Source organism: Ideonella sp. (genome assembly GCF_035254525.1).
Taxonomy (GTDB): Bacteria; Pseudomonadota; Gammaproteobacteria; order Burkholderiales; family Burkholderiaceae_C; genus Ideonella.
Window position 1 is genome coordinate 57,672 of record NZ_DATFAN010000215.1, and the last position, 40,512, is coordinate 98,183.

38 protein-coding genes (1 of these 38 cut by a window edge) are annotated in these 40,512 nt (G+C 70.7%); 9 read left to right on the plus strand and 29 right to left on the minus strand.

Going from position 1 to position 40,512, the window contains the following annotated elements; translation table 11 throughout:
• From VJ693_RS25350 to VJ693_RS25370, 5 genes are all read right to left on the minus strand, one after another.
• Window positions 1-523: the 5' portion of a peroxiredoxin gene (locus tag VJ693_RS25350; protein ID WP_324158914.1), read on the minus strand. 50 nt of this gene lie to the left of the window's left edge; the window shows 523 of its 573 coding nt (coding positions 1-523); the start codon lies at window positions 521-523; the stop codon falls past the left edge of the window.
• 12 nt (window positions 524-535) lie between these two features.
• Complete coding sequence (locus VJ693_RS25355; protein WP_324158916.1) at window positions 536-1,018, minus strand: nuclear transport factor 2 family protein; 483 nt, start codon at window positions 1,016-1,018, stop codon at window positions 536-538.
• Between the two features lie 43 nt (window positions 1,019-1,061).
• Window positions 1,062-2,273: a hypothetical protein gene (locus VJ693_RS25360; protein WP_324158918.1), complete on the minus strand. Its 1,212-nt coding sequence runs from the start codon at window positions 2,271-2,273 to the stop codon at window positions 1,062-1,064.
• Window positions 2,270-3,157 carry a hypothetical protein gene (locus VJ693_RS25365; RefSeq protein WP_324158920.1) on the minus strand — a complete coding sequence of 296 codons (888 nt, stop codon included), beginning with the start codon at window positions 3,155-3,157 and terminating at the stop codon, window positions 2,270-2,272. Before VJ693_RS25365 ends, VJ693_RS25360 begins: the two co-directional genes overlap by 4 nt.
• Before the next feature lie 109 nt (window positions 3,158-3,266).
• On the minus strand, window positions 3,267-5,330 hold the full coding sequence (locus VJ693_RS25370) for an alpha/beta hydrolase family protein (RefSeq protein ID WP_324158922.1): 2,064 nt from the start codon (window positions 5,328-5,330) through the stop codon (window positions 3,267-3,269).
• 60 nt (window positions 5,331-5,390) lie between these two features.
• Between VJ693_RS25370 and VJ693_RS25375 the strand changes: the two genes are divergently transcribed.
• The 3 genes from VJ693_RS25375 to VJ693_RS25385 all read left to right on the plus strand — a co-directional run bounded on the left by VJ693_RS25375 (window position 5,391) and on the right by VJ693_RS25385 (window position 7,848).
• Window positions 5,391-6,311, plus strand: a complete 921-nt coding sequence (locus VJ693_RS25375; protein WP_324158924.1) for a DUF808 domain-containing protein — start codon at window positions 5,391-5,393, stop codon at window positions 6,309-6,311.
• A gap of 122 nt (window positions 6,312-6,433) precedes the next feature.
• On the plus strand, window positions 6,434-6,646 hold the full coding sequence (locus VJ693_RS25380) for a hypothetical protein (RefSeq protein WP_324158926.1): 213 nt from the start codon (window positions 6,434-6,436) through the stop codon (window positions 6,644-6,646).
• A gap of 197 nt (window positions 6,647-6,843) precedes the next feature.
• Window positions 6,844-7,848, plus strand: coding sequence for a hypothetical protein (locus tag VJ693_RS25385; protein WP_324158928.1), 1,005 nt, complete (start codon window positions 6,844-6,846; stop codon window positions 7,846-7,848).
• 9 nt (window positions 7,849-7,857) lie between these two features.
• Here VJ693_RS25385 and VJ693_RS25390 read toward each other — a convergent pair whose 3' ends face one another.
• Entirely contained in the window at window positions 7,858-8,601 is a 744-nt protein-coding gene (locus VJ693_RS25390; RefSeq protein WP_324158929.1) for a Stf0 family sulfotransferase, read from the minus strand.
• A gap of 220 nt (window positions 8,602-8,821) precedes the next feature.
• Between VJ693_RS25390 and VJ693_RS25395 the strand changes: the two genes are divergently transcribed.
• Together VJ693_RS25395 and VJ693_RS25400 are read left to right on the plus strand one after the other, a co-directional pair.
• On the plus strand, window positions 8,822-9,787 hold the full coding sequence (locus VJ693_RS25395) for a tRNA dihydrouridine synthase (RefSeq protein ID WP_324158931.1): 966 nt from the start codon (window positions 8,822-8,824) through the stop codon (window positions 9,785-9,787).
• 130 nt (window positions 9,788-9,917) lie between these two features.
• Window positions 9,918-12,266, plus strand: a complete 2,349-nt coding sequence (locus VJ693_RS25400) for a bifunctional diguanylate cyclase/phosphodiesterase (RefSeq protein ID WP_324158932.1) — start codon at window positions 9,918-9,920, stop codon at window positions 12,264-12,266.
• Here the strand turns inward: VJ693_RS25400 and VJ693_RS25405 are convergent, their stop codons facing one another.
• The 16 genes from VJ693_RS25405 to VJ693_RS25480 form a co-directional block, all read right to left on the minus strand.
• Window positions 12,267-12,683 carry a heme-binding protein gene (locus VJ693_RS25405; RefSeq protein ID WP_324158933.1) on the minus strand — a complete coding sequence of 139 codons (417 nt, stop codon included), beginning with the start codon at window positions 12,681-12,683 and terminating at the stop codon, window positions 12,267-12,269.
• A 118-nt stretch (window positions 12,684-12,801) separates the two neighbouring features.
• A complete protein-coding gene (locus VJ693_RS25410) occupies window positions 12,802-13,650 on the minus strand; it encodes an alpha/beta hydrolase (RefSeq protein ID WP_324158934.1) in 849 nt (282 codons plus the stop codon).
• An 11-nt stretch (window positions 13,651-13,661) separates the two neighbouring features.
• Window positions 13,662-14,456, minus strand: a complete 795-nt coding sequence (locus tag VJ693_RS25415) for a ParA family protein (protein ID WP_324158935.1) — start codon at window positions 14,454-14,456, stop codon at window positions 13,662-13,664.
• 101 nt (window positions 14,457-14,557) lie between these two features.
• The gene (locus VJ693_RS25420; RefSeq protein WP_324158936.1) at window positions 14,558-15,007 is read right to left on the minus strand and encodes a universal stress protein; all 450 of its coding nucleotides are present in this window, start codon (window positions 15,005-15,007) and stop codon (window positions 14,558-14,560) included.
• A gap of 135 nt (window positions 15,008-15,142) precedes the next feature.
• Window positions 15,143-15,841, minus strand: coding sequence for a TetR/AcrR family transcriptional regulator (locus VJ693_RS25425; protein WP_324158937.1), 699 nt, complete (start codon window positions 15,839-15,841; stop codon window positions 15,143-15,145).
• Window positions 15,838-17,115 carry an aspartate aminotransferase family protein gene (locus VJ693_RS25430; RefSeq protein ID WP_324158938.1) on the minus strand — a complete coding sequence of 426 codons (1,278 nt, stop codon included), beginning with the start codon at window positions 17,113-17,115 and terminating at the stop codon, window positions 15,838-15,840. Before VJ693_RS25430 ends, VJ693_RS25425 begins: the two co-directional genes overlap by 4 nt.
• A 128-nt stretch (window positions 17,116-17,243) precedes the next feature.
• Complete coding sequence (locus tag VJ693_RS25435) at window positions 17,244-19,226, minus strand: serine hydrolase (RefSeq protein WP_324158939.1); 1,983 nt, start codon at window positions 19,224-19,226, stop codon at window positions 17,244-17,246.
• Between the two features lie 165 nt (window positions 19,227-19,391).
• A complete protein-coding gene (locus tag VJ693_RS25440) occupies window positions 19,392-22,277 on the minus strand; it encodes a serine/threonine-protein kinase (protein ID WP_324158941.1) in 2,886 nt (961 codons plus the stop codon).
• Between the two features lie 87 nt (window positions 22,278-22,364).
• The gene (locus VJ693_RS25445) at window positions 22,365-22,892 is read right to left on the minus strand and encodes an ECF-type sigma factor (protein ID WP_324158943.1); all 528 of its coding nucleotides are present in this window, start codon (window positions 22,890-22,892) and stop codon (window positions 22,365-22,367) included.
• Window positions 22,893-22,916: 24 nt separating this feature from the next.
• The gene (locus VJ693_RS25450; protein WP_324158944.1) at window positions 22,917-24,056 is read right to left on the minus strand and encodes an ABC transporter permease; all 1,140 of its coding nucleotides are present in this window, start codon (window positions 24,054-24,056) and stop codon (window positions 22,917-22,919) included.
• Between the two features lie 7 nt (window positions 24,057-24,063).
• Window positions 24,064-25,002: an ABC transporter ATP-binding protein gene (locus VJ693_RS25455; protein WP_324158945.1), complete on the minus strand. Its 939-nt coding sequence runs from the start codon at window positions 25,000-25,002 to the stop codon at window positions 24,064-24,066.
• Window positions 24,999-25,988, minus strand: coding sequence for an HlyD family secretion protein (locus VJ693_RS25460; protein ID WP_324158946.1), 990 nt, complete (start codon window positions 25,986-25,988; stop codon window positions 24,999-25,001). Before VJ693_RS25460 ends, VJ693_RS25455 begins: the two co-directional genes overlap by 4 nt.
• An 11-nt stretch (window positions 25,989-25,999) precedes the next feature.
• A complete protein-coding gene (locus tag VJ693_RS25465) occupies window positions 26,000-26,629 on the minus strand; it encodes a TetR/AcrR family transcriptional regulator (protein WP_324158948.1) in 630 nt (209 codons plus the stop codon).
• Window positions 26,630-26,688: 59 nt separating this feature from the next.
• The gene (locus VJ693_RS25470) at window positions 26,689-26,952 is read right to left on the minus strand and encodes a DUF1488 family protein (RefSeq protein ID WP_324158949.1); all 264 of its coding nucleotides are present in this window, start codon (window positions 26,950-26,952) and stop codon (window positions 26,689-26,691) included.
• An 11-nt stretch (window positions 26,953-26,963) separates the two neighbouring features.
• Entirely contained in the window at window positions 26,964-27,800 is an 837-nt protein-coding gene (locus tag VJ693_RS25475) for a hypothetical protein (protein ID WP_324158950.1), read from the minus strand.
• 152 nt (window positions 27,801-27,952) lie between these two features.
• Window positions 27,953-29,002, minus strand: a complete 1,050-nt coding sequence (locus tag VJ693_RS25480; RefSeq protein WP_324158951.1) for an AI-2E family transporter — start codon at window positions 29,000-29,002, stop codon at window positions 27,953-27,955.
• A gap of 200 nt (window positions 29,003-29,202) precedes the next feature.
• Here VJ693_RS25480 and metX point away from each other — a divergent pair, with 200 nt between their 5' ends.
• Window positions 29,203-30,336: a homoserine O-succinyltransferase MetX gene (gene metX / locus VJ693_RS25485; protein WP_324158953.1), complete on the plus strand. Its 1,134-nt coding sequence runs from the start codon at window positions 29,203-29,205 to the stop codon at window positions 30,334-30,336.
• 475 nt (window positions 30,337-30,811) lie between these two features.
• Complete coding sequence (gene metW, locus VJ693_RS25490) at window positions 30,812-31,396, plus strand: methionine biosynthesis protein MetW (protein WP_324158955.1); 585 nt, start codon at window positions 30,812-30,814, stop codon at window positions 31,394-31,396.
• Window positions 31,397-31,399: 3 nt separating this feature from the next.
• Here the strand turns inward: metW and nadE are convergent, their stop codons facing one another.
• From nadE to VJ693_RS25515, 5 genes are read right to left on the minus strand one after another with little or no spacing between them, the layout of a single operon-like run.
• Window positions 31,400-32,398: an NAD(+) synthase gene (gene nadE / locus VJ693_RS25495; RefSeq protein ID WP_324158956.1), complete on the minus strand. Its 999-nt coding sequence runs from the start codon at window positions 32,396-32,398 to the stop codon at window positions 31,400-31,402.
• On the minus strand, window positions 32,373-32,621 hold the full coding sequence (locus VJ693_RS25500) for an acyl carrier protein (RefSeq protein WP_324158958.1): 249 nt from the start codon (window positions 32,619-32,621) through the stop codon (window positions 32,373-32,375). The genes nadE and VJ693_RS25500 overlap by 26 nt, the downstream gene beginning before the upstream one ends.
• 2 nt (window positions 32,622-32,623) lie before the next feature.
• Window positions 32,624-34,159, minus strand: a complete 1,536-nt coding sequence (locus VJ693_RS25505) for a class I adenylate-forming enzyme family protein (protein WP_324158960.1) — start codon at window positions 34,157-34,159, stop codon at window positions 32,624-32,626.
• A 15-nt stretch (window positions 34,160-34,174) separates the two neighbouring features.
• Complete coding sequence (gene asnB / locus VJ693_RS25510; RefSeq protein WP_324158962.1) at window positions 34,175-36,115, minus strand: asparagine synthase (glutamine-hydrolyzing); 1,941 nt, start codon at window positions 36,113-36,115, stop codon at window positions 34,175-34,177.
• 7 nt (window positions 36,116-36,122) lie between these two features.
• Window positions 36,123-36,746, minus strand: coding sequence for a serine acetyltransferase (locus tag VJ693_RS25515; RefSeq protein ID WP_324158964.1), 624 nt, complete (start codon window positions 36,744-36,746; stop codon window positions 36,123-36,125).
• 262 nt (window positions 36,747-37,008) lie between these two features.
• Between VJ693_RS25515 and VJ693_RS25520 the strand changes: the two genes are divergently transcribed.
• Complete coding sequence (locus tag VJ693_RS25520) at window positions 37,009-37,218, plus strand: hypothetical protein (RefSeq protein WP_324158966.1); 210 nt, start codon at window positions 37,009-37,011, stop codon at window positions 37,216-37,218.
• Window positions 37,219-37,260: 42 nt separating this feature from the next.
• On the opposite strand, the gene VJ693_RS25525 is transcribed toward VJ693_RS25520, so the two are convergent.
• A complete protein-coding gene (locus tag VJ693_RS25525) occupies window positions 37,261-38,103 on the minus strand; it encodes an enoyl-CoA hydratase-related protein (RefSeq protein WP_324158968.1) in 843 nt (280 codons plus the stop codon).
• A gap of 118 nt (window positions 38,104-38,221) precedes the next feature.
• Between VJ693_RS25525 and VJ693_RS25530 the strand changes: the two genes are divergently transcribed.
• The gene (locus VJ693_RS25530) at window positions 38,222-39,073 is read left to right on the plus strand and encodes an alpha/beta hydrolase (protein WP_324158969.1); all 852 of its coding nucleotides are present in this window, start codon (window positions 38,222-38,224) and stop codon (window positions 39,071-39,073) included.
• Between the two features lie 4 nt (window positions 39,074-39,077).
• On the opposite strand, the gene VJ693_RS25535 is transcribed toward VJ693_RS25530, so the two are convergent.
• On the minus strand, window positions 39,078-40,512 hold a 1,435-nt coding region (locus tag VJ693_RS25535; RefSeq protein WP_324158970.1), incomplete at its 5' end, for a CoA-acylating methylmalonate-semialdehyde dehydrogenase.

The following is a 40,512-nucleotide window of genomic DNA, read 5'->3' on the forward strand; positions in this document are numbered from 1 at the left end:
CGACGTGGCCATCCGGGTCCATGCTCTGGTAGGTCAGCAGCACCTTGCCCTGCGGACTGATCACGTAGGAGATGCGGTTGGCCATGTCGGGCTTCACGGCCAGCTGCGCGTCGTACTGCTGGATCACCTTCGCGCCGGGATCGGCCGCGACGGCGAACTGGTTGCGGCAGGCCTCGACCGAGAACTTCTTCAGCGTCTCGATGTCGTCGTTCGACATGCCGATGACGGTGGCACCGAGCGCCGCGAATTTCGGCGTCGCTTCGGCGAACTGGTGCGCCTCGACCGTGCAGCCGCTGGTGAAGGCCTTCGGGTAGAAGTACAGCACCACCGGCCCCTTCTTCAAGGCCTCGGCCAGCACGAAACGATAGGGTTGGCCGCCGAGGGCGGCATCGGCGCTGAAGTCGGGCGCGCTGTCACCGATCTTCAAGGCGGCCCGGGCCGGCACGGCCATCGTCGCCAGGCACAGGGCCGCCATGGCGAGCAGGCGGCCGCGGGTGCTTGCGGTGTTCGAGATGAGGTTCATGGAAGGGCCTCCTTACGGCTTGGGACAGTCACAGGCATCGTTGCCCATGTCGAGCACGATGCGCCATTGGCCGGGGGTTTCCTGGCGCCAGACCGAGTTGAAGCGGGCCACGAGCTTGCCGGCCGGGTCGCGCACCGGGCCGCTGCTCAGCGCCAGCTCGCCGTTGCTCATCACGACGACGTTGTCGGGCTCCCACGAGAACGGCGGCTGTGGGCCCTCGAAGAACTTCGTCCAGGCGGCGACGACCGCATCGCGGCCGCGCAGCGGGCCCTTGCCGCCCTGGAAGACCGCCTCGGCCGAGAGAAAGCTCGTGAAGCCCGCAAGATCGCGGTCAGCGATGGTCTTCGCGAACGCCCGCTCGGTGTCGACGACGGTCTGGCGCAGCCGCTCGGGGTCCGGCGCACCGGCCGTGCCTTCGGCCATCGCCATGCCCAGGCTGCCGAACGAAAGGCCCAGCGTGGCCAGGCTGCGGGCGAGCCAACGCGTGGTGTGCATGGCGACGAATCCTGGAGTGGAGCAACGCCGCTTTGTACCAGTTTCAGGGGCCGGACCCGAGCTCCTTCATCTGATCCTCCGCCTCGTTCACGTCCTTGGTGTATTCGGTGAGGTAGCGGTCGCGCTCCTCGCTCGACCATTCGGCGTCGGAGAAGGCCGTCAGCGGGTAGCTGCGCGTGCGGTGCACCAGGCCGTCGCGGCGCGGCATCAGCGCCCGGTCGGGGAAGGTGTCGGGCTTGAGCAGGAAGGCGTCGACGTCGCGCAGTGTCAGCGGGAACTCGGGCTGCGCATCACGCAGCAGCTTGCCGAAGACCTGCAGCCGGATCTGCTGCGGCCCGGCGGCCAGTTCGTCGTTGAAGCTGACCAGCGCGAACGGGCGGCCGTTGGCGTCGTCGATGCGGCCGGTCGCGACATAGCGCCCCGGTTGCAGCACCTGCGCCGGCAGGTACAGGTTCAGCGAACCGGCCTCGACGGCCTCGCGCACCCCGGCGCCCCAGGTCGCGGGGGCGGAAGGCGAGTGGATCACGTCGAAGTAGGCGTAGCCGCTGTGCTCGCCCGACTGCAGTGCGAGCTCGACGCGGATCACGCCGTCGAGCTCGGCGAAGCCGTCGCGCGCGGGCTGCAGCCGAAAGCTCAACACCGCGTCGCCGGCCTGCACGTCGCCGTTGCGGCCGTCGTCGGTGAACGCCACCGGCACGGTGGGTGCCGGCGGCTTGTCGAGTGCGGGCCGGGCGCCGCCCGGGCCTTCGTGTGCCACCGCACGCGGCACCTGCAGCGGCAGCGGCTTGCCTTCGCCATCGACCGCAGCCACGGTGAACAGCACGCTCTCGTCGCCGAGCACAAAGACCCGCTCCTGCGTGGTGCGCAGGATCAGCCCTTCGACCACCGGGCCGCCGGGTTCGCGCAACGGGCGTTCCTCGGTGATGGGCTGGTTCGGGCGCATCTGGTCGGCGTGCTCGGCCGCCGGCCGCGAGTGGTGCGGGTAGCGTGTCGCTTCGCGGTAGCTGTCCAGCGTGTGGCGCGCGCGCTGCAGCCGCTGCCGCCACAGTGCCCGCTCGGCGCTGCGGTCGGCCTGGGCGCCGCGCGGCGGCATCGCGCTGGCGGCCGGCGCGGCGCCGCCGGCGAGGGTGGGCGCGGCATCGGGCCGGGCCGCGCCGGCGTCGGCCGCGGCGTCGCCGGCCGACGCCCACCAGGCGAGCAGCGCCACGGCGGCGGCCGCGCCCGCCGCGGCAAGCCAGCGCCGGCGGGCCGTCACTTGGCGTTGGCCTCCATGTCGGCGCGCACCTTGCTCACGATGCCGGCCCAGTTGCCGTTGGTGTAGTGGTTGTAGGCCTCGCTGCCGTCACGGAAGGCCACCGAGTGGTAGCTCCACTTGGCCCGGCCGCCTTCGTTCTTCGCGGTGCCCAGCGTGAGGTCGTTGCAGAACCAGTCCGACGGGTTGCAGAACGAGCCGCCGCTGCTGCCCGAGACACCGCCGCTGGAGTGGTAGGCGATGGCCTCGTCGTCCTGCCCGGGCAGGAGGAAGGAGTACAGCGTGCCGTTGGCACCGGCGTACATGTAGAACCACTTGGCGCGCGTGTTGTTGTGGTCGTACATCGCGCGGGCGGTGCTGGTCTTCAGGTCGGACACGAGCGGCTCGTCCAGTGCCCAGTCGCCCGAGTTGGCGAGCTCGGAGCCGCCGGCCGCGCCGCCGGCCACGTCGACCCACTTGATGTTCCAGCCGGTCTGCGAGCTGCCGTCGAGGTTGCCGCACTGGCCTTGCGCGTTCGGTGCGGCGTTCTTGACCATGCGGGCGGAGCCGCCATAGAGCGCGAGCGAGTAGCCGATCTGCAGGTTGCCGGCGCTGTGCACGGCGATGTAGCACCAGTTCTGGCCGGTGCAGTAGCAGTCGAGCGCGTCGCGCACGAGGTAGTTCTGGTCCGAGACGTGGTTGTAGCCGTCCCAGTTGACCGACTTCTTGTTGACGCCGGCGTTCGCCGACGCCGGGCCCCAGTAGCTGAAGTCGGCGTGGTTGCCGAGCTGGCCGCCGCCGGTGCGGCCGTTGATCCACAACGAGTAGTTCGTCGCGTGCGCCACGGCGACCATGCCGGCCACCACGGCCGCGGCCAGCAGCACTCCTCGCACCCTGCGGTTTGCCATGCCTGTCTCCTGATCTTGTAGAAAAAGCACGATCGTTCGATAACGTGCCCGCACACTTTGCGATCAGGCGGGGCCGGGTGACCAGCGGGGAATCCCGAGGAACGGCCGATCAGGGCAGCTTCAGCACGTCGCGCAGGAACAGCACCGTCGCGTAGAACTGGTAGTCGGCGTTCTCCTTGCGGGCGAAGCCGTGGCCCTCGTTCTCGGCGCGCAGGTACCACACCGGGGTGCCGTTGGCGCGAGCCCGGGCGACGATCTGCTCGGCCTCGGTCCACGGCACGCGCGGGTCGTTGCGGCCCTGCACGACGAACAGCGGCTTGCGGATCTTCGAGGCGTTCGTCAGCGGCGAGATCCTGTCGAGGAATTCGCGCATCGCCGGCTCGCGCTCGTCGCCATACTCGACGCGGCGCAGGTCGCGCCGGTAGCTCTCGGTGTTGTTCAGGAAGGTCACGAAGTGCGAGATGCCGACCACGTCGATCGAGCCGGCGATGCGGTCGGCGTAGTTCGTCGACACGGCCAGGCTCATGTAGCCGCCGTAGCTGCCGCCGATCACGGCCACGCGGCTCGCGTCGAGATTCGGCTGGGTGGCGATCCAGTCGAGCAGGGCACCGATGTCCTTGACCGAATCTTCGCGCTGCATGCCGTTGTCGAGCGCGACGAAGGTCTTGCCGTAGCCCGCCGAGCCGCGCACGTTCGGCTGCAGGATCGCGATGCCCATCTCCTCGACGAAGTAGTTGTTGCGGTTCAGGAAGCCGAAGGTGGCCTGGGCCTCGGGGCCGCCGTGGATGTGGATCAGCACCGGCCGCTTGCCGGTGTAGCGCGCCGGCGGCAGGGTCAGCAGGCCCGAGATCGTGCGGCCGTCGAAGCTTTTCCAGCGCACGATCTGCTGCGGCGCGAATCGGGTCGGGTCGACACCGGGCGGCGCGTAGGCGCGGGTCCACTGCTGCACCTGGCCGCTGGCCGGATCCAGGCTGTAGACCTGGCTCGGGCCGGCCGAGCCGTTCAGGCCGAAGGCCAGCTCGCCGCGCTGCTTGTGGAACTGGGTCGTGCCCAGGTTGCCGGCCGGCAGTGCCGGCGCGGGCAGCTCCTTCAAGCTCAGCGCGTCGAACAGGCGCAGCCGGCCCATGCCGTCCTCGTTCAGGCGCAGCGCGGCGAGTTGGCCGTCCTCCGACAGGCTGCCGCCGGAGACATCCCAGGGGATGTGGCCGGTGACGCGGGTGCGGGCGCCGGTCGCCAGGTCGATGCGCAGCATCTCGTTGAACTCGCCGGCGCTGTCGCTGATCACGAACAACGCGCGGTTGTCACGCGAGAAGCCGGCGGCCAGGTAGGTCGCCTTGCCGCCCGTTCCCGCCGCAGGCAGCAGTTGGCGGCGCTCGCCCGAGGCCAGGTCCAGCAGCCAGACCTGCGATTCGTTGGCCGACACGTAGTTGGTCAGGGCGGCCTGGCGGTTGTCCCACGAGACGCTGCCGGCGAACCAGCCGCCGCCGGGCAGCTCGGCGAGCTTGCGCCGCTCCTGAGGGCGCAGCGGATCGAGCAGCCACAGGGTGCTGACGATGCTCGCGCGGGTCGCGCCGCCGGCGGTGCGGTCCAGCGGCACCGAGGTGTGCAGCAGGCGGCTCGGCCGGCCGGCCTGCGCATGCAGCCAGGTGTCCAGGTTGTGGCGCTGGTCGGGGTCGGTCAACAGCGTGACTTCGCGCGTGGCCGGGTCCATGCGGTAGAGCTGGTTCACCTCGTTGCCGCCGGTGTCGCGCTCGAAGACGATGTAGCGGCCCTCCAGCGGCTCGTAGCTGGCACTGAACACCGGGTCGGCGAAATCGGTCAGCTTCTCGGGCTCGGCCAGCGGCGCGCCGATGCGGTACAGCTGCGGCGTATTGCCGCCCGCGCCGCGGTGGCTGACGAGCATTTCGCGCCGGGTCGGATGCCAATCGAGGAAGGCGTGCCCGCGGAAATCGGTGTATTTGTCGACGGCCTGCACCAGCGTGCGCGGCACCGGCGGGATGCCCTCGACATGCAGCTTGGGGTTGGGGGCGAGGGTGGCGTCGCCCGGTGGCGCCGCCGCGGCAGTGCCGACGGACGAGGGCGGCGCGCCGGCACAGGCGGTCAGCGCCAGGACCGCGGCGCCGGCCAGCGCTGCTGCCGACAAGCGGATGGAGGTGAGGCGGATGTGATTCATGGCGGCGACTTTACCCAGCCACCACCTAACATCGCGCTTTCGCCACACCCGCCTCATGCCATGGCCACTGCCAGCCTGCTCGCCCTGCTCGACGACATCACCACCGTGCTCGACGACGTGGCGGTGCTGACCAAGGTCGCGGCGCAGAAGACCGCGGGCGTGCTCGGTGACGACCTGGCGCTGAACGCGCAGCAGGTGGCCGGCGTGCGGGCCGAGCGCGAGCTGCCGGTGGTCTGGGCGGTGGCCAAGGGCTCGTTGGTCAACAAGGCCATCCTGGTGCCGGCGGCCCTGGCGATCAGTGCGGTCGCGCCGTGGCTGGTGACGCCGCTGCTGATGGTCGGCGGCGCCTACCTGTGCTTCGAAGGCGCCGAAAAGCTGGCGCACCGCTTCTTGCACGCCCCGGCCGAGGACGAGGCCGAGCACGCGAGCCTGACGCAGGCGCTGGTGGCCGGCAGCGTCGACCTGGTCGCTTTCGAGAAGGACAAGATCAAGGGTGCGGTGCGCACCGACTTCGTCCTGTCGGCCGAGATCATCGCGATCACGCTGGGCAGCGTTGCCGATGCGGCGCTCGCCACCCAGGCCAGCGTGCTGGCGCTGGTGGCGGTCGTGATGACGATCGGCGTCTACGGTTTCGTGGCCGGCATCGTCAAGCTCGACGACGCGGGCCTGGCACTGAGCCGGCGGCCCGGTGCGCTCGTGCAACGTGGCGGCGCGCTGCTGCTGGCGGCCGCGCCCTGGCTGATGCGTGCGCTGGCCGTCGTCGGCACGGCGGCGATGTTCCTGGTCGGCGGCGGCATCCTGGCGCATGGCTTGCCCTGGCTGCATCACGCGGTCGGCGCCGTTGCCGCGGCGCTGCCGCTGGGTGCTGGCCCGATCACGCTGCTGGCCAACGCCTCGGTCGGCGTGGGCGCCGGCGCGCTGCTGGTGCTCGCGATGCGGGGCATCGGTGCACTGCGGCAACGCATGTCGGACAAACCCTGACAAGCGCCCCCGCCGGGCACCGACAGCCCACATGGGCCTCCATCCGCTGTCAGGCGGGTGTCGGCTGCCTAGAGTGAAGTCCGTACACCGAGCATCTTCCGGTGCCAGTTGGAGACCGAAGAATGGACATCTCCGTTACCCACCAGCGCTATGCGCTGCGCTTCCAGTCCCTCTTCAACCAGGGGCGCGCGATGGTCTTCCCGTGTGATGAACGGGGCCAGGTCGACCTGGATGCCCTGAGTGAGCGGGCACGCGAGAACTACTTCTACGCCCGCGCCGTGATCGGCTTCGAATACACCGAGCCGGCGGTGACGCCCGACTACTCGGCCGGCTGAGAGCCGGACCCCACCCCCCCAATGGCGGCCACAAACAGGGGATAGCCGGGCCGCCAGCCCAAGCGCATAAATGCGCCGCTGGCTCATTCGATCATCGGTCGGGAGCAGTGAAGTTCGTGTCCGCCGAGGCATGCAGGGAATACCCTCCTTGCCTGTTCGCGGCTGATGGCGGATGCGGTTGGCCACTGGGGGATGCCATGCTGATTTGCAACAAGCTCATCTTCATCGAGCTGCAGAAGACCGGCTCGACCCACATCAAGCAGTTGCTGCGCGAGTTGGTGGGGGGGGTCAACGACGGCAAGCACAACACGCCCGACGCACGGCTGCTCGGTTGCGGCAAGCCGTTCATCGGCTCGGTGCGCAACCCGTGGCTGTGGTACCTGTCCTTGTGGTCCTACGGCTGCCAGCGCAAGGGCGAGCTCTTCCAGCGGCTGACCAACGAAAAGCGCTGGCAGCGCATGCGTGAAAAGGGCGAGGCGCGGCGGGCGCGCGAAGCCGCCTCAGGCGCCGGCGACGACGACGCGGACCGTCGACTGCCCGCCGACTGGTGCGCCGAGCGCGCCAAGGACTACTGGTACGCCGATCCCGACAACGCCGAAGCCTTTCGCGAGTGGATCCAGGCCGTGTTGGGCCGGCGTGCGCTGCGCCACATGCTGATGGCGGGCTACGGCAAGTCGCCGATCGGCAAGGCGGCCGGCCTGATGACCTATCGCTACTTCAACCTGTTCGTCAACGGAACGGACGCGGCCAGCCCGATGATGAACAACCTGCTGTCGCTGAAGATGCTGGATCGCTCCGGCTGCATCGTCAGCCACTTCATCCGCAACGAATCGCTGGCCCCGGATTTCATCCGCGTCGTGGAGTCCTGCGGCGTCAAGCTGTCGGACGACCAGCGCGAGCACATCCTGTCGGCGCGCAAGGTCAACACGTCGACCCGGCCGCACGGGCCGGACTACTACTACGACGAGGCCAGCATCAAGCTGGTGGCACGGCGCGAGCGGTTCATCATCGACAAGTTCGGCTATCGCGACGCCCGGCCGGCGCTGGCCACGGCAGCGCCGGTGCGGCTGCCTGCCGGGGCCGCTGCGGTCGCCGGCAAGCCGGCAGCGCAGCGGGTGCGCAAGGAGCCGCGGGTGCACAAGGAGCACCGGGTGCCGCGCGCGCAGCGGGCACAGCGCGAGAGCGCCGTCGCCGCGGTGTGAGGTGACGGGTCAGGCGGTCACCGCCAGCCCGTGCTCACGGGCGTAGCGAAGCACCTCGTCGTAGTTGGTGAAGCGGTCTTCCAGCGAGCTTCCGTTCTGGCGCTCGCCGACGCCGGGCGCCGGCTCGGCCAACGCGGGGTCGACACCGAGGAACGCCAGCATCTCGTCGCGCCGCTCGTCGATGGCCTCGGTGGAGATCTCGAACACCTGGTGCCCGACGAGCCGCTGCTTGAGCGTGCCGTAGCGCGTATCCAGCTTGTTGCCGTACATCTCGAAGACGCGGGCCTTGAATTCGATGCGGGTGGTCGGCTCTTCGATGCCCGCCTTGGCACGCGCCTTCTTCTTCTTGCTTCCCCACTCGCCGGTGGTCTTGGCGATCTGCAGCGACGACCATTGCGCGAGGATATCGTCGCGGCGAAGCAGGATCACCCGCCACGACGGGTCGGAGACGATCTGGTCGATGACCCGCGCATCGTGGTGCAGCATCATCTTGAAGCCGAACACGGGCTTCGCATCTTCCCGCTGGGTCCAGGCGGTCATCACGTCTTCGAGATACGCCAGCGGCTCGTTGACGGCCTTGGCCACCGTCTCGGGGGATTTGATGCCCAGCCGGCGCATCGCGCCGCCCCGGGTGTTGAAGATCTCGCCGAGGCACGCGACCTGCGGGTGCGCTTCCAGCGCCCGCACCAGATGCGAGCTGCCCGAGCGCGGCGTGGACATGATCACGTAGCGTTGCGAGGCGGGCATATCCATGAAGGTCTCCTGCTGAAAAACTGCGCCATGGCGCCCTGGGCGGCCCGCGTCGGGCCCGGCACCGCTTGCTCGCGAATCGTAGGCAACCGGGCCGAGGCGCCATACCCCTAACGTGAGGATGGGCGGCCGCCGCGGCGGGCCGGGGCACACGGGGCATTCCGTGCGCATGGTCCAATCCCTGGCCCTGCCGCCACGCTATTGACTCATTTACCCGCCCGCCATGCAACTGCTCCTGGCCCCGATGGAGGGGCTGCTCGATCACCACCTGCGCGATGCGCTGACGCGGGTCGGCGGCATCGACCGCTGCGTCAGCGAGTTCATCCGCGTGACCGGCACGCTGCTGCCCGAGCGCGTGTTCTTCCGCGTGATCCCCGAGCTCGCCCACGGCGGGCGCACGCCGGCCGGCGTGCCGGTGCGGGGCCAGTTGCTGGGCTCGGATCCGGCCTGCCTGGCCGACAACGCGGCGCGGCTCGCATCGCTGGGGCCGACCGGCGTGGACCTGAACTTCGGCTGCCCGGCCAAGATCGTGAACCGGCACGGTGGCGGGGCCGCGCTGCTGGACGACCCCGAATTGCTGCACCGCATCGTTGCCGCCGTGCGGCGCGCGGTGCCGGCGCACCTGCCGGTCTCGGCCAAGATGCGGCTGGGCAACCAGAGTGCGCACCAAGCGGTCGATTGCGCGCGGGCGCTGGCCGAGGGCGGCGCCAGCGAGATCGTCGTGCACGCCCGCACCCGGCGCGACGGTTACCGGCCACCGGCCTACTGGGAGCGCATCGCCGAGTTGCGCACGGCGGTCGAGGTGCCGCTGGTCGCCAATGGCGAGATCTGGAGCGTGGCGGATGCGCTGCGCTGCCGCACCGTGAGCGGCTGCGACAGCCTGATGCTCGGCCGCGGCATGGTGGCCGACCCGGGCCTGGCGCTGGCGTTGCGCGCGGCGGTGGGCGAGCCGGGCTCCGCCTCGAGCGCGGCGACCGCGCTGGACTGGCCACAGCTGCTGACCCTGCTGCGGGCCTTCTGGGCCGGCATCGAGCACCACATCACGCCGCGCCACCGGCCGGGCCGGCTGAAGCAGTGGCTCAACTTCCTGCGCCGGCGCTACCCGGAAGCCGAGCTGGCCTACCAGCGCTGGCGCACGCTGGACGATCCGATCGCGCTGCGTCGCGCGCTGTTCGAGCCCGCGGCCTGACGCACCGCCCGCGCTTCGGCGCACGGTGCGCCGGCGGCACGCAGGTAAACCCTGATACCTCGCCGGATCGGCTTGATTTTCTTCACGAACTGTCGATACAGGACAGGCCCTGCCCGACGGGCCTTCGCTGATGGTTTACGCCCTCCTCACCAATTCGCTGGTCAATGTCATCGTCGGGCTGGCGCTGGTCATGGCCTGGCGCCGCCACCGCGAGCAGGTCTTCCTGCGCGCGCTGGGCGCTGCGACGCTGATCCTCGCCACCGTGCCCCCTGGCTTCCTCTGGTGGAAGGCGGCGAACGGCCCGGCCGCCGTGCCTGCGGCCTTGCTGCTCGCCACGGCGGGCGCAGGCGGCCTGCTGCTGCTCGGTGTCGGCGCGGCCGGGTTGGCACGGCGCAGGCTGTCGCGCCAGCAGGTCACCAGCGCGGCGATGGTGCTGGCCCTGAGCTACCTGGTGATGCTGCCGATCAGCATGCGCCTGGCCCATGCGGTCACGGCCGTGCTGATGCTGATCGTGGGCATGGCGGCGGCGCGCTGGCTGTGGCTGCAGCCGGCCGCCGAGCGCCTGTCCGGCATCCTGCTGGTCCTGCTGGGCCTGAACCAGTTCTGGTTCGTGCTGCTCGGCGAGCCGGCCGCGGCGCTGCAGGCGGCAATCGGCACCGTGCTGCGCGTGGGCCTCGGCCTGTCCTTGCTGTATGCCGCGCTGCGCCGCAGCGGTGAGGCCGCGCAGCGCATGCGCGACCAGTACCTGCGCATGACCGAGAACTCGCACTTCGGCGTCATCGTGATCCAGGACGACGCCGTGCCCTACGCCAACCCGGCGGCGCACCAGATCTATGGCCGGCCGATGGACCACCCGTTCCCGTCCCCCTGGCGCAGCCGCCATGTCAGCGAGCCTGATCGCCAGCGGGCAGCGGCGCGGCATCGCGCCCTGGTCTCGGGCGAGATCGAGCACGCGATGTGGGAGGGGCCGCGCACCCGGCACGACGGGCGCGAGATGTTCCTGCGCTTCGCTGCCTGGCGCATCGAGTGGAATGGCCGACCGGCCGAGCAGGTGGTGGTGATCGACGACACCGAGCACCGCGACACCAGCCAGGCGCTGCTGCACCAGGCGATGCACGACGCGCTGACCGGCCTGCCCAACCGGGTCGCGCTGATCGGCCGCGTCGGCGCGCTGTGCGCCAAGGGCCACCCCTTCGGCCTGCTGCTGATGGACGTGGACCGCTTCAAGCTGTTCAACGAGGCGCACGGCCCTTCCGTGGGCGACCAGGTGCTGTGCGCGCTCGCCGGGGCGCTGCAGCTCGCCGCGCCCGAGCCGGCCGAGCTGATGCGGCTGGGCGAGGACGAGTTCGCGCTGCTGCTGCCGCTGCCCTCGGGCGACGGCGATGCCGAGGCCGCCTCGCTGGCGCTGGCCGGCCAGGTGCGCGAACGGCTGCAGCAACCGCTGGAGCTGCCCGGCCACCGCTTCTACGTCGACATGTCGATCGGCATTGCGCTGCACCCGGCGTCCGGCCGCGAGCCCGAAGGCCTGCTGCGCGCTGCGCAGGCCGCGATGCACGAGGCCAAGCGCCTGCCAGGGCTGTCGATCCGCCTGGCGCAGGCCGGCTTCGAGCGCGGCTCGGGCGCGTCGCTGCAGGCCGAGCAGGCCTTGCGCGCCGGGCTGCACAACGAGGAATTCGTGCTGGTCTACCAGCCCAAGGTCGCGGCGAACGACCACCGGCTGACCGGCTTCGAGGCGCTGGTGCGCTGGCAGCGGCCCGGCGGCGCGCTGGTCAGCCCGGCCGATTTCATCCCGGCCGCCGAGCGCACCGGGCTGATCGGGGCACTCGGCGCGCTGATCCTCGACAAGGCCTGCGCACAGATCGCGGCCTGGCTGGCGGCCGGCGAGCCGATGGTGCCGGTGGCGGTGAACGTTTCGCCGGTGCAACTGCTCGACCCCGACTTTTCCGGCCTGGTGGCGCGCTGCATGGCGTTGCACCGCGTGCCGGCGCAATACCTGACGATCGAGATCACCGAGACGGCGGCGGCGACCCACCTCGACGAGGCGCGCCAGCGCATTGCCGAGCTGGGCGCGCTGGGGCTGGCGGTCGCGCTGGACGACTTCGGCGCCGGCGTGTCGTCGCTCAACATCCTGCGCAGCCTGCCGCTGCAGACGGTCAAGATCGACCGGCTGCTGATCGACCCGATGCCGGCCGCCGATGCGATGGCGGTGGTGCGCGCCGTGTGCCAGCTCGCGCGGGCGCTCAATCTCGCCGTGGTGGCCGAAGGGGTCGAGACGGCCACGCAGGCCGAGGCAGCGCGCGCCGTGGGCTGCGACGAGTTGCAGGGCTACCACTTCGGCCGCCCGTTGCCGCCGGCCGAGGCGCTGGCCTGGCTGCGCCGCACGCAGCCGGTAACGATGCCCCCACGCTCACTTCGTTCTCGGCCCCCCGAGGGGGCGCTCAGTACCTTCGGGCGGCCGGGCGGTACTGAGATGGATTGATCAGGCCCCCGGTGGCACCACCGCGGCGACGCCGGCCCGCGCGATCTGCGCATCCTCGGTCGACTTCACGCCGCTGACGCCGACCGCGCCGATCAGGTGGCCGCCCGAAACGATGGGCACGCCGCCTTCGAGCAGGCCAGCCATGCCGGGCGCGCTGAGGAAGGCCGTGCGGCCCTGGTTGATCATCTCTTCGTACATGCGCGATTCGCGCCGGCCCATCGCCGAGGTGCGCGCCTTGGCCTCGGCCATCTCGGCGCTCATGGCGGGCGCGCCGTCGAGCCGGTACAGGCCGAGCAGGTGGCCGCCGTCATCGACGACGGCGACCGACACCGGCCAGTGGTGCGTCCAGGCCAGCGCGCGGGCGGCGTCGAGGATCTTCAGGACATCGGCGTGGTCGAGACAGGGCTTGGTGTGCATGGTCGAGTCGGCAGGAGGTGACGGGAAGCGCGAAGTATCGCCGTCGCGGCGTGCTCTGGCGCGGCAGGCCGGGCCGGCGTTGAACCGGCTTGAATCTTCCGAAGCCCCGGCGGCCCTCTCAGGCGGCGATGAAACGCCGCAGCGCGGCGAACGCCGCCTCGGGCTCGTCGCGCCAGGCGCCGTGCCCGCTGCCGGGGTAGACCTGCAACTCGACGCGATCGGGCGGCAGCGCGGCGGCGATGTCCGCGCTGTCGGCGGGCGGGCAGACGGGGTCGTGCGCGCCGGCCATCACCAGCACCGGGCAGCGCGCGGCGGCCAGCCCCGGCGCGAGGTCCATCGCCTGCATCTCATGGACGATGAAGTGGCGCAGGATGGCCAGGTGGTAGCGCGCACGGGTGCGGGCGTCGCCGTTCGGCGCCGGGCGCGTGTTGTACAGCGGCAGCACCTCGCGCAGGTAGGCCTCGGTGTTGGCCTCGGTCGGCGCGCGCCAGAAGGCCTCGGCCAGCGCCCGCGCGGCCGGGCCGCCGAGGTGCTCGAAGATCGGCAGCTTGCGGTCGAGGTTGAACGCCGCCGAGGTCGACGACAGGATCACCTTGGCCGGGTGGCCCGGGTGGCGGGCGAGATAACGCTGGGCGACGAAGCCGCCGAAGGACTGGCCGAGCACGATGGGCCGCTCGATGCCCAGTGCGTTGCACAGCCGCACCACGTCGTCGGCCCAGGTGTCGAGCGTCCATTCGCTGTCGGGCCGCGGGTCGCTGCGGCCGTGGCCGCGGTGGTCGTAGGTGACGATCTGGCACAGGTCGGCCAGCTGCGAGAAGGCCGGCTTGAAGCCGCTGTGGTCGAAGCCCGGGCCGCCGTGAAGCAGCAGCAGCGTCGGTTTCTCGCGCATGGCGGGGCCGTCGGGCACCAGGCCGAAACCGTCGATGTCGACGAACAGGCGCACGCCCGGGGTGATCTCGATACGCATGGGGCGTGATGCTAGCGGGCCTTGCGCTTGCCCGGCCGGGCGGCATCGAGTGCCGCGTGCAAGGCCACGAACTCCTGCGTCAGCTTGTGCCGCGCGTCGAGGTGGATCATCGGCAGCGCACGCTCGTGCGACTCCTTGACCTTGACGCTCGCGCCGAGGTAGGGCTCGAGCACCGGCAGGCCCTCGTCGACCAGCTCCTGCACAGTCCGCTGCGGCAGGTTGGCGCGCGGCTGGAACTGGTTGACGATGATGCCTTCGACCTTCAGCGCCGGGTTGTGGTCGGCCTGGATCTCCTGCACGTTCTCCATCAGCGCGTACAGCGCGCGGCGCGAGAAATCGTCGCAATCGAACGGGATCAGGCAGCCCTCGGCGGCGATCAGCGCCGAGCGGGTGTAGAAGTTCAGGGCCGGCGGCGTGTCGATCCAGATCGCGTCGTAGTCGCCATCGAGCGCGGCCAGTGCATCGCGCAGCTTGTAGATCTTGTAGCGCGACTCGAGCTTGCCGTGAAGCTCCTCGAGGGCCGGCTGCGAGGGCAGCAGGTGCAGGCCCTCGAACGGCGTTTCGACAATGTAGTCGTCGGTGGTCTTCGGCCGCACGCTGAACTTCAGCGTCTGCTCGAAGAAGTCGGCCGCACCGGCTTCGATGTCTTCGGCCGACGCCCCGAGCAGGTAGCGCGTCGAGTTGCCCTGCGGGTCCAGGTCGACGACCAGCGTGCGCCGGCCCTCGATGGCGCCGATCGCGGCGAGGTTGCAGGTGATCGTCGACTTGCCGACGCCGCCTTTCTGGTTGAACACGACACGACGCATGGCCGGGCTCCGGGAGATGACACGGGAGCCTCGATTGTGCACTGCAGCACCATGCCGGATCCTGACGGAAACCGGCACCGCTGCTGCGCCGCGTCAAACGATCACGGGGTGCCGGCCCGCCACACCAGCACCGGCACCTCGCTGTGCGCCAGCACCCGCTGGGTCTCGCTGCCGAGCAGCAGGCTGACCAGCCCGCGCTTGCCGTGCGAGGCCATCACGATCAGGTCGCAGCCCAGGCGGCGGGCGGCCTTGCAGATGGCGTCGTGCGGGTGGTCGCTCAACTCGGCGATGGTGGCGCATTCGACCTTGGCCTCGTCGGCCGTGCGGCGCACGAAATCGAGGTAGCGCTGGGCGTGGGCCTGGGCATCCTGCGCGAAGTGGTCGTGCGATTCGTCGATCGCGGCGGCGCGGTAGCTCAGCAGGTGGAACTCGGGCATCACGTGGATGGCGGTCACGCGCGCGCCGTGCTGGCGCGCCAGCTCGATGCCGTTGAAGACGGCGATCTCGGACAGGCGGGAGCCGTCGGTCGGCAGCAGGATGTGCTTGAACATCATGATGTGCACTCCGATCGGGACGCCGGGCACGCCGTGGGCTGTGCGCCTCTCGTATTCCCCATCCACCGACCGGGCCCGGCAGGCGGGCGGTCGAAGTTCATCATAGGCTCGGGTCACCCCGGCCACAAGCGCTCAACCCCGGGCCTGGGCGATGCGCTGCGCGAGCCCGGCGATGACGACTTCGACGTAGGCCGCGAAACTGCGCGCCATAGGCCGCCGGTCGCCGGGCGTCCAGCGCAGGATGAACGAGCGGTCGGCCAGGCGCGGCAGGTGGCGCGCGAGCGCCGGGTAGTCCGCTGCGGGAATGTCGCGCACGCGCTGCTGCAGGTCCTCGGCCCACCCTTCGGGGTCCTCGGCGGGCAGCGGGGCGAGCTCGAGCGTGGCGAAGCCGCACAGCGCAACGACCACCGTGTTGTAGAGCTCGACGATCGCCTCGTCCGGGCAGCCGGCCTGCGCGAGCGCCTGCAGGATGCCCTCGACCAGCGCGAAGTCCAGGCTGGCGTTGGACAGCATCTGCGCACCGACGAGCTGGGCCAGGTGCGGGTGGCGGCGCATCGCCTGGCGGTAGCGCGTGAACAGCTCGCGCAGCCAGCGTTGCCAATCGCCGGGCCGCGGCGGCGGCACGACGGGGCGCAGCGCGTGTGCACAGGCGGCGGCCAGCAGTTCGTTGCGGCTGCGGAAGTACCAGTAGACGGCCGTCGGGTAGACACCCAGCGCACGCGCGACGTCGCGCAGGCTGAAGCGCTCGAGCCCGCGCTCGGCCAGTTGCGCCAGTGCCGCTTCGACGATGTGTTCGGCGCTCAGCCCGGGCCGCGCGGCTTTCCTTGTCACAGCGAGTCGACGAAGCGCTCGACGGCGGCGGCGAAACCATCGAGATCGCCGTCGGTCAGCGGCAGCGACAGGCTGATGAAGCCGCGCCGGGCAATGTAGAAGCCGTGCTCGAGCAGGTGGAAGAAGAAGGCATCGCGCAGCGGCTGGCCATCGGTGGGCAGGTCGTCGACGCTGCGGATCGGCGCGGCCGTGGCGTGCAGGTTCATCAGCGAGCCCAGGCCGGTGAACTGCAGCGGCGCGCCTTGGGCGCGGCACAGCGCGTTGAGCCGCTCGCGCAGCGCGTCGCCGCGAGCATTCAGCACAGTCGCCGCCGCGGGCGTGTAGACCTGGCTCAGGGCCGCGATGCCGGCCGACATCGTCAGCACGTTGTTGTTGAAGGTGCCGGCGTGCGGCAGGTGGCCGGGCCGGCGTGGGTCGAACAGGGCCATCACGTCGGCGCGCCCGCCGAACGCGCCGAAGGACATGCCGCCGCCGATGTACTTGCCGAGGGTGGTCAGGTCGGGCGTGATGCCGAGCAGCGCCTGGCGGCCGCCGGGCGCCAGCCGCGAGGTCATCACCTCGTCGAAGATCAGCAGGGCGCCGGCGGCGCGGGTGGCCTCGCGCAGGCCGCGCAGGAAAGCCGGCTCGCCGGGGATGCAGCCGCCCGCACCCTGCATCGGCTCGACCAGCACCGCCGCCAGCTCGGCGGCGTGCGCGGCCATCAGCGCCTGCGCGCCGGCCAGGTCGTTGTAGCGGCCGACGACGAAGTCGTGCGGCACGTTGACGGGTGAGCCGCCGCCGGCGAAGGTCAGCAGCCCGCCGTGGTAGCCGCCCTTGAAGACGAGGATCTTGCGGCGCCCGGTGTAGGCGGTGGCGGCGGCCAGGGCCATCAGGTTGGCCTCGGTGCCGGAATTGGTGAAGCGCAGCAGTTGCATCGACGGGACGCGCGCGCTGACGAGGTCGGCCAGCCGGCTTTCCAGCAGGTTGTGGCCGCCGAGGTTCAGCCCGGCGTCGAGCGCGGTGTCGATTGCGGCGCGGATCACCGGGTTCGAGTGGCCGTGGAGGCCGGCGGTGAACTCGCCGAGCAGGTCGGTGTAGACGTGGCCATCGGCGTCCCACAGCCGGGCGCCTTCGCCCCTGGTGAACGCGAGCGGGAAGGGCTCGTGGAACAGCACCGAGCGCGTGTTGCCGCCGGGCAGGTGGGCACACGCGGCTTCGTGCTGGCGCGCGCTGGCCGGATGGCTGGCGATGTAGGCGCTGCGCAGGGCAGCCAGGCGGTCGGTCGGTGTCGTCATGTCCTGCTCCCGGGGGGTTCAGCCGGTTTCATTGTACGGTGTACAAGAAACCGGCCACCAACGAAAAAAGCGCCCGGCGGTGGGCCGGGCGCAGGTCGCGGGAGCAGTTCAGTTCAAGCGATCGCGGATCACCATGTCTTCAGCGCCTCGCGGATCTCGTCGCGGTACAGCTCGTTGGCGGCGTTGCTGTAGGCATTGGTGTAGCTGGTGTCGATCGGGCACTCGGTGCCCGCCGTGTTCCAGTCTTCCCAGCAGGTCACCGGCGTGTCGGAGATCAGGCGGCCGAAGACATAGTCCCGGTAGCCCTGGACACCGCGGGTGTAGATCGGGAAGCGGATCAGGCCCGTGCCGGAGCGGACGATCACCATCGTGCCGCAGCCGCCGTTGGCGTCCGGCAGGCAGGTGTCGTAGCTGCCACCCTTGCCCCAGCTGCGCACCAGCGAGCCGAACTGCGCCGCGATCGCCGACTTGCCCTGCTTGGCGGCTTCGTCGTTGATGATGGCCTGCAGCGAGGCGCTCACGCCGCTGCCCGGGTTGGCCGACTCCAGGAACTCGTCACGCGCGGAGTTCGTGTTGGTCAGCAGCGTCTGGTTCCACACGCCCTCGTAGATGTGCGCCAGGTCGGCCGCGGTGGTGTCGTTGCGGCGGGTCGCCGGGTCGTACTTCTGGGTCGACAGGTTCCAGTAGGCGCAGCCGATGTTGTGGCGCAGCGTGGTGCCGGTCATCTTCGAGGCCGAGGCCGTGTTGTTGAACGGCGTGAAGGTGCCGCCGTAGCGCAGCACGGTGCCGCGCGTCGTGCGGTTGTCGGAGATCGACATCATCTGGTCCAGGCCGGTTTCGAAGTTGTAGTTGAAGCGGGCGTTGGCGGCGATCTCCTTGGACGGATCGGGGCAGGCGTCCTTGCCCTTGCTCATGTCGTACTCGTAGTAGGTGAAGGCCGAGGGCAGCGTGTCCAGTCCCGCCTCGACCTGCTTCATCGAGTGCAGCAGATGCAGCGACTTCAGCGAGCTGGCGGTCTCGGCGCGGCGGGTGCTGTTCAGGTCGACCTTGATCGCGCCGTTGACCTGCTTCAGATAGGACTCGAAGATGCCCTTGGTCGGGTTGCCGCTGGCGTCGAGGAAGGTCTGGCCGAGCAGATCCCGCATGCGGCGCGTCGAGGCGTTGGCGTTGTCGATGAAGACGGCGTCGTAGCGGCGCACGCCGTTCGAGACGTAGGTCGTGATGTCGATCGGGCGCGAGGCGACCTGCAGGCCGTAGTTGTTCAGGTCGGCCATCGACGCGAAACCGTACTGGTACCACCAGGCGGAGTTGTCGGTGCCGGTGTTCTTCACCTGGATGAAGTTGTAGGTGCCGTCGGCCTGGCGCTCGAGCTTGACGATGCGGCCCTGGAAGGAGCTGACCTTGCTGGCGATCGAGGCGGGCGACTGGTTCAGCCACCACTGCCAGCTCTTCGCGTCGGCGCCGGTGTTGGCGACGAAGGCTGCCGAGTACTTCTTGACGCCGCCTTCGGTGTAGCTGTCGATGTCGATCATGCGGTGGCCGGAGTTCGCGATGTGGTCGCTGATCTGCGCCGAGCTCACGCCCATCAGGTAGCTCCAGGCACGCGCCGCACCGGCGGTGTTGGACACCATCACCACCGCGAAGCGGATCACGCCGCCGCCGATGTCGTAGGGCTCGACCTCGATCAGGCGGCCGTTGTTGGCGTTGACGTAGGACGTGACCTGCGCGGCGGTCAGGCCGTAATACCACCACCAGCCCGGCACGGCGTAGGCGCCGCTGTTCTTGACCATGCGCACGGTGAAGCGGGGCACGCCGTTGCTCACCGAATAGACCTCGATGTCGGTCAGGCGGGCGCCGTTGTTGTTGATGTAGGTGCCGATCTGGTCGGCGCTGACGTTGGTGTAGGTCCACCAGGCCGTCGGTGCATTGACCGAGTGGTCGTCGGTCAGCGCGTTGGTGTCCAGCGCCTCGACTTGCATCATGTCGTCGGCGCTGTCCATCATCATCGGCTCGTCGGCGCGGGCGCCACCGTGCAGCATCAGGCCGGCGGCAGCGGCGAGGGCGGCGAGCAGCAGCGTGGGGCGGGGCTGGCGGGCGAAACGGGTCTTCATCGATATCTCCAGGGGGTTGTCGTCGGGTTGCACCTTGAAGTGCCGGACCGTTCTTTTCGATCGGCCCTACCCAACAATTCGTGCCCCGCTCCCCAGACCGGACATCCGCATCCCCCCATGGATAGGGGAATGGCAGGCCCCCCAGATGGGGGATAGGGAGAAAGTTCAGAAGACGAAGAACAGCGGCTGCGGTGCGTCGGCGCCGCTGAGCTGGCGGTAGCGGGCGCGCGCTTCGCGCTCCTGCTGGTCGGCCTCGGCGCCGCGGCCCGTCGCGCGCAGCCACTGCGCGCGCACCAACGCGGCGAGCTGGTGCTCGGGATGCGGCGTGGTGTGGGCCTCGCGCAGCAGGGCCTCGGCGTCGGCGATCAGCGGCTCGGCGCGGCCGGGCTGCCTGGCGGTCAGCCAGGCGAGCGCGGTGTTGAGCTCGCCGCGCGCCACGCCGATGCGGCCCAGCGCGCCCAGCGATGCGCCCGACTGTCGCCAGGCTTCGGTCGCGGCCTCGGCCGCGGCCGCCGCTTCGGCCCCGCGCCCGAGCGCATTGAGCGCGCCGGCACGCAGCATCAGCGTGGCGGCGTGGCGGGTGTCCTTCTGGCCGGCCGCATCTTCCTGGGCGACGAGCTGGTCGAACCACAGCAGCGCCTCGGCGGGCTTGCCGTTGAGCACCAGCGCGGTGGCCAGCCGCCGCGCCAGCCCGCGCACCTCGGAGGCCGACAGCGTCGACTTGGGCGCTTGGGCGAGCCGCACCGATTCGCGCGCGGCGGCCTCGGCCTCGGCCAGCCGGCCGGTGCGGTCCAGCGTCATGACCTGGAACGACAGGTTCAGCGCGGTCTCGCTGTCCTCGGCGCCGTAGAAGCGGCGCGAGCGCTCGACGTTGGCAGCGAACACCTCGTTGGCGCGGCGGAAGTCGCCGGCGTCGAGGTAGTTCATGCCCAGCGTGCGGCTGGCCTGGATCGACAGCGAGTTGTTCGGGCCGGCCAGCCGATCCAGCTCGGCGATCGCCCGTTCGAGCGTGCGCGCGGCGTCGGTGTACTGGCGCAGCTGCCACTGGGTGTAGCCGATGTCGGCGCGCAGCGCGGCCGCGCCCAGGCCTTCGGCGCGCCAATCCTGGTCGAGCAGGGGTTGCAGCGCGCGCAGCGCTTCGGCCGCCTCGGCCTGCCGGCCCTGGCTGGCCAGCGAGGTGGCGATCTTGGTGCGGACGCTGGCGGCCTCGAAGCTGTCGGCGCCGTGCAGGCGCGTGATGGCCGGCAGCGCAGCCTGCAGGACCTGGCGGCCCTCGGCGAAGCGGGTCAGGTCCATCAGGTTGTCGGCGGTGGCGGTCTGCAGGTCGATCCAGGCCTGCGGGCGCTCGGTGGCGTGTTGCTGCAGTGCAGGCCGGGCCTGGGCGAGCGTGGCCAACGAGACTTCGTGGCGGCCGAGCGAGGTCTGCACCCGGGCCAGCTCCAGCAGCGCTTCGGCGTGCTCGGGGCTGCCCTGGCCGTGCGTGCGCAGCGCGAGGTCGCGCCGGGCCTCGGCCAGCGGCAGTGCGCGCTTGCCGTCGCCGAGCTTCATGTAGATGTCGGCCAGCACGCCGCTCAGGGCCGCGTTCAGCTCGGGCTCGCCGCCAAGCTTGGCCTGCAGGTCGCGTTCGCCGCGCGCCATCAGGTCGCGCACGGTCAGCTCGCGGCCCTGGGCGCGAGCCGGGTCGGCTTCGTTGAACAGGCCGACGAGGAAATCCTGCACCGCCTGTGTGCGCAGGCTTTCCCGCCGGGCGACCGCGGCCTGGTCCAGCGCGACGGCCAGGCCGGCCAGCATGCCCGCGGTGGCCAGGCCCGCGGCCGCGACCGGCAGCTTGTGGCGCTGCGCGAACTTGCGCGAGCGGTACCACCAGCTGCCCGGGTGGGCGTGCACCGGGCGGTTGCGCAGCCAGCGCTTCAGGTCCTGGTGGAAGGCCTCGGCCGAGGGGTAGCGCTCGGCGGGGTTCTTGCGCAGGGCCATCAGCGCAATGTTGTCGAGGTCGCCGCGCAGCTGCCGGCGCAGCACCGCGGGCCGGGCCGCGCGCTGGGCCGCGGCGCTCTCGGTGGTGGGCGTGCGGCTGGGCTTGGTCGGGTCGACGCCGAGGATGGCGTCTTCCAGCGCGCCGCGGGTGTCGCGCGGCAGCCGGTAGGGGCGCTGGCCGGTGCACAGCTCGTAGAACACGACGCCGAGCGAGTACACGTCGGATGCGGTGCCGATCGGCTGGTGGGCGATCTGCTCCGGCGAGGCGTAGTCGGGGGTCATGGGCGCGTGGCCCCATTCGGTCGCGGCGGCATCACGCGGCGAGTCGGCATCGTCCAGCAGCGTCGCGATGCCGAAGTCGAGCAGCCGGACCTGGCCATCGTTCGTGACGAAAATGTTCGACGGCTTCAGGTCGCGGTGCACCACCAGCCGGGCGTGCGCGTACTGCACGGCCTCGAGCACCTGCAGGAAGAGGTCGACGCGCGCGCGCAGCGGCAGCTGCTTCTCGTCGCACCAGGTGGTGATTGGCTGGCCCTCGACGTACTCCAGCGCCAGGTAGGGCTGCCCCTGATCGGTGACGCCGGCGTCGTACAGGCGGGCGATGTGCGGGTGCTCCAGCGTCGCGAGGATGTCGCGCTCGCGCTCGAAGCGGTGCGCCAGCGCGGGCTGCTGCAGCATGCCGGCATGCGGCAGTTTCAGCGCGACCGCGCGCTGCAGCGTGCCGTCGACCCGCTCGGCCAGCCACACCGCGCCCATGCCGCCGTGGCCCAGCGGGCGCAGCAGGCAGTACGGGCCGACCTGGCGCAGCCGGGTCTCTGCCTCGGCCAGGCGCTGCTGGGCGGCGGTGCTGGCCAGCTGGGGCAGGGCGTCGAGCAGGCCCAGCGGGCCGGGGTCGTTCGTGGTTTCGCCGCGCTCCTCGGTCGCGGCATCTTCCAGCAGCGCTTCGAGCCGCGGGCGCAGCGTGGCATCGGCGGGGCCGAGGCTGGCCAGCCAGGCGGCGCGCTGGTCGTGCGGCAGGTCGAGCGCCACGTCCAGCAGCTCGGACAGGCGGGCCAGTTCGTCGCGTGCCAGGCTCATCGGTGCACCCTTGGGCCTTCGGCCCTGTCCCTCCGGGAGGGAATTCGCCCCTTCGGGCGGCCGTGCGGGGCTCATGGCCGACCGCGCCTACTGGAGAACGGCCTTGAGCAGCAGGCGTGCCTTCTGCCAGTCGCGCCGCACGGTGCGGTCGGTGATGCCCAGCGCCTGCGCGATCGAGATCTCGTCGAGCCCGGCGAAGCAGCGCATCTCGACGATGCGGGCCAGCCGGTCGTCGACTTGGGCCAGCTCCTCGATCGCATCGTGGATGCGCACGACATCGTCGTCCCTGACCGACACCGACTCGGCGACGTCGGTGTTCAGCGTGACGTGGAGGTGGTCGCCTCCGCGCCGGTCGGCGTGGCGCTGGCGGACGAAATCGATCACGACGAAGCGCATGACCCGGGCCGCGTAGGCCAGGAACTGCCCTTGGGTCATACCCCCCAGGTCGCTCTGGTGCTGGAAGCGCAGGTAGGACTCGTGCACCAGCGCGGTGGTGTCGAGCATCGTGATGTTCTCGCTGCGCCGCAGGCGGGAGCTCGCCAGGCGGCGCAGGTCCTGGTACATCTGCCGGAACAACTCGTCGGGGGTGTCCGGTGCCGGGGCGTTCGGGTCCATAAGGCGGGCGAGTATGCCCCCGATTCAGTCCAGCGTCTGCCGGTAGCGTTTCAGGGCCACCGCGCCGGCCACGGCGAGGAAGGCCAGCATCGGCCACAGCTCGGGCAGCAGATCGACCGCGCCGTTGCCCTTGAGCAGGATGCCGCGCACGATGCGCAGGAAGTGGGTCAGGGGCAGCACCTCGCCGAGCGACTGTGCCCAGCCCGGCATGCCGCGGAACGGGAACATGAAGCCCGACAGCAGCATCGACGGCAGGAAGAAGAAGAAGGTCGCCTGCAGCGCCTGCAACTGGTTCTTGGCCAGCGTCGAGAAAGTAAAGCCCACCGCCAGGTTGGCCAGCATGAACACGCCGATCATCGCCATCAGCAGCGGGAAGCTGCCGACCATCGGCACCTCGAACAGCAGCGCCGCGGCGCCGAGGATCACGCCGAGCTGGATGTAGCCGATCACGATGTAGGGCAGGATCTTGCCGAGCATCACCTCGAACGGCCGCACCGGCGTGGCCAGCAGGTTCTCCATCGTGCCGCGCTCGCGCTCGCGGGTCATCGCCAGGCCGGTCAGCATGACCATCGTCATCGTCAGGATGGTGCCGATCAGGCCCGGCACGATGTTGTAGCGCGACAGACCCTCAGGGTTGTAGCGGCGGTGGATGCGGATCTCGTAAGGCGTGGCCTCGGGCTGCCGCGCGCGCAGCGGGCCGTCCAGGTCGTGCCGCAGGGCCAATGGGGCGACGGCGCCGAGCGCGGCCAGCGCGTTGCTGGCCGCCGAGGGGTCGGTCGCGTCGACGCTGACCAGCAGCGCCGGCGCCTCGCCGCGCACGACCCGGCGCGTGAACTCGGGCGGCACCACGACCAGGAACTGCACCTCGCCGCGCTCGAGCAGCAGGTCGCCCTCGGCCTCACTGGCGGGCCGGTGGGTGATGCGGAAGTAGCCGGTGTTCTGCAGGCTCGCGGTGAGGCTGCGGGCGAGCACGCCGTTGTCGGCGCTGACCAGGGCCGTGGGCAGTCCCTTGGGATCGGTGTTGATCGCGTAGCCGAACAGCACGAGCTGGAGGATGGGCACGCCGACCGCCATCGCGAAGGTCGGCCGATCGCGCAGCATCTGCTGGAATTCCTTCAGGAACACCGCGAAGGTGCGCGCCCAGGAGAAGCGGCTGCTCGGCATGGCGCGGTCAGGCGAAGTTGTCCGGCGCGCGGCCGATCAGGCTGATGAAGACGTCTTCGAGGTTCGCCTCGGCGCGCGTCCAGCGCAGGCCGGGCCGGTCGCGGAAGGCGCCGATGGCGGCCTCGACGAGCGCGGCATCCTGCCCGGCCACGTGCACCGCGCTGCCGAAGGCGGCCACGCTGAGCACGCCGGGCGCGGCCTTCAGCGGCTCGAGCAGGGCGCTGAGCGTGGCGGGGTCGCCTTCGGCCTGCACCGCCCAGACGGCCAGGCCCGCCTGGTCGATGATCTCGCGCTCGGTGCCGCGCGCGAGCAGCTTGCCGTAGGCGATGTAGGCCAGCTCGTGGCAGCGCTCGGCCTCGTCCATGTAGTGGGTCGAGACGAGCACTGTGATGCCCTCGGCGGCGAGGCGGTGGATCTCGTCCCAGAAGTCGCGCCGGGCCTTGGGGTCGACGCCGGCGGTGGGCTCGTCCAGCAGCAGCAGTCGCGGCTCGTGCAGCAGGCAGGCGGCCAGCGCGAGGCGCTGCTTCCAGCCGCCCGAGAGCGAGCCGGCCAACTGCTGCGCGCGAGAGGCCAGGCCCAGGCGCTGCAGTGCCTCGTCGACCCGTCGCGGCCGCTCGGGCAGCTCGAACAGCCGCGCCACGAAATCCAGGTTCTGCCGGATCGACAGGTCTTCGTACAGGCCGAACCTCTGCGTCATGTAGCCGACCTGGCGCTTGATCGCCAGCGCGTCGCGCTTCAGGTCCAGCCCGAGGCAGCGGCCCTCGCCGGCGTCGGGTGTCAACAGCCCGCAGAGCATGCGGATGGTGGTCGTCTTGCCGCTGCCGTTGGGGCCGAGGAAGCCGCAGATGCGGCCGGTGCCGAGTTGCAGGGCGACGTCATCGACGACCGCGCGCCCGTCGTAGCGCTTGGTCAGGCCCCTGACGTCGATGGCGAGGTCGCCGTTCATTTCCTTGGGGCGGATGCGGCGGGCTGCACGTCCAGCGGCTGCCCCGGATGCAGCCTGGCCGCGTCGGCCGGCGCGGGCCGCGCCTCCACCAGGAAGACGAGCTTGGCGCGCTGGGTGTTGGAGTAGATCACCGGCGGCGTGTACTCCGGCTGCGTGGCGATGCGGGTGATGCGCGCGCCAATCGGCGCGCCGCAGCCGTCGCAGTGCAGGCTCACCGGCTGGCCGAGTGCCAGGCCGCCGAGCTCGCCCTCGGACACGTAGAAGCGGGCCTTGCGTGCCTCGGGCGGCAGCAGCGCGAGCACCGGCTGGCCGGCGGGCACGTACTCGCCGGCACGCCAGAAGGTGTCGCTGATCAGCCCGGCGGCCGGCGCGGTCTGCAGCGCCTGCTGTTCGCGCCACTGCAGTTGGCGCTGGGCCTGCTGCGCCGCCTCGACCTGCGCGGCGGCGCTGGCGCGCTCGTCCACGCGCGCCGGCAGGCTGGCGACCCGCAAGCTGGCCTCGAGTTCGGCCACGCGGTCCTGCGCCTGCTTGCGCGCGGTGGTGGCATCGTCCAGGCGCGATTGGCTCACGAAATCTTGCGCCACCAGCGCCTGCTGGCGCACCCAGTCGGCCTGCGCGCGTTGGGCCAGGGCGCGGGCCTGGTCCAGTTGGGCGCGGATGACGGCGATCTCCTCGTCGCGCCGGCCCTTGGCGGCGTTGTCCGCCTGGGCCTGCGCGGCACGCACACGCGCGTCGGCCTCGGCGCGCGCCGCCTGGTTGCTGGTGGCGTCGAGCGTGAACAGCGGTGCACCGGCCGCGACCATCTGGCCCGCCTGCACCGACAAGGTGACCAGCGTGCCGGCCACGGGGGCGGCGATGTACACGTAGTCGCCCTCCACATAGCCGGACCAACCGGTGGCCGGCGGTGGTTGGCAGCCGCTCAGCATGGACAGCGCGATCAGCCCGGCCACCAGCGGGGCAGGACGAGGGACGCGAGGGCGAGTCATGGGCAAGTCTTTCAGCGCCCGGTGCCGGCGGGGCGCAGCGCCTGCAGCGCGAGGGTGATGCGTTGTGCAATGGCGGCGTCGTCCAGCACCTGCGTTTCGGCCTGGCCGGCCGGTGCGGCGCCGACGGCGACCATCGCGGGCACGGCCAGCAAGGGCGCGACCACCGACCCCATCAGGAAGGCAAAGCGCTGCATCGGCGGCAGCGGGCGCAACTCGCCCGCCTGCTCGGCCTCGGCGCCCAGCGCCATCAGCAGGCCCAGGTGCCGCGGGGCATTGGCCCGAACGAACTCGTGCACCGCCGCCTCGCCGTTGGCCGCGTCGATGGCCAGCCGGCTCACCAGTGCGCGGTGCTCGCGCACGAAGCAGGCCAGGTTGAACAGCGCCGCACGCAGCCGTTCGACGGGCGCGCCCTGGCGGGCCGCGTCGGCCGACAGGCTGGTGAACATCTGCTCATACAGCTGCTGCAACAGCTCGCGCAGGAAGGCCGCCTTGCTGCCGAAGTGGTAGTGGAACATCGCCGGGTTGACGCCGGCATGTTCGGCCACACCCCGGACCGACAGGCCCGAACAGCCCAGCTCGGGCAGCAGCGCGAGGCCGCTGCGCAAGAGCGCCTGGTCGATGCCTTGGGAAGGACGGGCCATGGAACATTATTGGGCGGCCGACCAATAATGGCAAGTGCCCCGCAGGCGGCCGGCCTCGATCAGGTCGAGGGCTCGGTGCGCAGGTCGTATTCGCGCAGCATCACGGGCTCCCGCGAGCCTGCGGCGACGCGGCGCCGCACGGCATCGTGGATCTCCCGCTCATGGGCCTGGTAGGTCTCCAGCGGGTCTTCCCCTTCGGCCTGGGGGCGAAAGCGGTGATGAAGGGTGCGCCGGCTGATGATGGCGCCCACCCAGTCCGCGCCGATGGGCACCCAGAAACGAACGCTGTCGGACTCGGCATGCAGGAACGGCGCCTCGCTCATGGTGATCGGGGCTACTGTGGATTGTCCTTGCCGCGCTCGAGATCCTTGGCTTCCTGCCGCTTGTCCTTCGCGAGCGCCTTTTCGTCGGCGCGTGTTTGCTGCTCGGCGCTGCGGTTCTCCACGCGTGCGGCCTTGCGCTGCTCACGCTGCGAGCCAGCTTCGCCCGGGGGCCCGGTCATGGGCACCTGAGCCCGCGGGCTGGCCTGCGGGGCCGGCTTGGCGGTGCCTGCGGAGCTGGGGGCGGCCGGTTGGCCGCGCCGCTCGAAGGCTTGCTGGGTGACCGGGTCGTGCGGTTGGTAGCGGTACTTCTCGCTGCGGATCGAGTGCTGCTGCTCCAGCTCGCGCGGGTAGCGGTCGCCACTGTAGGTGCGCTGGTAGGTCGGCAAGGGTGCCATCACGGGGCGCTCGCGGCGATCCCAGCGATCCCAGCCGGGACGGCGGGCCTCCCAGTCACGGCCCCAGTGCTCGCCCCAGCGTGGTGGCCGGGTCGAGGCCCAGCCGCGGAAGTAGATCGGGGGCTGGCGGTAGTAGCGAACCGGCACCCGCAGCACGAACAGCGGAACGGCGATGGGATCCGCGGACTGCCACGGTCCGTTGTACCAGGTGCTCTGGTACCAGATGTCGTCGCGATAGACCCAATACAGGCCATCGTAGAAGAAGTAGTTCGCGTTGGCAGTCGGGGCGTAGTAGACCGGGTAGCCAGGAACGGGCACCAGGTGCGGGTAGGCCGGCATGTTGATGCCGATGTTGACCCCGGGCACGCTGATGCCGATGCCGACGCTGATGGCCGCCTGGGTGGGAGCCAACGTACCCAGCAAGAGGGGCAGGGCGAGAAGAAGGGAGCGCATGTTGGTGTCCTGTGGAGGAGGTGGCGTATGGCCCAATGTGCGCGACGACCTGTGCGCCTGTCGGTGCGCTACCGTACACACGGCTGCTGGGGCCGCCGGGGCATTTCTCAACCCGCTCTTCCGCGTGCGCGTGCGCGTGCGCTGCCGTACGGCTACGGCGCTCGGCCCGAAGGGGGATCCGTCCACAGGCGCAGCAGCGTCAAGCCCACCGCCAGCATCGGCGGGCCGATGAAGACGCCGATGAAGCCGTAGGCGACGATGCCGCCGAACACGCCGAGCAGGATCAGCAACAGCGGCAGGCTGCTGGCACGGCTGATCAGGTAGGGCTTGATGAAGTTGTCGATGCTGCTGATGGCGAACAGGCCCCAGACGACCATGAAGATGCCCCAGCCGAGCGACCCCTGGACGAAGAGCCAGATCGCGGCGCCGCCCCAGACCAGCGGCGGGCCGATCGGCACCATCGAGAGCAGAAAGGTGGCCGCCGCCAGCGCCAGCGCGCCGGGCACGCCGGCAATCACGAAGCCGAGCAGGGCGACCGCTGCCTGGGCCAGCGCGGTGCCGAAGATGCCGTGCACCACCCCGATGACGGTGCCGTTGATCGTGCCCAGCAGCGTCTCGCCCAGGTCGCCGGCCAGCTTGGCGAGAATCGCCCGCGCCGATTGCACCAGCAACTCGCCGTCGCGGTAGAAGAAGAAGCCGACCAGGGTGGCGAAGGCCAGTTGCAGCAGGCTGGCACCGATCGCCTTGCCCGCGCCCAGCACGACGATGCGCGCCGGCTCGAACAGGCTCTTGAGCAGCGCGTTGAGCTCCTCGCGGCTGGCCGCCAGCTTGTGCCAGTACTCGTCGAGCGATTTGCCGACCAGCGGGAAGTCCTTCAGCCAATCGGGCGGCATCACCGGGCCGCGGTCCAGCAGGCTGCGCGCGCCGTCGAACAGGGCGGCCGCGTCGTCGGCCAGGCTCAGCGCGAGCAGGGTCGACGGACCGATCACCAGCACGACGAGCAGCAGCGTCATCAGCAGGGCCGCCAAGGCCGCGCGGCCGCCGACCGCATCGAGGACCCGGCGGTACAGCGGCCAGCTCGCCGTGCAGGCGACGGCGGCGAACAGGATGGCCGGGATGAACGGGTGCAGGACCTGGTAGCAACCGACCACGACGGCGATGATCGCGGCCAGCCGGGCGTAATGCTGCAAGCTGTGGTTCACGAGGTTCTGCCCTTCCTTCTGCCCTTCCGGGTCTGCTTCGGCCGGGCTATTGCAGCACAGCCTGCTAGACTTCTGGCTGACAGCGCCGATTTGATCCTGATTGCGGGCGCTCTACCAAATGCAGCTAAAGAGGCGTCCAACCGGCCCGGTGTTCGCATTCTTTGAGCGGCACCGGGTTTTTCGTTGGAGGCCTTGATTCCATGAAGTCGGTTGGCTTCGTCGCCCCGCAGACCATGCATTTCGCCGAGGCGTTGCCGCTGCAAAGCGGCGCGCATCTGGCCGATTACACGCTGGTCTACGAGACCTACGGCACGCTCAATGCCGAGCGCAGCAATGCGGTGCTGGTGTGTCATGCGCTGAACGCTTCGCACCATGTGGCGGGCGACTACGCCGACCAGCCGAACAGCACCGGCTGGTGGGACAACCTGGTCGGCCCCGGCAAGCCGCTGGACACCGAGCGCTTCTTCGTGATCGGCGTCAACAACCCGGGCTCGTGCTTCGGCTCGACCGGGCCGATGCACACCAACCCGGCGACCGGCCGGCCCTACGGCGCCGACTTCCCGGTGGTGACGGTCGAGGACTGGGTCGACGCGCAGGCCCGGCTGATCGAGCGGCTGGGCATCACGCAGCTGGCCGCGGTGGTCGGCGGCAGCCTGGGCGGCATGCAGGCCCTGGCCTGGACGCTGCGCTACCCGGCGCGCGTCCGCCACTGCGTGGCGGTGGCCACGGCGCCCAACCTGTCCGCGCAGAACATCGCGTTCAACGAGGTGGCTCGCCGCGCGATCGTGACCGACCCTGATTTCCATGGTGGCCACTTCTACGCGCATGGCGTCGTGCCCAAGCGCGGGCTGCGGGTGGCCCGCATGATCGGCCACATCACCTACCTGAGCGACGATTCGATGGAAGCCAAGTTCGGCCGCGAGCTGCGCGAGGCCGAGCTGGGCTACAGCACGCAGGACATCGAGTTCCAGATCGAGAGCTACCTGCGCTACCAGGGCGACAAGTTCAGCGAGTACTTCGACGCCAACACCTACCTGCTGATCACCCGCGCGCTGGACTACTTCGACCCGGCGCGGGCCACCGGCGACGATCTGGCGGCCGCCTTCAAGCCGGCGCGCGGCAACAAGTTCCTCGTGGTCAGTTTCACCACCGACTGGCGCTTCTCGCCGGCGCGCTCGCGCGAGATCGTCAAGGCGCTGGTCGACAACAAGGTCGACGTGAGCTACGCCGAGATCGACGCGCCGCACGGCCACGACGCTTTCCTGCTGGAGGACCCGCGCTATCACGGGATGATGCGGGCGTATTTCGATCGGGTGGCGGCGGAGGTGGGGTGATGACGCCTGCGCATGCGGCTGTTGGCGCGCGGCCGGGGGCCGGCAGGCGGAGGGGCTCATTGACCGGCGCCCTCGGCTGCGCCGAGGGTTCCCTCCAGTGCTCGGCTTCGTGGCCGCCGTCGAACTCACTCCGCTCACTGCGTTCGCTGTGCTCGAACAATCGTCGGCGAGTCAGTCTACGAGGCTCGCTGCGCTCGCTGCCACGAAGCCTGTGCGCTTCGGCGCCTCGAAATCGCCCCACCGCCTGCCGGCCCCCGGCCGATTCCATCGTTGGAGTGGTGGCAGCGAGCCTCGTAAACAAACTCACTGGCGATTGTTCGAGCACAGCGAACGCCAGTGAGCGAAGCGAGTTCGACAGTGGTCACAAGCCCGAGCATCGCAGGGCACCCTCGGCGCAGCCGAGGGCGCGGACTCATGAGCCCAAGCGGGTATCGGTTCCCAGCCCTCGCCATCACCAGCATGCCGAAGTCAAGACATGAGCGAACGAAAAGACCTTGAAGTCATTGCCAGCCTGGTGCCGCCCGGCTCGCGTGTGCTGGACCTCGGCTGCGGCACCGGCGAACTGCTTGCCTACCTGAAGCAGACCCGGCAATGCGCCGGCTACGGCGTCGAGCTGGACGATGCGAACCTGCTGGCCTGCGCCAAGCGCGGGGTCAACGTGATCCAGCTGAACCTCGAAGAGGGCCTGAAGCTCTTCGACGACCAGAGTTTCGACGTGGTGCTGCAGCTCGAGACCCTGCAACACCTGCGCAATGCCGAGAACATGCTGCGCGAGACGGCGCGCGTGGGCCGCATCGGCATCGTCAGCTTCCCGAACTTCGCCCACTGGCCGAACCGCATGTCGGTGCTGCGCGGCCGCATGCCGGTGACCCGCGCGCTGCCCTACGAGTGGTACGACACGCCGAACATCCGCGTCGGCACCTACAAGGACTTCGAGGTGCTGGCCCGCAAGAACGGGCTGGACATCCTCGACAGCTTCGGGCTGCAGCGCGGCGAGGTGTGCCGCCGCTGGCCCAACCTGATGGCCAGCGTGGCCGTCTTCAAGTTCGAACGCAGCTGAGCCCTACGCACCGACCTCTTCGACCGGCTCGACGAGCACCGGCCGGGCGTGCAGGTACTGCGTCGCGTGGCGCTTGGCCTCGATGTCGGCGTAGACGAAGCCCGCCTGCTCGGGGCTGAGGCCCAGCACCGGTGCCAGCTCGGCAGCGGGCACCCGATGGTTGTGGGCCCACAGCGCCAGGTCCATCTGCGCATAGGGCAGCGCGAAGTAGAACTCGTCCTGACCCTGGGGCAGGCTGTAGGTGTCGGTCGTCGGCGTCGACGAGCAGACCGACTCCGGCAGCCCAAGGTGGCGCGCGAGCGCATAGACCTGCGTCTTGTACAGGTGCGCGATCGGTTTCAGGTCGGCCGCCCCGTCGCCGTTCTTGACGAAGAAGCCCTGGTCGTACTCGAGCCGGTTCGGCGTGCCGATCACCGCGTAGTGCAGGCGGTCGGCGTGGTGGTACTCCAGCGCCTTGCGCACCCGCTGCTTGTGGTTGGTGGCGGCCACGAGCTGCAGGTACTGGCGCGGCGGCAGGCGGGCCTGCGAGAGCGTGCCGTCGGGCGACTGCACGACGAGGCGGAAGAAGTTGACGCCGCCGGTGCGGCCGCCGGCAATCACGATCTTGTCCTTCCAGCCCTCGCCATAGGCCGGGAAGAGCGTGCGGATCGCCTCGTCGCGCGAGCGGTAGCAGCCCAGCGCCTCGAGCGCCGGCGCGATGTCGACCGTCTCGTGCGCGATGCCGAGCTGCCGCGCGACCTCGCCGCCGCGCTCGCCGCTCTCGCCGGATGAATCGCGCTCCGGCATCTGCAGGCCATACACGCGGTCCTTGCCCAATGCCGCCACGGCCAGCGCGGCGCAGACCGAGCTGTCCACCCCGCCCGACAGGCCGACGACGACGCCGCGCCGGTGCAGCCGGTGGGCCAGGGTGTCGACCATCCAGGCGCGGATGCGATCGACCTCGGCGGCGCAGTCCAGCGCCATCCACTGGGCCGGGTCAGGCCTGAAGCTTGTGGCGCACATAGGCTTCGATCCGGTCCAGGCTGCCGAGGTTGTCGGGCACCATCTCGTCGTCTTCGACGGTGAAGCCGCATTCGTCCTCGATGAAGGCGATCAGCTCCAGGAAGCCGGTCGAGTCGACGATGCGGTGTTCGATCAGCGAGTCACCGTCAGCGAAGGCCGTGCTGCCGCCCATCAGGATGCTGTCCTCGATGTAGCGGCGCACGAGCGTCTTGATGTCCTTCAAACTCAGTTCCTCCGTTGGGTGCTTGGGGGGTGCAGGGTGGCGAGGTCCGCCTTGCGCACCTTGCCGGAATCGGTCTTGGGCAGCGTGTCGACGAAGACCACGCGCTGCGGTGCCACGCCGTTGTCGAGCCGATCCATGCAATGGCGGATCACCTCGCGCTCGCTCGGCACGCGGCCCGGGGCCGGCACCAGGTAGGCGACGATGGCCTGGCCGAGCAGCGGGTCGGGCACGCCGACGACGGCAGCTTCCTGGACGCCGTCGAGCGCGTACAGCGCGTCCTCGACGGCGCGCGGGCTGACCTTCTCGCCGCGGCACTTGATGATGTCGTCACGCCGGCCGACGAAGTACAGCCAGCCCTCGTCGTCCGTGCGGAACACGTCGCCGGTGTACAGCACGCGCTCGCCGGGCAAGGGGCCGGGGCGCAGCACTTGGGCGCTCATTTCGGGCCGGTTCCAGTAGCCGCGCATCACGTGGCTGCCGCGCACGACCAGCTCGCCGGTGCTGCCGTCGGGCAGGCGGTGGCCGGCCTCGTCGACCAGCCAGTGCTCCTGGTTCGGCATGCCGCGGCCGACGCTGCCGGGCCGCAGGTCCAGTTGCTCGGGCGGCAGGTAGCTGATGCGCTTGCATTCGGTCATGCCGTACATCGAGTACAGCTGCGCCTGCGGCAGCAGCCGGCGCAGGCGCTGGATGTGCTCGGGGCTCAGGGCCGCGGCGGCGTTCGTCAGCAGGCGAAGCTGCGGCCAGGCCAGCTCGGCGGCGTTCTTCAGCCCGAGCCACAGGGCGAACATGGTCGGCACGGCGGCGAGCACGGTGGCCCGCTCGGCCGCCAGCGTCTGCAGCACCTTGACCGGGAAGGCGAACGAGCGCTCGACCAGCACGCAGGCGCCGACCTGGAAGGCCAGCAGCACCTGGTACAGGCCGTAGCTGTAGGCCAGCGGCAGCACGCCGGCCAGCACGTCGTCGCGACGCAGGCCGAGGTAGGCCTGCACGGAGCGCGCCGCCGAGAGCATGTTCTGGTGGCTGAGCATCACGCCCTTGGGCTCGCCGGTGGAGCCGGAGGTGTAGATCAGGGCGGCCAGGTCGAGGTCGATCGTCGGCGGCTCGACGAAGGGCAGGTCGGCCGTGTCGGCCTCGGTCGGGTCGGCGCCCGGCTCGGCCCACAGGCAGGCGCGGACCAGCGGCGCGCCGGCGAGCGCGGCCGCGGTCACCGGTCGCAGCGTGGGCTGGCCGAACAGCACGCAGGCGCCTGAGTCGGCCAGCACCGCCTGCAGCCGCGCGGCGCGGCAGGCGGCGCCCACCGGGACGAAGACCGCGCCGCAGCGCAGGCTGGCCAGCAGCGCGAGCACGAAGGCGATGCCGTTGTCCATGTGGCAGGCGACCCGGTCGCCGCGCTGCACGCCCTGGCGCTGCAGCCAGGCGGCCCAGCGGGCGGCGCGGCGGTCCAGCTCGGCGTAGCTGATCCGCCGGCCCTCGAAGACGAGCGCGGCCTGGTCCGGCCGGGCGGCGGCGCTGGCGTCGAACAGGTGCTGCAGCAACATGGCGGGCCGGGCGTGTCAGGCGGGAAGGGCGCGGCCGCGCACGAACAGCTCGTGCAGCCACATCGTCGACAGGATGCCGACGAAGGCCATGTTGTCGCCGAAGCCGGCGGCGCGGCCCGCGCGGCACTTGTCGACCAGGCGGCGCACCGCGGCGGGGTCGAACAGGCCGGCGTCGGCCAGGCGCGCCTCGCCGAGCAACTCGGCCGTCGTGTCGTCGGCCACGCCGTCGGTGAAGAAGCTCTGGCTGTCGGGCGCGCGGTAGGGCTGCTTGCTGCGCCGGCGGATCGATTCGGGCAGCAGCCCGGTCATCGCGCGCTTGAGCAGGTACTTCTCGGTCAGGCCCATCAGCTTGTAGCGCGGCGGCAGTGCATTGCCGAATTCGATGACGCGGTGGTCGAGGAACGGGAAGCGGGCCTCGACCGAGTGCGCCATCGCCATGCGGTCGCCCTGCGAGCTGAGCAGGTAGCCGGCGAGCAGGGTGTGCGCCTCGACGTACTGGTCCTGCGCCAGTGCCGACCAGTGCGCGGCGTCCGGCGGCATCGCCGCGGCCATGGCGGCGAAGGGGTCGAAGCCGGCGGCGGTGTCGCGCCACGCCGGGGCCAGGAAGCGGGTGATGCGGCCGGCGCTGGCCCAGCGCGTCGCGTGGCCGTGGCCGGGCTGGCCGAGCCGCTCGCGGCCCTCGGCGAAGAACTGGGCCGCCATCGCCCCGGCGCCGACCGGCGAGTGGCGCAGGTAGGGGTACAGCCGCTGCAGCAGCGCCGCGCGCATGCGCGAGCCGGGGGCGCGTGCCATGAAGCGGCGCACGCGGGCTTCCTTGAACAGGTCGTAGCCGCCGAAGACCTCGTCCGCGCCCTCGCCGGTCAGCACGACCTTGACGCCGTGCTCGCGCACCGCGCCAGCGAGCAGCATCATCGGCACCGGGGCCGTGCGCAGCAGTGGCGCCTCGGCATGCCAGACGGCGCGCGGGAAGGCCGCGGCGATGTCGGCGCGCCGGCAGCGCAACTCGGTGTGCGGTGTGCCGAGCTGGTTGACCATCTCGCGCTGCTGCGGGCTCTCGTCGAACTCAGGGTCGTCGAAGGCGAGCGAGAAGGTGCGCAGCGGCGTGTCGGTGTAGCGGTGGATCAGTGTTGCGATCACCGCCGAGTCGAGCCCGCCGCTGAGGTAGGCGCCGACCGGGACGTCGGCGCGCAGCTGCAGGCGCACGGCATCGACGAGCAGCGCGCGCAGGCGCTCGGCCAGCTCGTCGGCCCCGGCGCGGTCCTCCTGCCCCGCGGGCGGAAAGCGCCAGTCCCAGTAGCAGCGGGTCTGCACCCGGCCGCCCTCGACGGTCATCAGGTGGCCGGGGGGCAGCGATTGCACCCCCTCGAACACGGTGCGCGGCGCGAGCGGCGCCCAGCAGGTGAAGGCCTGGGCCAGTGCCAGCGGGTCGAGCCGGCGCGGCACCTCGTCCAGCGCGAACAAAGCCTTGATCTCGGAGGCGAACAGCAGCCGGCCGCCGTGCCAGGTGAAGTACAGCGGGCGGATGCCGGCCCGGTCGCGCGCCAGCACCAGCCGGCGGCGGGGTGCGTCCCACAGCGCGAGCGCGAACTGGCCGTTGAGCCGCTCGACGAAGGCGTCGCCATGCAGCGCGTACAGGTGCAGCAGGACCTCGGTGTCCGAGCGGGTGCGAAAGCGCCGGCCGGCGGCCTGCAGCTCGGCGCGCAGCTCGACGAAGTTGAAGATCTCGCCGTTGAACACCACCCACAGCGTGCCATCGGCGTCGCCCATCGGCTGGTGGCCGCCGGCCAGGTCGATGATCGACAGGCGGGCATGCGCCAGCCCGACATCGCCGGTGCAGTGCAGGCCGCTGTCGTCCGGGCCGCGGTGGTGCAACTGGGCGGCCATCGCCGCCAGCTCGCCGGCCCGGGCCGCGGCGGCATGCTCGCCGACCGGGAGGATGCCGGCAATGCCGCACATGGGGCGCTCAGGCCTCGGAGCGTGCGGGGCTGGCGCCGGCTTCGGCCTCGGCACCGACACCGACACCGACACCGACACCGGCGCCCGCGGCCGGCGCGGCGCGCCGGTCAGCCGCGCTGGCATAGGGCGACAGCGAGCGCGGGATCACCTTGCAGGGCGGGGCCAGCACCACCGAGCCAGCCGGGATGTCGCGCGTCACGACGCAGTTGGCGCCGATCATCGCGCCATCGCCAATCGTGATGCCACCGAGCACGCGCGCCCCGACGTAGATGTCGACCTGGCGCCCGATCTTCGGCACGCCGGGCAGCGGGCCGGTGCCGATCGTCACGTCGTGAAAGACCAGGCAGTCTTCGCCGATCTCGACGCCGGCGCCGATCATCACGTTGTTCGGGTGGATCAGCACCAGCCCGGGCGCAATACGGGCGCCTCTGGGCCCGGCCCACAAATGCACCTTGAACGGCAGCAGCGGCAGCCTGGCCAGCCGGTACAGCCACCACATCGGCCGGCGCAGCAGCGGGTTGCCGAGCGATGCGGCCCACATGCCGAAGCGATAGACGGCAACGATCCAGAACCCGGCGTCGGCCAAGCCGCCTTCGTACCGGGCACGGTCATGCCGGATGCGTTCGAACATGGACTGCTTACCCTCCACCGCCGTTCTTCCTGCAGGTCAGCGGCCGATCCATCCGGCCTCCGATAGCGTCGCCGCAGGCGGGCCGCGGTCGCTTGATCTTAGTCAGCTTTAGGGCGGCCGGGTGAGGTGTGAGAGGGTAGGAATGCACCTACTCGGCGTCGGGCGCTGGGCTGATCGCCGACAGGCCGGGCGCGCCCTACCGTGGAGGCAGCCAGCGCCCTCGGTGCTGCCCTGCATCGGTTATCACGCGAACGGAGGCTTCATGAAACGCACTGCCTATGCCCTTGCCGCCAGCCTGGCGCTGGTGTTCACGTCCGGTTGCGTCGTGGCGCCACCGCGCCACAGCGCGGCGGCGGTCTACGTCGCGCCGACCTACGCCAGCCCCGGCCCGGGCTGGGTCTGGGAGTTCCACGCCCGCTACGGCTGGGGCTGGCACCACCCGCACTACGGCTGGCACCGCGGCTGGGACTGAAGCCGGCGCTCGCCGCGCGGCCTGGCACGCAGGGACCGCCGTTCAGCCGTGATCCAGCGGCGCCAGCGGTTCGAAGGCCGCTGGCTGCTTGCTCTTCCAGGCGTCGATCGCCTGGCTCATCTCATCGATGTCGAAGATCGCACTTTGCAGCAATGTCATCTGCGCAAGCGCCTCGGCCGTGCCGTGGTCGCGCGCCTGGTTCAGCGCCAGCTTGCTGCCGGCGATCGCCAGCGGGCTCTTGGCGGCGATTTGCGCGGCGAGTTCGTTCGCGTGCAGCGACAGCGCCTGCGCATCCGGCAGCACCGCGTTGACCAGGCCGATCGCGAGCGCGCGCTCGGCGGCGACGCGCTCCCCCGTATAGGCCATCTGCCGCGCCACCCCCTGCGGCACGATCTTCGGCAACCGCTGCAGCGAGCCCAGGTCGGCCACCATGCCGATGTGGATCTCCTGCACGGTGAAGAAGGCGTCGGCGCTGCACAGGCGGATGTCGCAGGCCGCGGCCAGGTCCAGCGCGCCGCCGATGCAGCCGCCCTGTACCGCGCAGATCACCGGAAAGCGTGCTTCGTCGAGCGCGTCGAAGCACGCCATCAGGCGGCGCAGGCCGGTCTGGAAGGCCTGACGCTTGCGCGCGGTCGACAGATCGAGCATCGGCATGGTCGCGCCGGCGAAGACGTCCAGCGCCATGCCGGCCGAGAAGTGCTTGCCGCTCGAGCCGAGGATCAGCACGCGCGTGCGGCCTTCCTCGTCGAGGGTGCGCACCGCATCGCGCAGCGCCGGGAAGAAGCCCGGGTCCATCGTGTTCATGCGCTCGGGCCGGTTGAGCGTCAGGCGGGCAATGCCGGTGGCGCTGTCGTGCTCGAGCTGGAAGTAGGGCGTGTCGCTCATGGGGCCTCCTGTGGTCGGTGCCAAGGCTAACCCGGCCGCCGGCCCGTTCAATCACCTGCGGGACAGCCGGGTACGCCGCGATGCGGCCGGCCTGGGCGTGCACCTAGACTTGCGCCCCATGCACGCCCTCGTCCAAACCCAAGATGGCCTGGCGCTGCACGTGCGCCGCTGGAGCCCCACGGCCGCGCCGCGCGGGCAGGTCCTGATCGTCCATGGCCTGGGCGAACACGGCGGGCGCTATGCCCACGTGGCGGCGGCGCTGCACGCGCACGGCTGGGCCGTGACCGCGTACGACCAGCGCGGCCACGGGCATTCGGCCGGCGCACAGGGCGACGTGGCCGCGGCCGACAGCCTGCTGGCCGACCTGGCGCAGGTCATCGACGCGGTGCGCGAGCACCAGCCCGGGCCGTTGCTGCTGCTGGGCCACAGCCTGGGCGGCCTGGTGGCTGCGCGCTTCGTGGCCGAGGCGCTGCGGCCCAGGCCGGCGGCCTGGTCACGCGAGGTCGATGCGCTGGTGCTCTCCTCGCCGGCGCTGGACGCGGGCATGAACGGGTTGCAGAAGCTGCTGCTGGCCGTGGTGCCTCGGCTGATGCCGCACCTGCGGGTGAACAACGGCCTGGATCCGGCCTGGATCTCGCACGACGCGGCGGTCGTGAAGGCCTACATCGACGATCCGCTGGTGCACGACCGCATCAGCGGGCTGCTGGGGCGGTTCATTGCCGAGGCCGGGCCGGAGGTGCAGGCCGTGGCGGCGCAGTGGCGTGTGCCGACGCTGCTGATGTGGGCCGGCGCCGACCGCTGCGTCCGCCCTGAGGGCTCGGCCCGCTTCGCCGCGGCCGCGCCGCGCAGCGTGGTGACCCCGCGCGAGTGGCCCGGCTTCGCCCACGAGATATTCAACGAGCCCGAGAAGGGCGAGGTGATGGCCGAGCTGGACACCTGGCTCGACCGCCGCTACCCGGCCGGGGTCTAAGGCGTCATTTCGCGGTGGGCATCACGAACTCGGCGCCTTTGGCGATGCTCGCCGGCCAGCGCTGCATCACGCTCTTTTGCTTGGTGTAGAAGCGCACGCCTTCTTCGCCGTAGGCGTGCATGTCGCCGAACAGGCTCTTCTTCCAGCCGCCGAAGCCGTGCCAGGCCATCGGCACCGGGATCGGCACGTTGATGCCGACCATGCCGACCTGCACCCGGCGGCTGAACTCGCGTGCGATGTTGCCGTCGCTGGTGAAGCAGGCCACGCCGTTGCCATACTCATGGGCGTTGACCAAGGCCAGTGCGGCCGCAAAGTCAGGAACGCGCACGCAAGCCAGCACCGGGCCGAAGATCTCTTCCTTGTAGATGCGCATCTCGGGCGTCACGTGGTCGAACAGCGTGCCGCCGGTGAAGAAGCCGTTGTCATGGCCGGGCACCTTGAGCCCGCGGCCGTCGACCACCAGCGTGGCGCCTTCTTCCACGCCGAGCGCGATGTAGCCCTCGATGCGCTCCTTGGCCTGGGCCGTGACGATCGGGCCCATCTCGGCGTCGAGCTCCATGCCATTCTTGACCTTCAGCGCCTTGGTGCGCTCGGCCACCTTGGGCACGATCTTGTCGGCCACGTCCCCCACCAGCACCGCCACCGAGATCGCCATGCAGCGCTCGCCGGCCGAGCCGTAGGCGGCGCCGATCAGCGCGTCGACCGCCTGGTCGACGTCGGCATCGGGCATCACGACCATGTGGTTCTTCGCTCCGCCCAGCGCCTGCACGCGCTTGCCGTGCTTGGTGCCTTCCGTATAGATGTATTCAGCAATGGGCGTGCTGCCGACGAAGGACAGCGCCTGCACGTCCGGATGCGCCAGCAGTGCATCGACGGCATCCTTGCCGCCTTGCACGACGTTGAACACGCCGTCGGGCAGGCCCGCTTCCTTGAGCATCTGCGCCATCATGATCGAGGCGCTCGGGTCCAGCGGGCTGGGCTTGAGGATGAAGGTGTTGCCCGCGGCGATCGCCACCGGGTACATCCACATCGGCACCATCACCGGGAAGTTGAACGGCGTGATGCCGGCCACCACGCCCAGCGGCTGGCGCATCGTCCAGTTGTCGATGCCGGTGGACACCTGGTCGGTGTACTGGCCCTTGAGCAGCTGCGGGATGCCGCAGGCGAATTCGACGATGTCGATGCCGCGCGTGACCTCGCCCTGCGCGTCGGTGAACACCTTGCCGTGTTCGGCGGTGATCGCGCGCGCCAGCTCGTCGCGGTGCCGGTTGAGCAGCTCGAGGAACTTGAACATGATCCGCGCGCGCCGGATCGGCGGCGTGTCGGCCCAGGCGGGAAAGGCCGCCCGCGCCGCGGCCACGGCGCTGTCGACCTCCTTGGCATCGGCGAGCGCGACCTGGCCGCTGACGGCGCCGGTGGCCGGGTTGAAGACGTCGGCG

Excerpts from the sequence above, each read along its gene's own strand:
- VJ693_RS25355 (WP_324158916.1), bottom strand. The coding sequence starts at position 1,018 with ATGCACACCACGCGTTGGCTCGCCCGCAGCCTGGCCACGCTGGGCCTT.
- VJ693_RS25365 (WP_324158920.1), bottom strand. The coding sequence starts at position 3,157 with ATGGCAAACCGCAGGGTGCGAGGAGTGCTGCTGGCCGCGGCCGTGGTG.
- VJ693_RS25370 (WP_324158922.1), bottom strand. The coding sequence starts at position 5,330 with ATGAATCACATCCGCCTCACCTCCATCCGCTTGTCGGCAGCAGCGCTG.
- VJ693_RS25375 (WP_324158924.1), top strand. The coding sequence starts at position 5,391 with ATGGCCACTGCCAGCCTGCTCGCCCTGCTCGACGACATCACCACCGTG.
- VJ693_RS25380 (WP_324158926.1), top strand. The coding sequence starts at position 6,434 with ATGGACATCTCCGTTACCCACCAGCGCTATGCGCTGCGCTTCCAGTCC.
- VJ693_RS25385 (WP_324158928.1), top strand. The coding sequence starts at position 6,844 with ATGCTGATTTGCAACAAGCTCATCTTCATCGAGCTGCAGAAGACCGGC.
- VJ693_RS25390 (WP_324158929.1), bottom strand. The coding sequence starts at position 8,601 with ATGGATATGCCCGCCTCGCAACGCTACGTGATCATGTCCACGCCGCGC.
- VJ693_RS25395 (WP_324158931.1), top strand. The coding sequence starts at position 8,822 with ATGCAACTGCTCCTGGCCCCGATGGAGGGGCTGCTCGATCACCACCTG.
- VJ693_RS25400 (WP_324158932.1), top strand. The coding sequence starts at position 9,918 with ATGGTTTACGCCCTCCTCACCAATTCGCTGGTCAATGTCATCGTCGGG.
- VJ693_RS25405 (WP_324158933.1), bottom strand. The coding sequence starts at position 12,683 with ATGCACACCAAGCCCTGTCTCGACCACGCCGATGTCCTGAAGATCCTC.
- VJ693_RS25410 (WP_324158934.1), bottom strand. The coding sequence starts at position 13,650 with ATGCGTATCGAGATCACCCCGGGCGTGCGCCTGTTCGTCGACATCGAC.
- VJ693_RS25415 (WP_324158935.1), bottom strand. The coding sequence starts at position 14,456 with ATGCGTCGTGTCGTGTTCAACCAGAAAGGCGGCGTCGGCAAGTCGACG.
- VJ693_RS25420 (WP_324158936.1), bottom strand. The coding sequence starts at position 15,007 with ATGTTCAAGCACATCCTGCTGCCGACCGACGGCTCCCGCCTGTCCGAG.
- VJ693_RS25430 (WP_324158938.1), bottom strand. The coding sequence starts at position 17,115 with ATGACGACACCGACCGACCGCCTGGCTGCCCTGCGCAGCGCCTACATC.
- VJ693_RS25435 (WP_324158939.1), bottom strand. The coding sequence starts at position 19,226 with ATGAAGACCCGTTTCGCCCGCCAGCCCCGCCCCACGCTGCTGCTCGCC.
- VJ693_RS25440 (WP_324158941.1), bottom strand. The coding sequence starts at position 22,277 with ATGAGCCTGGCACGCGACGAACTGGCCCGCCTGTCCGAGCTGCTGGAC.
- VJ693_RS25445 (WP_324158943.1), bottom strand. The coding sequence starts at position 22,892 with ATGGACCCGAACGCCCCGGCACCGGACACCCCCGACGAGTTGTTCCGG.
- VJ693_RS25450 (WP_324158944.1), bottom strand. The coding sequence starts at position 24,056 with ATGCCGAGCAGCCGCTTCTCCTGGGCGCGCACCTTCGCGGTGTTCCTG.
- VJ693_RS25455 (WP_324158945.1), bottom strand. The coding sequence starts at position 25,002 with ATGAACGGCGACCTCGCCATCGACGTCAGGGGCCTGACCAAGCGCTAC.
- VJ693_RS25460 (WP_324158946.1), bottom strand. The coding sequence starts at position 25,988 with ATGACTCGCCCTCGCGTCCCTCGTCCTGCCCCGCTGGTGGCCGGGCTG.
- VJ693_RS25465 (WP_324158948.1), bottom strand. The coding sequence starts at position 26,629 with ATGGCCCGTCCTTCCCAAGGCATCGACCAGGCGCTCTTGCGCAGCGGC.
- VJ693_RS25470 (WP_324158949.1), bottom strand. The coding sequence starts at position 26,952 with ATGAGCGAGGCGCCGTTCCTGCATGCCGAGTCCGACAGCGTTCGTTTC.
- VJ693_RS25475 (WP_324158950.1), bottom strand. The coding sequence starts at position 27,800 with ATGCGCTCCCTTCTTCTCGCCCTGCCCCTCTTGCTGGGTACGTTGGCT.
- metX (WP_324158953.1), top strand. The coding sequence starts at position 29,203 with ATGAAGTCGGTTGGCTTCGTCGCCCCGCAGACCATGCATTTCGCCGAG.
- metW (WP_324158955.1), top strand. The coding sequence starts at position 30,812 with ATGAGCGAACGAAAAGACCTTGAAGTCATTGCCAGCCTGGTGCCGCCC.
- nadE (WP_324158956.1), bottom strand. The coding sequence starts at position 32,398 with ATGTGCGCCACAAGCTTCAGGCCTGACCCGGCCCAGTGGATGGCGCTG.
- VJ693_RS25505 (WP_324158960.1), bottom strand. The coding sequence starts at position 34,159 with ATGTTGCTGCAGCACCTGTTCGACGCCAGCGCCGCCGCCCGGCCGGAC.
- asnB (WP_324158962.1), bottom strand. The coding sequence starts at position 36,115 with ATGTGCGGCATTGCCGGCATCCTCCCGGTCGGCGAGCATGCCGCCGCG.
- VJ693_RS25515 (WP_324158964.1), bottom strand. The coding sequence starts at position 36,746 with ATGTTCGAACGCATCCGGCATGACCGTGCCCGGTACGAAGGCGGCTTG.
- VJ693_RS25520 (WP_324158966.1), top strand. The coding sequence starts at position 37,009 with ATGAAACGCACTGCCTATGCCCTTGCCGCCAGCCTGGCGCTGGTGTTC.
- VJ693_RS25525 (WP_324158968.1), bottom strand. The coding sequence starts at position 38,103 with ATGAGCGACACGCCCTACTTCCAGCTCGAGCACGACAGCGCCACCGGC.
- VJ693_RS25530 (WP_324158969.1), top strand. The coding sequence starts at position 38,222 with ATGCACGCCCTCGTCCAAACCCAAGATGGCCTGGCGCTGCACGTGCGC.